Source organism: Streptomyces sp. NPDC057697 (genome assembly GCF_042799335.1).
Classification (GTDB): domain Bacteria; phylum Actinomycetota; class Actinomycetes; order Streptomycetales; family Streptomycetaceae; genus Streptomyces.
Genome location: NZ_JBHVJA010000012.1, coordinates 115,344 through 171,546, shown reverse-complemented (window position 1 = coordinate 171,546; position 56,203 = coordinate 115,344). Strand labels below are relative to the sequence as shown.

Sequence of the window (56,203 nt, the reverse complement as noted above, 5' to 3'; positions counted from 1 at the left end):
GATATCGTCACCGAGCGCGGTGAAGAGGGTGCGGCCCGGATCAAGGAACTGACCGGCGGGATCGGCGCGGACAGCGTCCTGGAGTGCGTCGGCACACAGCAGTCCATGAGCCAGGCCCTGCACTCCACCCGCCCCGGCGGCAACGTCGGCTTCGTCGGCGTCCCTCACGAGGTCGGCATCGACGGCCAGGAACTGTTCTTCTCCCACGTCGGCCTGCGCGGCGGCCCCGCCCCCGTACGCCGCTACCTGCCCGACCTCATCGATCGCGTCCTCACGGGTGCGATCGACCCGGGCAAGGTCTTCGACGTCACTCTCCCCCTGGACCAGGTCTCCGAGGGCTACCGGGCGATGGACGAGCGCCGCGCCATCAAGACGCTCCTGACCCCCTGACCCCCTTACGCCGTCCCACCCCCGCACTCGTACGAGGAGATTCTCCGTGCAGATCACCCGCAGCTCGATCGACACCGCGAAAGGGCCGGCGGACTGGTTCACCGGCGACGTCTACATCGACGCCGTCGCCGCAGCCCCCGCCCCGTCCCGGGTCACCGCCAACCTGGTGCACTTCATGCCCGGCGCCCGCACCCACTGGCACCGCCACCCGCTGGGCCAGACCGTCTTCGTCACCGAAGGCGTCGGCCTGTGCCAGCGCCGGGGTGGTCCGGTGGAGGTCATCCGGCCCGGCGACCGTGTCCTCTTCGAGGCCGACGAGGAGCACTGGCACGGTGCCGCGCCAAACCGGCTGATGGTCCACCTGGCCATCAACGAGGGCGACGACACCCACGACGTCGTGCACTGGCTGAACCCCGTCACCGACGAGGAGTACCACGTCGCTCCGGCCACCGGCTGAACGCGGCCAGCACCGTCCCGCACCCCGGAAGCGCCCCACCTCGCCCATTTCGTAGGGAGAATTCCCGTGACCACCTTCGCTCTCGTCGGCGCCGGCCCCGGCCTGGGTCTGGCTGCCGCCCGCCGCTTCGGCAAGGCGGGCCACACCGTCGCCCTGCTCTCGCGCAGCAGCCAGCACCAGGACAACCTGGTGTACGAGCTGGCGCAGGAAGACATCCAAGCCCGTGGCTTCACCGCCGACGTCCTCAAACCCGCCTCCCTCACCGCAGCCCTGCACGAGGCCGCGGACACGCTGGGGCCCGTCGAGATTCTTCAGTTCAGCCCGGTGCCCCGCAGCGACTTCATGAAGCCGGTCCTGGACACCACGGCGGCCGACCTGGACGACCCGCTGGCGTTCTCCGTAAAAGGCCCGGTCACCTGTGTGAACGCGGTCCTGCCCGGGATGCGGGAGCTGGGCCGGGGCAGCCTGCTGTTCGTCAACGGCGGCAGCGCGGTACGCCCGAAGGGCACCGTGGCCGGTACCTCGATCGCGTTCGCCGCCGAGAGCGCGTACGCGCAGATGCTCCACACCGCCCTCGCACCGGAGAACATCCACGCAGCCCAGCTCATCGTGCCCGGGGCGATCAGCCCCGACTCCGCGACCTCCAGCCCCGAGAAGCTGGCCGAGCTGCTGTACGGCCTGCACACCGACCGCACGGGCTTCCGCCACTACGCCGAGCTCATGCCCGACCCGCAGGACGGCACCCCATGACCACCTCCACCCTCCGCCGCGCCCCGACCACCGCCGCCACCGCGGGTGTGCTGCTGCCGGCCGCGACCGCCTGCTCAGACGACTCCTCCGCAGAGCAGACCCCCACCAGCGCTTCCGCCTCGTCGTCCGCGCCGCCCTCCGCACCGGCTACGGCGTCGGAGAGCCCAACCGGATCAGACAGGAGCACCCCGATGGACATCCGCGTCACCCTCGACGGCCAAGAGGTCGAGGCGACCTTGAACGGCAGCCCCGCCGCCCGCGACCTGGCCTCCCTACTCCCGCTCACCCTGGACCTGAAGGACTTCCACGGGACCGAGCGGATTGCCGACCTGCCGAGGAAGCTGACCACCGAGAACGCGCCCGAACCGCAGGCACCGAAGACCGGGGACCTCACCTTCTACGCCCCCTGGGGCAACCTCGCCCTCTTCTACAAGGACGGCCCCTCCGCCTTCTCCGACCTCCTGGTCCTCGGCCATATCGACGCCGACCAGCTCGCCGGGGCCGACCGGATCACCATCGAGGCGGCCTCCTGACCTCCCCCAGCACCGCCCCTCCTCGTACGGGAAGAAGCTTTCGCATGCCCTCCGCCACCGGGTCCGCCCCCGGCAAGCTGCCCTTCGTCGTCTGGGTGCTCGCCGCCGGCACGTTCCTGATGGGCACCACCGAGTTCGTCATCGCCGGACTGCTGCCCGGGATGGCCGCCGACCTGAACATCAGCGTGTCCCACGCCGGCCTCCTGATCACCGCGTTCGCCGTCGGCATGATCGTCGGCGGGCCCACCATGGCCATGGCCACCCTGCGCCTGCCCCAGCGCCACACCCTCATCGGCGCCCTCGCCGTCTTCGCCCTCGGCCACGCCGCCGCCGCGCTCAGCACCTCCTTCACCGTCGTGCTCACGGCCCGCGTGGTCACTGCCCTGGCCACCGGAGCGTTCTGGGCCGTCGGCTTCGTCATCGCCACCACCGCAGCGGGTCCGACCCGGTCCACCCGGGCGGTCGGCGCCATGATGGGCGGCCTCACCCTGGCCAACGTGATCGGCGTGCCGATCGGCTCGTTCGTCGGCCACTACACCGGCTGGCGCGGCCCCTTCTGGGCACTCGCCGTCCTCGCCGCGCTCGCCGCCGCGTTCGTCGGCCGGTTCATCCCCCGCACCGAACAGCGAGCCGCAGTCTCCGTGCGCGCCGAGGTCCGGGCCCTGAAGCAGGGGCGGCTGTGGCTGGCCCTCGGCGCGGCTGTGCTGATCATGGGCGGGGTCCTGGCGACGTACACCTACATCACGCCGCTGCTGACCGACCGGGCGGGCATCCCGGCCGGCGCCGTACCGCTGGTGCTGATCGCCTTCGGTATCGGGGCGCTGGGCGGCACCGCGATCGGCGGCCGTCTCGGCGACCGGCGCCCGATGGTCACCACGATCACCGCGTCGGCAGCCACCTCCCTCATCCTGCTGGTCCTGATCCCCGCCTCCGACAGCCCGGTGGCCGCCGTGATCCTGGTGTTCGGCATGGCGCTGGCCGGGTTCACCGTCAACCCAGTCGTCACCTCCCTCGCCGTCCGCTTCGCCGGCGACGCCCCCACCCTGACCTCGGCGCTGACCACCTCCGGCTACAACACCGGCATCGCCGCCGGTTCCCTCGTCGCCGGGCGGGCCCTGGACTCCTCGCTCGGCCTGACCGGTCCGGCCCTGGTCGGCGCGGTCTTCGCCGCGCTCACCCTGCTGCCCCTGATCGCCCTCGCGCTGCGCGGCACCACCGGCCCCTCTCGGATCGTCGCCCACCACACCACCGACACCGAACAGCCGCGGACCGCGGTCACCACATCCGCGCGCTGAACTCCACACCCGCACCAACCTTGTTGGCAGCCGAAGTCATGAACCCCACCTACGACTTCACCGGTCAGGTCGCCTTCGTCACGGGCGCGTCCTCCGGCATGGGTCTGGCCACCGCCCGCGCCTTCGCCGAAGCAGGCGCGGCCGTCGGCCTCGCCGACATCAACGAGGACGCCGTCAACGCCGGCGCGAAGCAGCTCCCCGACGACGGCCAACAGGTCCTTGCACTGGTCTGCGACGTCACCGATGAAGGCCAGGTCGCCGCCGCCGTCGACCGCACCGTCGACGCCTTCGGCCGCCTCGACATGGCCAACAACAACGCCGGGATCACGCCCCCGCCCACCGACGCCGCCGACGAGAGCGCCGAGCAGTTCGACCGCGTCCAGGACATCAACCTCCGGGGCATCTGGGCGAGCACCAAGAACGAACTGCGCCGCATGCGCACCCAGGGCAGCGGCGCGATCGTCAACTGCTCCTCCCTCGGCGGCCTCGTCGGCAACCCCGGCCGCGCCGCCCACCACGCGTCCAAGCACGGCGTCATCGGCCTCACCAAGAGCGTCGCCCTCGAATACGGCTCCCGCGGCGCCCGGATCAACGCCGTCCGCCCCGGCACCATCAGCACCCCCATGGTCGACGCCATGGTCGAAGGCTGAGAGCTCGACCGCCACCAGGCCGAAGCAGGCCAGGCCATCGACCGGCTCGGCACCGCCGACGAGATCGCCCAGGCCGTCCTCCGGCTCTGCAGCAACGGCGCCAGCTACGTCACCGGCATCGCCCTGCCCGTCGACGGCGGCTACGTCGCCCAATAGCCACCCCGCCGCATGCCCCGCAGCCGACTACCTCGTCGGACAAGGCAGGGCGACGACCTCAATCCCGACAAGCGACTTGCCCAATGAAGCGGCTGCAGGTCACCGTGGATGAGGGTCTCCGGCTGATCGCGCCCCAGCTCACGGGCCGTCGCCACGGCCGCGTCCACCGCGTAGCGGGACGGTCCGTGCGACAACGCCTCGGCGTCCCGCAGGGAACTGCACTTCCCGGGCATCCGCCCGTTCACGGAGCCGGGGCAGTCCGGGCGGTGCGGGGACGGCCGGCCGACGGCTGAGCCGCCCCGCGACCCGCACCACCTCGTCGCCCTCCCCGGTCTCGCCCAGCGTCGACGGCCGGGCCCGCTCCAGCAGCATCGCGAAGCGCCTGTCGTCGCGCTCGTACAACTGCACGGCTCCGCGCCCGCCCCAGGCCATGAACGCGTCCGGCTCATGGACGTTCCCCGGGTGGGGAAACGACACCTTCAGCACGGCCTCCCCCTCGGCCGGCCGTCGCACCGGAACGATGAGAACGACGCCTCCGTGCATGACCTCACCGTCCGGTTCGCACGACCAGCGCTCCGACAGCTCCGTGACGATCGAGGGCAGTTCGGCCAGCCATCGCGCACCGGGCTCGCCCTCGCGCTCGATCGTGGCCCGTGCGAACACCTCTGGTACAGCGATCATCTCCGCACCATACGCACCGCGCGGTTCCGGCCACGCTCGATCTCATGACCGGACACACATGCCGGGCGTCACGCCGACCGTGCGCCGTCAGATCCTGCCGGAGAGCGGCGCGCCGGGCAGCGCCGATCACGGGGACTGCCGCCCGGCGGTCAACTCCCCTCCAGGGAAGCCCCGTCCGTCGTCGCGCCGTCCGGTGCACGCCCTGCCGCACCGGGGGCGCCCGACCGCAGCCCGTCCATCACCAGGTCCAGCAGGCGCTTCGCTCGCGGCTGCCAGTCACTGTGCGGGTCGATCTGCCAGAGCCCCGCGATGGCCAGGACGAAGTCGTCAGGGGTCAGCCCCGGCCGGATGGTTCCGGCCCGCTCGTTCGCGTTCAGCAGGAGTGTGACCGCCCGGGTCACGGGACCGTGCCCCAGCCGGGCCAGACTGCCGTGCCGGCCGGTGGACTTGCGCAACGCGTCCGCCAGGCCCGCCTTGGCCATGGCGTACTGGGCGAGGCGGTCCATCCACTCCCTCAGCGCCCGGTCGGGGGCCCGGGTCCCGAGCAACTGGACCGCCGTGTCGGCCACCTGCTGCATCTCGTGGCGGTACACCTCCAGGACGAGGGCCTCGCGGTTGGGGAAGTTGCGGTAGAACGTTCCCTGCCCGACGCCCGCCTTCTTCGCGATCGTGCTCAACGGGACATCGGCCGCCCGCGTCAGCTCGGCCAGTGCGACGTCCAGGATGCGCTCACGGTTGCGCTGTGCGTCCGGGCGCAGAGGTGCGCCCTTCTCGTCGTGCACGTGTCCTCCTCCCGGAAGCACGGCCGAGTCCGTCCTTGCTGAGCGGACAGTCGTCCGCTAGGTTCGACACATAAGTGGACAGCTGTCCGCTTGGGTTCACCTTAGCGGTAGATCCGGCCGGTGCGTCACCCGCACCCGTTCTCCTCAGGGTTCGACTCCCCACAACATCCTCTCCCTCCTGGAACATCCACCGGGATCGTCTTGTTCGACGCGCATCAGCAATGCGAAAGAAGGCCGATCATGACCCCATCGACGTCCAGTGCCATCACTCTGAACATCAATGGCGAGAAACACTTACTGCCCGTCGATCATCGCACCACCCTGCTCGACGCCCTCCGCGAGCATCTCGATCTGACCGGTTCCAAGAAGGGCTGTGATCAGGGCCAATGCGGCGCCTGCACGGTGCTGGTCGACGGGCGGCGGGCCCTTTCCTGTCTCCAGCTCGCGGTCGCGGCCGAGGGGCGCGTGATCACCACCATCGAGGGCGTGGCCGACGGTGACCGGCTCCATCCGGTGCAGCAGGCATTTCTCGACCTCGACGGCTTCCAGTGCGGCTACTGCACTCCCGGGCAGATCTGTTCGGCCATCGCGGTGATCGAGGAACACGCGGCGGGCTGGCCGAGTGCCGCGACCGACGACGTCCGGCCCGACGCGGGCGTCCCCGCGCTCGACGCCGAGGAGATCCGTGAACGCATGAGCGGCAACCTGTGCCGCTGCGGTGCCTACGTGTCGATCGTGAAGGCGGTCGCGCGAGCGGCCGAAGCCGCCGGATCCGAGGACAAGGAGGCGGCGGCGTGAAGGAATTCGGCTACGAACGCGCCTTCGACGTCGCCGGGGCCGTCGCGCTGCTCGACTCGGACCCGGAGGCCCGCTTCCTCGGCGGCGGCACGAACCTGGTCGATCTGATGAAGGCCGGTGTCGAGCGGCCGGCTCTCCTGGTCGACGTACGCGAACTGCCGCTCGACGGCATCGACTTCACCCCGGACGAGGGGCTGCGCATCGGCGCGACCGTCACCAACAGCGATCTCGCGGCCCACCCCGACGTACGGCGCCACTACCCGGCGTTGGCCCAGGCCGTCCTGGCCGGCGCGTCGGGCCAGTTGCGCAACATGGCCACGGTCGGGGGAAATCTGCTCCAGCGCACCCGGTGCGGCTACTTCACCGACATCACCAAACCGTGCAACAGGCGTTCCCCCGGCAGTGGTTGCCCGGCCATCGAGGGCGAGCACCACAACCACGCGATCCTGGGCGCTTCCGAGCACTGCATCGCGGTCCACGCCTCGGACATGGCGGTCGCACTCACCGCCTTCGACGCCGTGATCTCGTACCGGACGGCCGACGGGCCGGGCGAAACGCCGATCACCGGGTTCTACCCACCGGTGGGCGACACTCCGCACATCGAGACCGCTCTGCCACCCGGCGCCCTGATCACCGGCGTCACCCTGCCGGCCGCCCCGGTCGCCGCCCACTCGCGGTACCGGAAGGTGCGGGAGCGCGCCTCGTACGCGTTCGCGATCGGGTCGATCGCCGCCGCGCTCGACGTACGGGACGGTCTCGTGCACGAGGTGCGGCTCGCGTTCGGGGCCGTCGCGTCCAAGCCGTGGCGGGCCCGCGCGGCCGAGCGGGCGCTGATCGGCGGACCCGCGAGCGCGGAGGCGTTCGCCGCCGCCGCGGATGCCGAGCTGGCCGCCGCCGAGGCCCTTCCCCAGAACGGCTACAAGGTGACGCTGATGCGCAACCTCGTGGTGGCCGTGCTGACCGAACTCACCGAGGAGGTCTCCCGATGACCACGACGACCGGGGTCGCCGCCGTGACCGGCGCCGTCGGCTCCGCCCGCACGCGGGTCGAGGGCCGGGACAAGGTCACCGGGGCGGCCCGTTTCAGCGGAGAGGTTCCGTTCGCCGAACTGGCCCACGGGTGGCTGGTGTTGTCGACGGTGGCGCGTGGCCGGATCCGTTCCGTGGAGGACGGGCCCGTCCGGGCCATGCCCGGTGTCCTCACCGTGCTGCACCACGAGAACGCGCCACGCGTCGACATCGACTACACGGGCATGCTCGGCCGCCCGAACCCGATCGTCGGGATCTTCCAGCACGACCGCGTGCCCTTCGCGGGCTGGCCCGTGGCCCTGGTGGTGGCCGAGACGTCCGAGCAGGCCAGGGAGGCCGCCGAGGCGCTGGTCGTGCGCTACGACGAGGAGCCCCACGACGTCGCCTTCAGGGCCGGGCATCCGGATGCCTACACCCCGCAGGACAGTCCGTTGGTCCGGGCCGAGACGGAGAAGGGGGACCTCGGGGCCCAGCTCGCCGCCTCCGCCGTGGTCCTGGACGCGGAGTACACCACTCCGGAGGAGCACCACAACCCGATGGAGCCCCATGCGGCGACGGCCCGTTGGGAGGGAGGCCGGCTCGAAGTCGTCGACTCCAACCAGGGCAGCACCTGGGTGGCGGGCGAACTGGCGCAGCTCTTCTCGCTCGACCCGGCCTCCGTGCGGGTACGTTCCGAGCACGTCGGGGGCGCCTTCGGGTCGAAGGGCCTGAGCCCGCACCAGGTGGCGGCCGTGATGGCCACGACCGTCCTCCAGCGCCCGGTCCGGGTCGTACTGACCCGACGCCAGATGTTCTCCCTGATCGGATATCGCAGCCCCACGGCTCAGCGGGTCAGGCTGGGTGCCGATCCGGACGGCCGGCTGCGTGCCTTCGACCACCAGGCGCAGAGCCTCACTTCGACCGTGCACGAGTTCGTCGAGTCGAGCGCCGTGCTGGGGCGTGTGATGTACGACGCCGACGCGCATCACACCCTTCACCGGCTCGTACGCCTCGACGTACCGACGCCGACCTGGATGCGCGCGCCGGGCGAGGCACCGGGGTCCTTCGCTCTCGAATCCGCCCTCGACGAACTGGCGGAGAAGTGCGGGATGGACCCGATCGCGCTGCGTGTGCGCAATGAGCCCACAACGGCTCCGGTGTCCGGGCTGCCCTTCAGCAGCCGCAACGTCGTGGCCTGTTTCGAGGAGGGGGCGCGCAGGTTCGGCTGGGCGCGCCGGGACCCGCGCCCAGGTCTGCGCCGTGAAGGGCGCTGGATGCTCGGGACCGGTACGGCGGCCGCCACCTACCCTTCGGGGGTCGGGCCGTCCACCGCGGCCGTGACGGCGGAACCGGACGGGACCTTCACCATCCGGATCAACGCGGCGGATGTCGGGACCGGAGCCCGGACGGCGATGGTGCTGGTCGCCGCGGACGCCTTGGAGGTGGCGGCGGACCGCGTCCGGGTGCGCATCGGGGACAGCGACCTCGGCCCGGCGATGATCGCCGGAGGGTCGATGGGGACACGGTCCTGGGCATGGGCCGTGACGATCGCGGCGAACGAACTGCGGGAGCGCCTGGCCCTGGGCGGCGGCATCCCGGCGGAGGGGATCACCGCCCGGTCGGACACGGCCGAGGCCATCGGCGCCCTCTCACAGCAGGAACGTCACTCCTTCGGCGCGCAGTTCGCCGAGGTCGCGGTGGACGAGGACACCGGCGAAGTGCGTGTGCGTCGGCTGCTCGGCATCTTCGCCGCGGGCACCATCGTCAACCCGCTCACCGCCCGCAGCCAGCTCGTCGGCGGAATGACCTGGGGGTTGTCCATGGCGCTGCACGAGGAGGCGGTCAGGGACCAGGTCTCGGGCGGTTACGTCGGCGCCGATCTCGCCGGCTATCACTACGCGGCACACGCCGACGTGCCGGTCATCGAGGCGGACTGGGTGGACGACCCGGTCCCCGGTGACCCGGTCGGGATCAAGGGCATCGGCGAGATCGGCATCGTGGGCGTGGCCGCCGCGATCGCCAACGCGGTGTGGCACGCGACCGGCGTGCGCCACCGGGACCTGCCGATCCGTCCGGACCGTGTCCTGCGCGCGGCGGACGAGGCCCGGCGACGGGCGGCGGGAGGGGCCCGGGGTGCTTGACATCGCCGAGGAACTGCGCGGGTGGTTCGAGGAGGGCCGGGATTTCGCCGTCGCCACCGTGGTGGCCGTCAGCGGCAGCGCGCCGCGCGCTCCGGGCGCCGCCCTTGCCGTCTCGAACGACGGCACCGCCATCGGTTCCGTATCCGGCGGTTGTGTGGAGGGTGCGGTGTACGACCTGTGCGTACAGGCGCTCCGGGACGGGCGTACGGTGCGCGAACGGTTCGGGTACGACGACGAGGACGCCTTCGCGGTGGGGCTCACCTGCGGTGGTGTCATCGAGGTCCTGGTCACCCCGGTGCGCGCGGACGCGCCGGTGTTCCGGGCCGGGGTCGCGGCCGCGGTCCGAGGAGAGCCCACGGCCCTCGCCCGGGTGGCCCGGGGCCCGGCGGAACTGCTCGGCCGGGCCCTGCTCGTACGTCCCGACGGATCGTACGAGGGCGGCTTCGGCGGTGCTCCGGATCTGGCGCGGACGGCTGCGGCGGAGGCCCGCGCGATGCTGGACACCGGTCGTACGGGCACGGTCGAGGTCGCGGAGAACGGATCGCGCTGTCCGGGCGGCGTGACGCTGTTCGTGGAGTCGAGGATGCCACCGCCCCGGATGATCGTCTTCGGGGCCGTGGACTTCGCCACGGCGCTCGTACGGGCGGGAAAGTTCCTCGGCTACCACGTGACCGTGTGCGACGCCCGGCCGGTCTTCGCCACGCGCGTCCGCTTCCCGGACGCCGATGAGCTCGTGGTCGACTGGCCGCACCGGTATCTGCGGCGCACGGCGACCGACGGACGCACCGTCCTGTGCGTGCTGACGCATGACATGAAGTTCGATGTGCCGCTCCTGGAGACGGCACTGCGGCTGCCGGTCGCCTTCGTCGGCGCGATGGGGTCGCGCCGTACCCACGAGGACCGCGACCGCCGCCTTCGCGAAGCCGGGCTCACCAGCCGCGAGTTGTCCCGCCTGCGCTCGCCGATCGGGCTCGACCTCGGCGCCCGTACCCCGGAGGAGACCGCGCTGTCCATCGCGGCGGAGATCGTCGCGGCGCGCCGTGGTGGCACGGGCGCTCCACTGACCGGCTCGGGCACCCCCATCCACCATGACGCGAACGGAAGGGAGGAAGGCGGCTCTCCTTCCCGGTCGGCGGCCTGACCGGGGGGGGAACGCCCGAGCAGCCGGCGGCGCAGCGGGCGCGGGGCCGGGGCGCTTCTCACTGGCCGAGCCCGCTCAGCCTCACGCCCAGTACCGCCAGGCCGTCGAGGACCAGGTCGATGCTGACCGCCGCGAGCAGCAGGCCCAGAAGCCGCCCGAGCAGCTCGAACGTCGCATGGTGTGTGGCACGCAGAACGCGTTCCAGAAGCAGGATGCAGACGAGGTCGAGGAGGATCACCGCCACGTACGCCCCGGCGACCGTGGAACGCCAGGTCCAGGACGAACGCGCGGTGGCCTCGATAAGCAGCGCGGTCATGGCCAGCGGACTGACGACGAACGGCACGAGCAGTTCCCGCAGACCGCTGGTCACATCGGGGGTTTCCTCGCCGAGCGCGTCCACTCCGGTCGGGATTCCGAGGACGAGCCCGACGGCGTAGAGGAAGAAGATGATGCCGCCGGCCAGCAGGAGCGCGGGCGTACTGATGTGGAACAGGTCCAGGAGCACGGGGGCCGTCAAGCTGACCACCAGCCCGATGAAGATCGCCGCGCCGCAGGACAGCAGGGCGATGGTGCGGAGTTGGCGAGGCGCGTGCAGTTTCGCGAGATGCGCGAAGGAGAGCAGGACCTTGGGCGGTCCGACGACCGAGACGAAGGTGATCAGGGCAGCGGAGAAGGTGAGGGCGTTCACCTGCGAAATCTAGGCTGCGGTGACCGGCTTCTCTCGGCAGACGAGGCCGGTGTTCCCCGGATCCCGTGAAGAGGGCCACGGCTACGGGCCTCCGGCCGGGACGAGCCCACGGGGAGTCTCCCGGCCGCTCGTCGTCGTCATCGCGCTCCAGGCCCGGCGGGCTGACGGCACCACGCATGTGTGTCCGCGCACCGCTCCCTCCGGACCGGGAACGGACCAGTACGGATCATGCCGCGTCACGCGTCATCCGGCACGCACCACGAGGCAGCGCCTGCGAAGCGGGCGGCACTGCCCACGCGCGCGCACGCTTCACCCGATGCTGGGGCGCCTCGTTGGTGCATGGGCATCGGGCGGACGCGGAGGGCCGGAGTGCTCGCCGGGGCGCGTGGGCCGACTGTCCGAGCACACTCCGGCCGCAACACGTCCCACGCCGAGCCGGGCACGGTTCCCGACTCGGCCCCGGCATCGGTTGTCACGCCGCCGAGGCTCCACCGGTCGCGTGCACACGACCCCAGCAGGTGACTCGGCGGCCCCGATTGTCGCTTTCGTCGCGAGGATGACCGGTCAGCCCGTTCCCCTTCCCGTTCCCGGCCGCCGACGTCATCCACTCCTCGCAAAGGCACCGTGGGGTCCATGGCCCTCACGGATTCACGGTGACGCGGCCGACCCGTACCGCCCGCTCACGGGCGGAAACACGGGCCGGCCCGCCGTTGGTCGCCGGTGCCCGGCTCAGCGCTCGGTGCTCAGTGCTCGGTACTCGGTACTCGGTGCTCCGTGCTCAGCGGCCGGATCAGAACACGAACGGCCCGGGTGACTGGGCGGAGGTCGCGTTGCAGGTCGCGGTGATACCCAGGACCACGACCTTGAGGGACTTGGCCTCCAGGCTGTCCCCCGAGGCGACGGTCCCCTTGAGCGGCCCCGTCGACACAGGGCTTCCGGCAGGGATGGCAGGGTTGGAACTGCCACTGAACGTCACCGATCCGGCGCCGTTGTTGGTGAGCGTGAGCGTGGAGTTGACCGAGTTCGCCCCGACGCTGATCGGTGCGGTGATGGCGGAGGTCGAGAGGTTGATGGTCGCGCTCGTGCCGTCCTGGGTGGCGGTGAGCGTCGCACTGCCCGAGCCGTAGACGCCGCAGTCGAAGGAAATGGTGGCGGTGGTGGGGGCGACCGCCTCGGCCGTGGGTGCCAGCGCGAGCGCGCCGACGGCGAGGGTGGAACAGATGGCGGTGCGCCGAATGCCATACCTCATGGTGTTCTGCCCTTCATGTGGGGGGACTGCCGATGCGTCGAGTCGACGGGACACACCGGAGCACAGCATTCCCTGACAGACCGTCAGGGAGGTTGCCTTCCCCATTGAGGCACGGCCCCCTTGAAGCAACAAGGCGCATCACCATGATTCTTGACATGCTACGGCCAATTCTGGTCACCCCTCACGCCTCCCCTCCGCCTCACCTGCTCGCATGGCGCACCGCTCACCTACGACACGGGCCGCCAGTTCACACCGCAGGTGCTTCGGCCGGCGCAGGTCGCACGGCGGCGGCCAGAACAGCCAGGACCTGCCCGGCGGATCATCACCCCACGGAAGGAGATCTCCGGTCAGTATGGTCATGGGACCATGAAGGCTCTGCTCCTACTGTTCGCCGCATTCGTCGTGCTCGTCATACCGACCCTCCTCGTCTGGTCACTGGGGCGACGAGCAGGGACCCCCACTGGATACTGATCGCGTTCCTGCTGGTCGGATGGCTGACCGTGTGCGTCGGCCGGGCCCTCGCGCAGCGCGCGCAGCCGACCCTGTTTCCCGATACGTCACCCTGCTACGGCACGCGCAGCACTCCGGTCTCCCGCTATTTCCCGCCCGACTCGCTCTGTCGTCGTGCGGACGGGGAGTTGCGGACGGTCAATGGACCGCGCGCCCGGTCCGTGTTCTGGACCGCCGCCAACACCACCATGGCACTGGCGATCGCCGCCGTCCTCGCACGGCGCCGTCGACCCGCTTGATCGCGCCCGCTCCGTCAATATCCGCACCGGACCTCGGCCACCCCCATGATCGGGCCGCCAGATCACGCCCATGGGGTCCGGCTGTCTTTCATCGGGAGGGAGGCGGACCCGGGCGGCGGCGACGCCGACAAGGCGTGGCTGCCGTGCCCGTACGGGCACGATCCATCGGCCAGGCCCTACTCCGGCCACATGACCCGTCCGTTCACGACTTGGAGCGCTTCCGGCACCAGATCTTCGCAGAACCGCAGGCAACCGAGCGAGACGACGCCTTCCGCATGGCTGTGGGTGTCGTGCGCCCGCACCGCGAGCCAGCGGATCAGCTCGCCGACCTGGTCGAACTCGTCCGGGTGGATCTCCAGACGGGCAGTCAGTGTCCAGCCCTGCCCGATCAGTTCCGCGCGGTCGGCAGGCATCGAGCAGAGCACGCCGACCACTTGACCGGCCGCGTCGACTCCGGCCAGCAGGGGGCGGGGGTCGTCCGCGACGACGAGCTCCCCCGAATCGTCCTCCGCCACGAACGGGAACGCGGTCACGATGGACAGCCGCTCCGGCTGCGGTCCGATCCCCAGATGCCAGCGCAGTTCGTCGAGCTCCTGCTCGGAGAGTTCGTCCCGCAGATCGACGGATATCGCCAGTTCATACACGTCACTCACGCACCGCACCCTACAGAGAGGGGCCGACACACCAGGCCGGGACCGGACCTCGCTCGCGGACTCTCACCCCCCGGAAGAATGTTGAAGAATAGGGAGGTGACAAGCACAGAGGAGCTCCTGGAGAAACAGGACGCACTGCGTACCGCCGCCGACGCGGTAGGCGCCGACCTACGGCTGGACGAACGGCTGTCCACGGTCGGTCGTCCCGTGCGGGTGGGGAGTTACGCCCTGGGGCTGATGGTCCGCCGCGATCTCGACGTCACGGTGATCTGCCCGAAGCTCGACCCGCAGACGCTGGAGGCCGTTGCCGGGATCGGCGCACGACTGGCGCAGCACCAACGGGTGCGACAGGTCCGGTTCCGTGACGACACCGGCGCATGGAACACCGATCCGGAGTACCCCGACGGGCTCTACCTCGGGGTGGACTGTCGCTCCGTGCGAGGCCACGAGGAATGGAACCTGGACATCTGGTTCGTCGACGAACCGGACCGGCAGCCCGACCTCGCCCATCTCAGGACCCTGCCCCCGCGCCTCACTCCCGACACCCGCGCGGCGATTCTCGGCATCAAGCAGTCCTGGGCGGACCGTGCCGAGTACGGCAGCGCCGTGAAGAGCGTCGATGTGTACCGAGCGGTCCTGAACGACGGCGTCCGCACCCCCCAACAGTTCGACGAGTGGCGTTCCCACACCCTCCACACCCAGGCCGGACCTCTCGGATGAGCGATACTCCCCCGCTGCTGGACATCCGCTTCGACCACGTCGGTCTCGTCGTGACCGAAGCGCCCGACGAGGAAGGAGTCCATCACCTCCCGCTCCAAGGGCGGACAACGGACGGCGCCCTCTGCTCGCTCCCTCTGGCCCGGGCACTGCACGCGCGGATCAGACCGGTCGGAACCGCCGAGACCGTGCTGCGGAACTGGGCGACGGAAGGGCCGACCCCCGGAGTGGCCGCCTGGGACGATCCGACGGCAGCCGAGCCGGTACGGGTACGGGCAGGCGCGGTGGTGATCCGCGACGAGCACATGCTCCTCATCGGCTTCGAGGAGGACGGGCAGCCGTACTACGAGATTCCGGGCGGCGGGGTCGAGGAGGGCGAGACCCCCCGTGCCGCGGTCATCCGCGAGCTGCGGGAGGAATCCGGTCTGCGCGGCGAAGTGGTCACGGAGGTGGCCCGCGTCTGGAAGGACGATCGCCGCGAGCACTACTTCCTGGTTCGGGCCGAGGGCGAGATCGGTGCCCGTGCGGAACTCGACAACCATGGTGGAACGCCCACGTGGGTTGGTCGCGCAGCTGCCCGTCACGCCTGTCTGGCCCCGGCGGCTGGCCTGGCGCATCGCCCACTGGCACGCGACCGGCCGACCGGCCCGGCCGGCTGAACTCGCCGACAGCATCCACGACCTCCAGGCTCCCTGCACCTGGTGACCGCCTTGCCGCGCCCCGTCCGCGACGCTCGGACACGCGGGACGGGCGGGACACGCGGGACGGGCGGCACGGGCGGGACACGCGGCACGGGACACGGGATGGGGAACACGGGATGCCGGGCGCCGGATGCCAGGTCCTCGCCCCGGTAGCGCACCGGCCTCCCGCAAGTGGCCGCTCCTCGCGCGATGAGCCTGACGCGCCCGAGCCACCTCGCGCGAAGGGCCTGCCGCGCCCCGAGCCCGAGTGCGGCTCGTGTCGCGGCAGGCCCCGTGCGGTGGGTGCCGGGCGTACCGGGCCCGGCAGGCCCGACGTACCGTCAGGCCGTGTGCAGCGTCAGCCCGTACCGGTTCAGGATCTCGTTGATCGGCTGGTGCCAGGTCTCCCCGCCGCTGGTGCAGTTGCCCCAGCCGCCCGACGTGACGCCCTGTGCCTGGTCGCCGCTGATGAACGAGCCTCCGGAGTCCCCGGGCTCGGCGCAGACGCTCGTCTTGGTCATCTGATAGACGGCGCCCTGGCTGTAGTTCACGGTCTCGTTCGTGGCCAGCACATTGCCGCAGTGCCAGTGGCTGGTGGATCCGGAGCGGCATATCGAGGCGCCGATGGGCGCCTCCGCGGAGCCCCGCACCAGCTGGTCCGAGATGGTGCCCCAGCCGAGGACCACCGGGACGGTCCACCAGCCGTTGCCCACGCTGACCCACGCGTAGTCGTCACCGGGGAAGGACGACCCCTGGAAGTTGCCGATGGCCGAACCGTCCCAGCCGCTGACCCCGGCGCCCGCCTGTCCGCAATGGCCCGCCGTGACGAAGCCGCCGTACACGGAGAAGCCGATGGAACACCGGACGTTGCCCGTGTAGTAGGGGTCGCCGCCCACGGTTCCGGCAGCGAAGGTCCTGGGTGCCTCGGGGGTCCGGTTCACCACGACGGGGCCGGACTTGCGGGCCCGCTCCACGAAGGAGCGGACATCGTTGTCACCTGCCGCCGAGGAGACCACCTCGACCACGACCCGGTTGGCCTTCGGATCGACGTGCCAGCTGCTGACCCCGTCCGGCGCGGCCATCCTGTCGATCCGCGCCTTGGCCGCGTCGAGCTGCCGGGCGCTGTGGCGGACCACCCGGACGGACACCCCGGACGCTCGCACGTCGGCCGCCTTGCGGCTGTCGGTGAGGGCCACGGTGAGCTTGCTCGTCGCCGGGTCGAACCAGGAGCCGGCGTAGGACGATCCCGCGATCCGTCGCGCCTCGCCCTGTGCGGCGGTCGCCGTCTTCTCCGCGGCCAGCCTCGCCCTGGCCTGGCTCTCAGTCAGGCCGAAGTCCTTCTGCATGGCGGAGAGCAGTCCTGTGGAGGCCGGCGCGTCATCGGCCGCGGATCGGGGTGTCGCGGAGGCCGGGTCCGCCGCGGCGGCGGAAGCCGGTCCGGAGGCGAGGCCCACGGTCGCCCAGGCTCCGACGACCAGCGCGGCAGCCAGACTCGTACGCAGCGTGTTCATGCATCTCAAGGCAATGGCCCTTCTGTTGTTCCGGCATGGTGGGGGAGGAACAGCAGGCGTCCGGGAGCTCTCTTCTGAGAGCGCTCTCAGAGTGTGCCGCAACGGACTGTAACGCAGTGCATCTATCAGGTCCATGCCAATGACGTTTCTGCCTCCGGCCGAAGGGTGCGATTCCATTCCGGCGCCCCGGCGAGCCTGCCCAGCAGCCGCGGTCCCCCCGCGCGGCACGGCCGCCTATGCTCGCGTCGGACGCTCGCGCCGCCCCGGCATGCCGGCTCCCGCCACGGGCCCCGAGAACAACAGCCCCCTCTTCCGCAGGAGCCTCATATGACGCCTTCCGACCGCGAGTTCGCCACCTGGACCAGAGCTTGGGAGGGCCGGCCCTGGGTTCCCCACACACCCCTCGACGAGGACACAAGACGCGCGTCGGACCTTCCGGCCACGCTGCTTCCCGCGCCGGACGGGATCAAGCACCCCTTGGTCTTCGAGCCCTCCCTGAAGCAGTTCGCCAACGCCTACCGGGCAGGCGAACCGCGGTTCGGCGCCGACGAGGAGGCCATGGGCCGGGCCTGGCACCGGGCGCGGCGCACCGTACTGGACACGGTGCTCGCGTCCGTGGCGGACGGTCCGTGGAGCGATCATCTGGTGCTGCGGGGAAGTGTGTTGATGGCGACGTGGTTCGGCGACGCCGCACGCGACCCGGGAGACCTGGACTTCCTCTTCGTGCCCCGGGACTGGGCCGTGGACGATCCCCGGACGTCCGGCCTCTTCGAACAGATCGCCCAGGGCGCGGCTGCGGCCGCCGACCAGGGCTCCGTACGGATCGACGCGGCGGGCATGGTCACGGAGGACATCTGGACGTACGACCGCGTTCCGGGGCGGCGGATGCTGCTGCCGTGGACGGCGGACGGCGTGCCCGGCGGGGCCGTACAGCTGGACGTGGTGTTCAACGAGAACCTCCCCTCCTCCGCCGCGCTCACCGAGCTCCGGCCGCTGGGCGACGGACCGGGCTGTCGCGTCCGGGCCGTCTCCCCCGGACTCTCCCTGGCCTGGAAGCTGTTGTGGCTGGCCACCGACCTGCACCCGCAGGGCAAGGACCTGTACGACGCCGTACTCCTCGCGGAACACGCGGTGCCGAGCTACGAGCTGGTGCGGGAGGCGTTCGTTCTCGGCGGGACCGAGGGCCTGCGGCCGCTGGGCGCCTGGCTGGTGGACGAAATGGCGGTACAGAGCGAGTGGGAGCACTTCACCGCCGAACACCCATGGGTCACGGAGGGCGCGGAAGAGTATCGCGGACGTCTGGCGCGGGCGCTGGCGCCGCTGTGGGAGGCCGGGACGCCGGTCGCGGGGGCGGCAGTGGGGTACCGGGAGTGGGCCCGATGGCTCCAGCCGCTGGTGGAGGCCACGCGCGCGACGGCCCCGGAGCACCCTGCCGCTGCGCTCGGGCATCTGGCAGAGGGCGGCCGGGACGGGTTGAAGGCGGCCGTCGTGGTCGTACGGGAACTGGCCGGGGCCGGGCGCACCGGTCTCGCGGAGGCTCTCGCCGACGTCCTTTCCCATGAGGAGAGTTGGCGGTACTGGCGGGAGAATCCCGCCGCGTGCGCCCGGGTCCTCGACGAACTGCGCTGATCGGGCGGGGTCGCCCCGGCTCAGCCGGCCCGGCCGATCGCGCTGCGCAGCATGGCGACCGTGGTCGCGGCGGCGGCCCGCTCCGCGTCGTCCTCCGTCGCACGCACACGTTCCTCCAGGAGCACCACGGCCGCCTGAAGCACACCCACGCGCACCGGCACGCTCTGCATCGCCGTGAGTACGGCCGCCGCCTGCTCGGCCGGGGTGGCCGTGGCGGCCTGCGGAATGAGGGTGGTGATTCCGCGCCCGAGCGCGCGGTCGCGAGGCGGCTGAGCCGCGGCTGTGGTCACCCGAGAAGTGTGCCGCACGGGGTTCGGGGAACAGGTCAGCGACCTGCCCGCGACGGGGCGGGGTCGTGCTGGACATGGGCGTGGACGCGCCTCAACAGTGCCGCGAGTTGGGCTTGTTCCGGGCCGGTCAGGGGTGCGAGCAGGGTCTCCTGGGCCGCCAGCGCCTCGGCCTGGAGCTCCTTGAGCGCCACACGGCCGGCGGCGGTGGCCGTGATGGTCACCCGGCGGCGGTCGCCGGTGTCCCTGGCCCGGTCGACGAGACCGGCCACCGAGAGATCGTCCACGATCTTGACCACATCACTGCGGTCGATCTTGAGCCGCGATGCCAGCTCCCGTTGCGCATGGGGGCCGAAGTCGACGAGCGCCGAGAGCACTGCCATGTGCCAGAGCCGCAGCTTCCGGTCGGCCAGTCGTGCGGCCAGTGTGCTCCGTGCCACCTTGCCGGTCCTGGACATCAGATATGTGGTGAGTCCCAGAAGGCTGGGCGGGGTCTCGCTCATCCGGATCATCCTAGGCCCGCACCCATCATGGGTCCGCACCCACCGATCAGGACGACGCGTCGCGGACGCCGACGCGCGCCCGGACGAGGCTCGCCGTCCGCTCGCCGTCCGCTCCCCGTCGGCATTCCGTCGGCGTTCCGTCGCACGGTCCTTCGGCGTCAGGAGGTGCGGTGCGCGAGCACGCCGCGCACCGCCTCCTCCTGTCACTTCCGTCCGGTCACGCCTGCGACCGTGCCCGTACGCCGGGGCCCGGCCCTCGGCCTTACCGCCCCGGCGCGGCGCCTACCCCCGGGCCCAGGCGAGCATGGCGCTCCGCGACGGAAAGGCGGCGACATCCTTGTCGAGCGGCTGGTCGGTGTGCTGGTGGATCCGCCAGGAGGCCTTGATCCTGGGCTTTCCCGCAGACACGTAGTCGGCGATCCACAGACCGTCCCCGGCGTACGAGGTGGTGTCGTAGTGCAGCCAGAAGTAGCGGTTGCAGTAGAGCAGCACCTTGTAATGGGGCCGCAGGCGCTTGACCTCGCGGATGAAGTGGTCCTTCTCCGCGTTGCTGGCCCTTTCGCCTTCGCCGTTCTCCTCCCAGTCCACGGCAAGCAGGTCGCCCGCCTTCTCCGGAGCCTTGCTGACGAAATACTCGGCCTGGGCATTGACGTTCCCCGGCCAGAGAAAATGATAAAAGCCGACCACGCAGTCCGCGTCCCGTGCGCGTTTCGCCTGTTCGGCCAAATTCGGATTGGTGTACGAACGCCCTTCGGTGGCCTTGATGAAGACGAAGTCCACTCCGTCCGTATCGAAGGACGCCTGATGGGAGCTGACATCGACGCCGTGCAACATGGGCACCGCCTTAATGTGGGCTATGTGTTTCCGTTCTCTGTCTGAAGCTGCCCGCCGTCGCCCGTTCCCATCCTCGGGGTGAACGGGCGAATCGCTTTTCCATCGTCAGGAATACGGATCGATCACGGGTAGTTGATGACCCGTCGAGACCACATCACGTACCGCAGACGCCATCGGAAGGTCGGATCCATGAAGATCGGCATCATCGGAGCAGGCAACATCGGCGGGAACCTCGCCCGGCGCCTCACGGCGCTGGGCCATGACGTCTCCATCGCCAACTCGCGCGGTCCGCAGACTCTCGCCGCGTTCGCGGAGGAGACCGGGGCCACGGCGGTCACCGCCGCCCAGGCCGCTCGGGGGGCCCGGGTCGTCGTCGTCACCGTCCCCCTCAAGGCCGTCCCCGATCTGCCGTCCGGCCTGATCGACGGGGCCGCGGAAGGGGTCGCGGTGATCGACACGTGCAACTACTACCCGCAGCAGCGGGACGGGCGTATCGCCGCGATCGAGGACGGCAGGCCCGAGAGCCGGTGGACCGAGGAGCAGATCGGTCATCCGGTGATCAAGGCGTTCAACGGGACGTACGCACAGGACATCCTGTCCAACGGCTCCGCGAAGGGGAGCCCCGGCCGCCAGGCACTGCCGGTGGCCGGTGACGACCCGGCGGCCAAGCAGGTCGTCCGCGACCTCATCGACGAGCTGGGGTTCGACACCGTGGACGCGGGAGGGCTCGACGAGTCCTGGCGTCAGCAGCCCGGCACTCCCGTCTACGGGCTCCGGGGTGACGCGGACGCCGTCGCCAAGGCGCTCACCGAAGCGTCCCCCGAGCGCACGGCCGAGTGGCGCGCCTGACGGTCCCTGCGCCGGGGCCCGGCGGGCACGACCCCGCCGGGCCCCGGTGATCTCACCGAGGAGCTGCCCGTCGCCGTTCAGTCCGCAGGCGTGGCGGCCTCGTCGTCCGGACGGGCCGGAAGGCTGTCCATGAACGAGCTGACGGAGAAGACGGCGCGTCCAGGGCCGGGCGGGCCGTAACCGGGGGGCGAGCTGAGCCCGTACTCCTCCATGGTCGCGCGGTAGGCCTCCAGCAGTCGGATGTGGTATTCGAGCGGCGCTCCGTCCGGGTTGGTCTTCCCGAGCGGGGTGGTGGGCTCCGGGCACCAGGTGGTGAACCGCGGGGTGATGCCGTGCGACATGAAAAACCGCAGCCCTTCGGTGGTCGAGGCGATGGCCTCGTCCACCGTGGTGAAGCCGAAGGGCTCGGCCATCTCCACGCCCGCCACGAAGTTGGGGATCACATTGCGGGCACCGAAGACGTCGGCGGAGTCGAGGATGCGGCGGTGCCATTCGTCACGGCCCACGTAGCGCTCCTTGCCCGGGCAGTAGAGCTCGAACAGCCGGCGGTCCCACACCTCGTAGTTGGGGTGGTAGATCTGTACGCCGTAGTCGTGGAAGCGCTGCACATCGGCCTTGGGCAGGGCCTGGGCGACGACCTTGCCGATCCAGCGGCCCGGGAAGCGCTCCTCGATCGCCTTGGCGTACTGCCCGTAGAAGTCCGCCTCGTCGCGGCCGCCGATGTGGGAGGTGATGGCCCCGCCGGTGAGGGTGTAGGCGGTGGAGGTCTTCGCCGTGTCGTACTTGTCGATGATGGCGAGCGCCTCCAGGACCTCCTCGACCGGCTTCACCCCGGTGTACGGGCGTCCCGCCGCCTTGTGCTGGCGCCAGTTGTGATTGATGTCGCAGTACTGGCACTCCTCCTTCGCGCCGAAGTACTGGCAGACCCGGAAGACGGTCAGATAGACGAGGTAGCCCCACTGGATGGTGGGCGCCACCTCCATCACGGACTTGCCGTTCTCCAGCGTGTGCCGGTAGTAGTCCGGCATGGGGGGCAGGCCCACGTCGGAGATGCGCCGGCCGTCGAGGTACAGCCCGAGGACACCGTCCTGGTCGGCGGCGACACGGTAGGGGGAAGCGGGGTTGACCCGGACCGACACGACCGTTCTGCGCAGGTCGTACGGACCTCCGGTGAGGACGATCTCCTCCGGCGGGCGGCGCAGTGCGGCCGCGCCCAGCTCGGGGAGGGTGCCGTGGTCGAACGAGAAGATGAAGTAGGACTTCGGCTTGACATCACCGCCCTCGTTGTCGCTGAGGGCGGACTCGTCGAACGCCACGCCGCCGCGCAGCAGGTCCTCCTTGATGACGGCTTCCCGGGGGACGTGCGGGAACTGCTCCATGAGGCGCTCGACGAGACGGGTGCGGTTCCCGTCCGTCCGGCTGGGGTCGGTGCGGCTGCGGTCGGTACTGCTGGGCATGTGCGGGACTCCTCGGTCCGGTCGTCTGCGGCGTTCCGGGTACGCCACACTGTGCAACGAACCGGGCACGTCCGCAGTGCCCGGCCCACCGGCCGGTTCGTCCCGGTGCGGCTCGGAAGGTCCGGGGCCGTGGCCGGCCTGGTCCGGGTCGTCGCTCGGTGGCCGCCCGTGTGCCGCGATTCAACGGTCCCAGTGCGCGGGGCGGTGAAGCGACGGCGGGAGCTTCGTCGCGGCGTCGCCCCTGGCGGCGTTGAGCTGGGCCTGGGTGAGGAAGAGGCTTCCGGTGAGGTCGGCGCCGGAGAGGTCCGCGTCCCGGAAGTCCGCGCCGATCAGGTCGGCCCGGCGCAGATCGGCACCGGTCAGGTCCGCCGCGATCAGGTACGCGCCGCGCAGATCGGCTCCCCTCAGGTCGGCGCCCTTGAGCCCGGCTCCGATGAGGTCGGCGCCACGACGGTCCCGCCGCTTCTTGCGGGGTGCGGTCGCCCGGACGACTTCGCTGGTACGGAGCAGCAGCTCGGCCACGACCTCGCGGTGCCCGGCCACGTCCAGCTCCGGGAACGCCTCCGCCGGAAGGCGGGTGAGGCGTTCGGTCTCCTCCAGAACGCGTCGGATCTCGCCGTGGAGGGTGCGGGCCGGTTCCAGGGACAGCGCTTCCGTGAGGTACCAGAGGAGTTCATGGAGCTGCCGCATGACCGGGAACACCTGGAACATCCGCCGGGCGGTCCGCGGCGCGCCGCGCCAGTCCTGGCCGTCGAAGGTGTCGCGGGAGACCTTCTGCCCCGCCCCGAAGCAGTCGTACACCGTGCAGCCGGGAAAACCCCGCGTCCGCAGTTCGGTGTGGATGCCGCAGAGGAAGTCCTCCTGGAGGTTCCGGCAGGGCTTTCCGGCGTCCTTGTCGATCGCGAAGTCCGCGGACCGGGTCAGGGTCAGCGCCACGCAGCACAGCCCGAAGCAGCTCGCGCAGTCGGCGCGCAGCGCGGCGCGGTCGCCGCGGTCGGGGGCCTGGACGTTGTCGGGCACGGTTCGTGGATCCTCCGGGTACGGGGCTGCCGAGCGTTGAGGTACGGAGCTGTCGGACCGTCGACCCTATCGGGATCCGTCACCCGATCGTGTCAATATTCATGATCGTCAGTTCAGGGGCCGCGGTACGGGCCCGAGCCGCGCGCGCAATGATGGTGGGTAGTACATCCATGTAGGAGGTGGCCACGACCGTGGCGAACCCAGCAGTCGACGACATCCCTGCCCGGCGGGTCCTCACCGACCCGGCCGGCCTCGCCCGGTACCAGCACGACGAGGCCGAGTGGGCCCCGTACGGAACGCCCCTGGCCGTGGTGCGCCCGCAGAACACCGACGAGGTACGGGACGTGGTCCGGCACTGCCTGGCCCATCGCGTCCCGCTGGTTCCGCGTGGCGCGGGCACGGGCCTGTCGGGAGGCGCGAACGCCGTGGACGGGGCGATCGTCCTGTCCTTCGAGGACATGAACCGCATCGTCCGCATCGACGCGGCGGAACGGCTCGCCGTCGTCCAGCCGGGAGTGGTCAACGACGACCTGCGGGCGGCGGGCGCGGAGCACGGGCTCTGGTACCCGCCGGATCCGGCGAGTTCGCCCTGGTCGACGATCGGCGGGAACGTCGCGACGAACGCCGGCGGCATGTGCTGCGTCAAGTACGGCGTGACGCGGGACTACGTCCTCGGGCTCGAAATGGTCAACGGGCTCGGCGAGGTGGTCTCGCTCGGCCGGCGGACCGCGAAGGGCGTGGCGGGGTACGACCTGGCCGGGCTCATGGTCGGCTCGGAGGGCACCCTCGGCGTGATCACGGAGATCACGGTGCGGCTGCGTCCGGCGCGGCCGCAGGAGCGGACCGTGGCGGGGTACTTCTCCTCGGTGGTCGACGCGGGCGAGGCGGTGAGCGCCGTGACCGCTTCGGGCGTGATTCCCTCGGCGCTCGAACTGGTCGACCGCCACTGCCTGGCCGCCGTCGACGCCTGGAAGAAGATGGGGCTCTCCGCCGACGCGGACGTGGTGCTGCTCGGCCGGGTCGACACGCCGGGGGCGGAGGGCGACGCCGAGGCCGAGCTCGTACGAGAGTGCTTCGAGCGGGCGGGTGCCACCTGGGCCGCGGTCTCCACCGACCAGCAGGAGGCCGATGCGCTGTTCCAGGCCCGCCGACTGGCCTACCCGGCACTGGAACGGCTCGGTCCGGTCCTGACGGAGGACGTGTGCGTACCGCGCACCGCGGTGCCCGAGATGCTGGCCCGGATCGAGAGGACGGCGGCCCGGCACGACATCCTGGTGGCCAACATCGCCCATGCCGGGGACGGGAACCTGCACCCGCTCATCATCACCGCACCCGGCGACGAGGCCGCGCGCGCCCGCGCCCAGCTGGCTTTCGAGGACATCCTCGACGACGCGATCGCCCTCGGCGGCACGGTGACCGGTGAACACGGGGTGGGGCTGCTGAAGATGCGCGGCATGGACAAGGAGCTGGGTGCCGCGGTGCTGGGCATGCATCACGCGGTGAAGGCGGCGCTGGACCCGCACGGCATCCTCAACCCGGGCAAGGTGCTCGGCGCGGGCGGGCCGGCGCCCGGAGCCGAACGGGGCGCTCCGCAGGGGTGAGAGGGCGCGGGGCGCGGCGGCGGAGGACGGCCGGTGCCGCGCGCCCGCGCCGCTGTCAGTGGCCCGGCGCACACTGGCAGGAGCGCAGGAGCGCAGGACGCGCGAAGGGGGACGCTGATGGACACCGGGCACGGAAGCGGGTTCGAACCGGCGACGGGTGACGGCCCGAAGGCTCCGGCGCCGAACGGAGGGCGCTCCGCGTCCCTGCGGACGGCGTTCGAGGGGATGCTGCAGATCCGTCGGCTGACGAACACCGGACACGCCGACCCGCAGGGCGTACCCGCGCCCTGGGAGACGCACCGGCCGATGCGGGCGGTCGCCATCGCCCTGGAGGCGTCGGGCCTGTCGCCCTCGGCCGTCGACGGATCGGGCGTGCGCGTGGCGACCGGCTACCGCTTGGAGCGGGGCGAGTCTCCCGGTGGCGTCCGTGTGGAGTGGGCCGGGCCGCCCGGCAGCGGGGCCGCGCGGGCGGAGGAGGCCGAGCTGGCCCGGTGCGCGGCCGTGCTGCGGAAGTTGGGCTGGACGGTGCTGCTGTACCGCGGTGCGCGCCGTCGGAGATTTCTGGAGGTCGAGCCCCCGCCCGGTGCGCGAGGGCCGGACGACGGGTAGCGGGTGGCCGCGCGACGCCGTCGGTGGGCGTTGTCAGACCCATGGGGGATGCTGGTGGGTCCGACACCTCTGACCGGGAGATGCTCAGATGCGCAATGACGAACTCGCCGCGGCCCAGGCGTACGTCCGGCTGCTGGAGGCCACCCGTGCCGCGCTCGACGACCCGGAGGACGGCCCCCTGTACGTCCCGCTGCTCGCCTCTCCGATCGCGGAGGCCGACGGCGCGCTGCGGCGCGCCGGGCTCTGCGGCAACGAGTCCCGGTTCTTCGACCTCGTGAGCTCGCTGCGTCCCGGCGTGTCCGGCACGGGCGGCCGCTGAACGGGGCCGCCGGACGTCGTGGCCCTGCCACGCGGTCCCTCTTCACCTCGCCGCCCTGTTGCGCCACCATGTTCCGAGCGGGTGGACGGACCGGGTGCCCGTGCGGTGAATTGATTCAGGACGGGCCGCGACGACCCGACCGGCTCCTTGACTGACAGCTGAGCGAAACCTAGCGTACGGCGCAGATGAAACGATTCACACTCCGCATGTTCTTCGTTCACTGGATGACTCCGCTCACGAGGTGTTCATGTCTGATGTGTCGGCCGTCAAGGCAGCTCTGAAGTCCCAGGTCATCGAGACACCGTCGTGGGGGTACGGGAACTCCGGGACGCGGTTCAAGGTGTTCGCTCAACCGGGCGTGCCGCGCGACCCGTTCGAGAAGCTGGAGGACGCGGCACAGGTGCACGCGTTCACGGGCGTGGCACCGAAGGTGTCGCTGCACATTCCGTGGGACAGGGTCGAGGACTACGCCGCGCTCACCCGGCACGCCGAGGCTCTCGGGCTGCGGATCGGGGCGATCAACTCGAACGTCTTCCAGGACGACGACTTCAAGCTCGGTTCGGTCACCCACCCCGATCCGAAGGTGCGCCGCAAGGCCACCGACCATCTGCTGGAGTGCGTCGACATCATGGACGAGACCGGGTCCCCCGATCTCAAGCTCTGGTTCTCCGACGGCACGAACTACCCCGGGCAGGACGACATCACGGCCCGTCAGGACCGGCTGGCCGAAGCGCTGGCCGAGGTGTACGGGCGGCTGGCCGACGATCAGCGGATGCTGCTGGAGTACAAGCTGTTCGAGCCCGCGTTCTACGCGACCGACGTGCCGGACTGGGGCACGGCGTACGCGCACTGTCTCGTCCTCGGCCCGAAGGCCCAGGTGGTCGTGGACACCGGGCACCACGCTCCGGGCACCAACATCGAGTTCATCGTGGCCGGCCTGCTGCGCGCCGGGAAGCTCGGCGCGTTCGACTTCAACTCGCGCTTCTACGCGGACGACGATCTGATGGCCGGGGCCGCCGACCCGTTCCAGCTGTTCCGGATCATGCACGAGGTGGCCAGGAACGGCGGTCTGCGTCCCGGGACGAACGTCAACTTCATGCTCGACCAGTGTCACAACATCGAGGCGAAGATCCCCGCCGTGATCAGGTCGGTCGCCAATGTGCAGGAGGCGACCGCCAAGGCGCTGCTGGTCGACATGGCGGCACTGGGTGCGGCGCAGCGCTCCGGCGATGTGCTCGCCGCGAACGGCGCCCTGATGGACGCGTACAACACCGATGTCCGTCCGCTGCTGGCCGAGGTGCGTGAGGAGCTCGGCCTGGCCGGGGACCCGCTCGCCGCGTATCTGGCCTCGGGCAACCAGGAGCGGATCGCCGCCGCCCGGGTCGGTGGCGATCAGGCCGGCTGGGGCGCCTGAGCCCCGCCCCGCTCCCCCGCGCCACCACCGAACGGTTCAGCCGGACCCCGACCACGAAGGAATCCCATGACCTCCGCGACGCACGCCGAAGTCGCCGCGCTTCTGGCACGCGCCCACCGGATCGGCTCCGACGCCCGGAACACCAACTACGCCGGTGGCAACACATCGGTCAAGGCCGCCGGCACCGACCCGGTCACCGGCCGCGACACCGAACTGCTCTGGGTCAAGGGGTCGGGTGGCGACCTCGGCACACTGACCGAGGCCGGGCTGGCCGTACTGCGCCTGGACCGGGTGCGCGCACTCAGGGACGTGTACCCGGGTGTGGAGCGCGAGGACGAGATGGTGGCGGCCTTCGACTACTGCCTGCACGGCAAGGGCGGTGCGGCCCCGTCCATCGACACGGCGATGCATGCCCTGGTCGACGCCGCCCACGTCGACCATCTGCATCCCGACTCGGGGATCGCGCTGGCGTGCGCGGCCGACGGGGAGAAGCTGACCGCGGAGTGCTTCGGCGACAAGGTGGCCTGGGTGGGCTGGCGCAGGCCGGGTTTCCAGCTCGGTCTGGACATCGCCGCGGTCAAGGAGGCCCATCCGCGAGCCGTCGGGGTGATCCTTGGCGGCCACGGCATCACGGCCTGGGGCGGGACGTCCGAGGAGTGCGAGCACAACGCCCTCTGGATGATCCGTACCGCCGAGACCTTCCTCCAGGAGCGGGGCAGAGCCGAACCGTTCGGCCCCACGTGGGCGGGCCGCGAGCCCCTTCCCGAGGACCGGCGCCGGGAGCGTGCGGCCGCGCTCGCCCCGCTGATCAGGGGTCTGGCCTCCACCGACCGCCCCCAGGTGGGCCATTTCACCGACACGGAACCGGTGCTGGACTTCCTCGCGCGTACCGGGCATCCGCGGCTTGCCTCTCTGGGCACCTCCTGCCCGGACCACTTCCTTCGCACCAAGGTCAGGCCGCTGGTGCTCGATCTGCCCGCGGATGCCCCGCTGGACGAGGCCGCGGCGCGGCTGGGGGAGCTGCACGGGGAGTACCGGGAGGCGTATCGCGCGTACTACGAGCGCCATGCCTCCCCCGGTTCCCCGGCGATGCGCGGAGCGGACCCGGCGATCGTGCTGGTGCCCGGGGTCGGCATGTTCTCCTTCGGCAAGGACAAGCAGACGGCCCGGGTCGCCGGGGAGTTCTACCTCAACGCCATCCATGTGATGCGTGGCGCCGAGGCGGTCTCCTCCTACGCGCCGATCGAGGAGTCCGAGAAGTTCCGGATCGAGTACTGGGAGCTGGAGGAGGCCAAGCTGCGCCGGATGCCGAGTCCGAAGCCGCTGGCCACCCGGGTGGCGCTGGTCACGGGTGCGGGCTCCGGCATCGGCAGGGCCGTCGCACACCGGCTGGCCGCGGAGGGCGCCTGTGTCGTCGTCGCGGACATCGACGCGGAGAAGGCCCGCACGGTGGCGCGGGAACTCGGCGGGCCCGACACGGCCGTCCCCGTGACGGTCGATGTCACCAGTGAGGAGCAGATCGCCGGTGCGTTCCGGGCCGCCGTGCTGGCCTTCGGCGGGGTGGATCTCGTCGTGAACAACGCGGGGATCTCCATCTCGAAGCCGCTGCTCGAAACGACGGCCCGGGACTGGGACCTGCAGCACGGCATCATGGCGCGCGGCTCGTTCCTGGTCTCGCGCGAGGCCGCCCGGGTGATGGGTGCGCAGAACCTCGGTGGTGACATCGTCTACGTCACGTCGAAGAACGCGGTGTTCGCGGGCCCGAACAACATCGCCTATTCAGCCACCAAGGCCGATCAGGCCCACCAGGTGCGGCTGCTCGCCGCCGAGCTCGGCGAGCACGGCATCCGGGTCAACGGCGTCAATCCGGACGGTGTGGTGCGCGGTTCGGGAATCTTCGCGGGTGGCTGGGGTGCCCAGCGGGCGGCGATGTACGGGATCGAGGAGGAGAAGCTCGGCGAGTTCTATGCCCAGCGGACGCTGCTCAAGCGGGAGGTGCTCCCGGAGCACGTCGCCAACGCCGTGTTCGCGCTGACCGGCGGGGACCTCACGCACACGACCGGGCTCCATGTTCCCGTCGACGCCGGTGTGGCGGCGGCCTTCCTCCGATGACCCGCGTACCGACGACGGCCCCGGCTCCCGCGAGGGCCCGCGCTCCCGAAGCGCCCTGGGCCTTGGGGGCCTCCGTATCGGGGGTGCCATGTCCCTGACGTCACCGCGCGACGCGGTCTTCGCCGCCGTGGATCTCGGTGCGACCAGCGGCCGGGTGATCACCGGCCTGGCCGGGCCCGAGCGGCTCGTACTGACGGAAGCGCATCGCTTCGCCAATACGCCGGTCCGGTTGCCGGACGGACTGCGGTGGGATGTCCCCGCGCTGTACCAGGGCGTGCTGGACGGCCTGCGGACGGCCGCGCGCCGTGGTCCGATCGCCTCGGTCGGCATCGACACCTGGGCGGTCGACTACGGACTGCTGGACGCGGACGGTGCCCTGCTCGGGCTGCCGTTCCACTACCGGGACGACCGGAACACGCGCGCCGCCGAGCGGGTGCTGGCCGAGTGCGGGGCACGCGAGCTGTATGCCGTCACCGGATTGCAGCATCTTCCGTTCAACACCGTGTTCCAGCTCGCCGCCCACCGCGCGAGCTCCGAGTGGGGTGCGGCGCGGACGATGCTGCTGATCCCGGATCTGCTGACGCACCGGCTGACCGGCACGGTGGGCGCGGAGATCACCAACGCGTCGACGACGGGGCTGTTCGACGCTTCGTCCGGCGGGTGGTCCGAGGCGCTGATCGCCCGGCTGGATCTGGAGCGTTCCTGGTTTCCGCCGCTGCGCGAGCCGGGTGATCCCGCGGGGACACTGCTGCCGCACGTCGCCGAGTACACGGGCCTGCCGGCCGGGACTCCCGTGACGGCCGTCGCCTCGCACGACACGGCGTCGGCGGTCGCCGCGGTGCCCGCGACCGGGCCCGGGTTCGCCTATGTGTCCTGCGGCACATGGTCGTTGGCGGGGCTGGAGCTGCCGGCTCCGGTGCTGACCGAGGAGTCCCGCGCGGCGAACTTCACCAATGAACGCGGAGTGGACGGCACCATCCGCTACCTCCGGAACATCATGGGGATGTGGCTGCTGGAGGAGTGCCGCCGGACCTGGGAAGCGCGCGGCGAGGGCGCGTCCCTGGACGTGCTGCTCGCCGGGGCGGCCCGCGCCCGGCCGTTCGCGGCGGTGATCGACCCCGACGACGGGGCGTTCTTCGCGCCGGGTGACATGCCGTCGCGTATCGACGCCCAGCTCCTGAGCAGCGGGCAGGTGCCTCCCGGCACTCCCGGAGGATATGTCCGATGCGTACTGGAGAGCCTGGCGCTGGCCCATCGCAGGACGTTGCGGGAGGCAGCGGCCCTCGCCGGGCGGGACCCGGACCGGATCCATGTCGTCGGCGGGGGTTCGCGCAACGAACTGCTGTGCCAGTGGACCGCCGATGCCACGGGGCTGCCCGTCACGGCCGGTCCCGCCGAGGCGACCGCGCTGGGCAACATCCTGGTGCAGGCTCGTGCCCGTGGGCTGGTGGGCGGCCTCGCGGACATGCGGAGCCTGGTGGCGCGTACCCAGGAGCTGCGCCACTACACCCCGCAGGGGGACCAGCGGGCCTGGGACCGGGCCGCCGCCCGGCTGGAACGGACCTGAGCCCGGCCGCCCCCTCGGCGGGGAGACCGGGCACCTCACCGGGCCGCTCGGGCCCTCGACGGAACCGGAGGAAGGAAAGCCATGACTGAGGTGTCCCCCGCCGTGCCGGACGGTGTACTCGCCCGCACCTTGCGCCGTCGTACCCGCGTCGGCCTGGTGTCCGGCGGGCTCGGCGCGTACTGGCCGCAGTTCCCGGGACTGCTCGACCGACTGCGCGAGTCGGCCCGTACCGTGACCGGACGGTTCGAGGAGATGGGCTGCGAGGTCGTCGACGCCGGTTTCATCTCCGATCCGCAGGAGGCCGCGCGGGCCGCGGAACGGCTGCGGACGGCCGACTGCGACATCGTCGTGACGTTTCTGACGACCTACCTCACCGCGTCGATGGTGCTGCCGGTCGCCCAACGTACGCACGCTCCGGTGCTGGTCATCGACCTCCAGCCGACCGAGGCGATGGACCATCCCGACACCGACACGGGCAAGTGGCTGGCGTACTGCGGTCAGTGTCCGCTGCCGGAGGTGGCCAATGTGTTCCGGCGCGGAGGGATCCCCTTCCGCTCCGTCTCGGGCCATCTGGGCGACGAGAACGCCTGGAACCGGATCCGCCGCTGGATCCGGGCCGCTCAGGTGCGCGGCGTCCTGCGCCACGGCCGGCACGGGCTGATGGGCCATCTCTATCCCGGCATGCTCGATGTCTCCACCGATCCGACGCTGGTCTCCACCCGGTTCGGCGGGCACGTCGAAGTCCTCGAATTCGACGATCTGCGGGTCCGGGTCGCCGCCGTGACGGACGACGCGGTCGCCGAGCGCGTCGCGCTCGCGCGTACCGTCTTCACCCTCGATGCCTCCGTCGACGAGGACGACCTCGCCTGGGCCGCACGGGTCTCGGTCGGACTGGACCGGCTCGTCGAGGACTTCGCGCTCGACAGCCTGGCCTACTACCACCGCGGCCTGGAGGGCGAGGTGCACGAACGACTCGGCGCCGGCATGATCCTCGGTGCGTCGCTGCTGACGGCGCGCGGCATTCCGATGGCCGGTGAGTACGAACTGCGTACCAGCCTCGCGATGCTGATCGCCGACACCATGGGCGCCGGCGGCTCCTTCACCGAACTCCAGGCCCTCGATTTCCGCGACCGGGTCGTCGAGATGGGCCACGACGGCCCCGCCCACCTGGCCATCGGCGCCAAGGATCCGCTGCTGCGCGGGCTGGGCGTCTACCACGGCAAGCGGGGCTGGGGCGTCAGCGTGGAATGCGACGTCCGGCACGGCCCGGTCACCACGTTCGGCATCGGGCAGGAGGCCGACGGCGCCTTCACCTTCATCGCCTCCGAGGGCGAGGTCGTCCCGGGACCGCTGCTGGAGATCGGCAACACCACGTCCCGGGTCGACTTCGGCTTCGACCCCGGTGAGTGGACCGATGCCTGGTCCTCCACCGGCGTCGGTCACCACTGGACGCTGTGCACCGGTCACCGCGCCAAGGACCTCAGAGCCGCGGCCCACCTCCTCGGGGTCCCCTTCCGCGTGGTCGACGGACCGAACGAGCTCTGAGCCCGGAGCGGGGCCCCGGGCCGCCGCGGTCCGTCCCGGCCCGCGGCGGCCCGTCCGCGTCAGGCCGTCGTTCCGGGGACGGTGGCCAGGCCGAGCTCACGGTCGCCCAGCGGGGCGAAGAAGAGCGCCACGTCGGCCTCGGTGACCTCGGCCAGGGTCGCCGGGCTCCACCGCGGGTTGCGGTCCTTGTCGATGATCTGGGCACGCACCCCTTCCACCAGGTCCGGCCCGGCGAAAGCGGTGCACGACGTCCGGTACTCCTGGTCGAGCACGGCCTCCAGGCTGCCGAGCCCGCGTGCCCTGCGGAGCGCGGCAAGAGTCACCTTCAGCGCGGTGGGCGATTTCGCGAGGACGGCCTCGGCGGCCTCCTTGGCGGCCGGAACCCCGCTGCGGACGAGCCGGTCGACGATCTCCTCGACCGTGTCAGCCTGGTAGCAGGAATCGATCCACTCGCGGTGCGCGGCCAGTTCGCCCCGAGGCGCCGGTGAGGCGTGCTTCCGCACCGTCTCCTCGATCTCCGCGGCCGCACCGCAACCGGCGAGATCCGCGGTGAGTCCGGCGATGCGCTGCGACGGTACGAAGTGGTCGGCGAGCCCGCACAGCAGCGCGTCGGCGGCGCCGACCGCGTCCGCGGTGAGCGCCAGGTGGATGCCGAGCTCACCCGGCGCCGCACCGAGCAGGTGCGTGCCGCCGACATCCGGAACGAATCCGATGCCGGTCTCGGGCATGGCGATGCGGGAGCGCTCGGTGACGACGCGGACGTCGCCATGGGCGGAGACTCCGACGCCGCCGCCCATCACGATGCCGTCCATGATCGCGACATAGGGCTTGGGGAACCGGGCGATGCGGGCGTTGAGCCGGTACTCGTCGCGCCAGAAGTCCAGCGATGCGGTGCCGCCGGCGCGGGCGTCGTCATGGATCGTGCGGATGTCGCCACCCGCGCAGAGACCGCGCTCGCCCGCCCCCGTGATCAGGACCGCGACCACAAAGTCGTCGTGCTCGGCGTCGTCGAGTGCCGCGCCGACGCGCGCCACCATGGCGTGGTTCAGTGCGTTCAGGGCGCGTGGGCGATTGAGGGTGATGTGCCGGACTCGGCCCTCGGTGTGCAGCAGAACGGGATCCTCTTGGTTCATGTACGCGCTCCGGTCAGCCCCTGTGCCGTATCGACCGCCGGTCGCGGACGATCTTCCGCCGCCATTGTCCGGGGCGGGCTTCGCGCCGGGACGGCAGGGGGTCCGGGTCCGGCCGGTCCGGCTCTCCGGCCGGAATGCGCCGGGTCTCCGCTGTGGCAACCTGCCGGAACCGGTTCGACAATTGAGTGACCCGGTTCGGGTCATGCCGTCCGCAGCCCCGCCCGGCGACCTCCGGAGCAGGAATGACCGATCACGACCAGCAACCGATCATTTCCGTCCCACCACGTCTGCTGATCGAGGAGACGAGGAACGGCGAGAGTTCCACGGCCCGGCGCCTGGCCATGAATCGGACGGGCAGCTTCGACTGGGACGTGGAGGCCGGAACGCTCGACATGGACGACGCCGGGCTGCTGGTCTTCGGCCTGGACCCACAGACCTTCGATTCACAGCTGGAAACGCTGCTGGCGCGACTGGAACCATCAGAGCGCGCCCGTCTCGACCTGGCAATCGGCGAGGCGATCAAGAGCGGGCGCAGCTCGTACAGTGTGCATTTCCTGGTGCCGACGGACGACGGCGGTGACCAGTGGACGCATGTCCAGGCGCGCATACTGCGCAGCGACGAGGGCCGGGTGCAGCGGGTCGTCGGGGTGGTGCAGGACGCCACCGCGGAGGTCACCCATTCGGCCTTCGTGCTCGATCTGGAGAAGCGGCGACAACGGCAGACCAGCATCGTTGAACGCACAACCAGCGCATTGTCACGGGCAGTCACCGTCGATGACGTGACCGCCGCGCTCACCGGGCCGGGCGGGCTGGCCCGGCTCGGGGCGGACGGCCTCGCACTCGGTCTGGTGGAGAACACCACGCTGAGCGTCGTGGCGCTGAGCGGCGATTCGGTGGAGGCGATCGACGCGCTCGGGGACGCGGGGCTGGACCGGCGGTTTCCGCTGGCGGACACCGTGCTCAGCGGGCGCCCCAGGTTCCTCACCTCGGTCTCGGCCCTCGTCCAGCGCTACCCCGTGCTGGCCCCCTGTGCCGAGCGGCTCGGATTCCGGGCCGCCGCCTATCTGCCGCTCGTCGCCCAGGCGCGTTCCCTCGGTACGTTGGCCCTCTTCTACCGGGATCCCACGTCCTTCAACGCGGACGAACGCAATCTGTGTCTGGGGCTGGCCGCCATCGTGGCGCAGTCCCTCCAGCGCGCGAAACTCTTCGACGAGGAGCGCGAATTCGCCACCGGTCTCCAGGCGGCGATGCTGCCGAGGCGCATCCAGGAGATCGAGGGCGGAGAGATCGCCGTGCGCTATCACGCCGCCTGGAGCGGACGCCAGGTCGGCGGCGACTGGTACGACGTGATCGCGCTGCCCAAGAACCGGTTCGGGATCGTGGTCGGTGACGTGCAGGGGCACGACACGCACGCCGCTGCCATCATGGGCCAGTTGCGCATCGCGTTGCGCGCGTACGCGGCCGAGGGGCATCCCCCTTCGACGGTGCTGGCCCGCGCCTCGCGCTTCCTGGCCGAACTGGACACGGACCGCTTCGCGACCTGCACGTACGCTCAGGTCGATCTCGCGTCGGGGACCCTGCGCGTGGTCCGGGCCGGGCACTTCGGCCCGCTGATCCGGCACATGGACGGGCGGGTCGGCAGTCCTCAGGTGCGGGGCGGTATGCCCCTGGGCATCTCGACCGACTTCGAGGACGAGGAGTTCCCCGAGACCCGGCTGGACCTGGTGCCGGGCGAGACGCTTGTGCTGTACACCGACGGGCTGGTGGAGGAGCCGGGCGCCGACATCGAGACAGGTGTGCAGGCGCTGATCACCGAGGTGGGAGCCGGGCCGACGAGCGCCCAGGCGCTGGCCGACCATCTGTCGGACCGGCTCTGGGAGCGCTGGGGTTCGGGGGACGACGTGGCCCTTCTGGTCCTCCGGCGCAGCCCGGATCCCGGTTCGCCGAGGGCCCCTCGGCTGCACCAGTACATCCACCAGGCGGACCCGGAGGGGCTGTCCGATGCCCGCACCATCGTGCGCCAGGCCCTGAACGACTGGGACATGGCCGAACTCGCGGACGATGCCGAGTTGGTGACCGGCGAACTGCTGGTGAACGTCCTGCTGCACACGGAGGGCGGCGCGGTCCTCACCCTGGAGGTGCTCCCGGAACCCGTGCGGCGGGTACGGCTGTCGGTGCAGGACCGCTCCAGCGCCTGGCCGAGGCGTCGAAGTCCGGGAGAAACGGCGACTTCGGGCCGGGGGCTGCTGCTTCTGGACGCCGTCGCCATGCGCTGGGGCATCGAACCCCGTGGCGAGGGCAAGGCGGTGTGGTGCGAGATCGGCCCCTCACCAGCACCGTCGGCCACTCCCCCGTCGCCGGCCGGGCGGGTGTGACGACGGTCCGGGGACGTACCGGCCCACGCGGGTGCCGACCGTACGGAGGGACGTGCCGCCCCACGCACCAGGCGTGGGGCGGCACGCGTCCGCCAACCGGCCGTCCCCGCACGGTCGTGCGTCAGGACCACCGGTTGTCTCGTCAGTGCTGCGCGGTACGACGCTTGCGCACGGACCACATGATGCCGCCGCCCGCCAGCAGCACGGCCACTGCGGCGCCGGCCATGATCGGGGTGGCGGACGAGGAACCCGTCTCGGCGAGGCCGGGCGAGCTGGGGCTCGGGGAGGCCGCCCCGGGCGCGGACGTCGAAGGAGCCTCGCTGGGCTCGACGCTCGCGGTGGGCTTGGCGCTCTCGCTCGGCGCCTCCGTCGACGGAGCCGGGGAGGGCGTGTCCTCGGACGGCGTGGGCGACGGGGTGGTGCCTTCGCAGACGGGAGCCGTCTTGGTCTCGTCGCGCGAGAAGTTGTCGCCGTCACCGGCCTTGACGACGAGGTGGACCGTCACCTCCTTGTCGTGGGCGGGCAGCTCAAGCTTCTTGTGGAACTCCCGGCCGAAGGTCTCGGTGGGCAGGAGGTCCTTGCCGTCGACGGTGACGGTCACCTGGTTGGTGACGTTGCCGTTGTAGGCGGTCAGGTCGAGGTTCACCTCGGAACACGTCACGGCCCAGGTGGGGGTGTGAGCAGCGGCCGGGCCGGCGGTGAGCACCGCGCCGGACAGGCCGACGACCGCGGCGGCCGCGAGCGTTCCCGCGGCGCGCAACGATCTCCTGGGTATGGTCATTGATACGTCCTTCGCATGAGTTTCATCGCCCGAATGGCGGTGGGGCGCAGAGTACTGCGCCGGTCTGCACCCTGCGCACCCACCCCAGTGAGCCCCTGACACACCAACTCGGCACACATCACCACCGCTTAGGACATGACAGACATCGCACGACGGGCGTTCCCCCGACGACTGCGCCTGTGTCTGTGTCTGTGTCAGAGGCGACGATGCATGATGTGCAGGCCGACAAACCCGTGTTCCGGGTGACGGAACCCCTCCGGCAACGTTCCCAGAATCTCGAAGCCGAGCGAGCGGTAGAGCGCGACGGCGTGGACGTTCGTCTCCACGACAGCGTTGAACTGCATCGCCCTGAACCCCGCCGCGCGAGCCCATTCCACGGTGTGCTCGCACAGGGCCCGCCCGACCCCCCGCCCCGAATGCTCGGGGTCGACCATGTAACTGGCACTGGCGATGTGCGAGCCATTGCCCATGTGATTGGCGTTCATCTTGGCCGTGCCGAGAATCGCCCCCTCGTCGTCGACCGCGACGACTGTACGGTTGGGCGGCTCCAGGAGCCACCAGGACCGGGCGTCGGCCTCGCCGAGGTCGAGTGGATAGGTGAACGTCTCACCTGCGGCAACGATTTCCTGGAAGAACGGCCAGATGGCGGGCCAGTCCCCGGTGGTGGCTTCTCGGATCAACATGAAGGTCAGAATGCCGGTGCCGTTCTACCCGCGCGAGCTCTTATCGATCCGCGAGTCCATGATCCGATATCCACATCCGCCCGCAGGTTCTTGAAACTCCTGACGAAGTGACCTTCCGGAGCATCCTGTTCGTGCTGCACACCGGGGTCGCCCGCGCACATCTGCCGCAGGTACTCGACTTCGGCTCGGGCATGCCCGGGTGGCGGGGGCTGCCCCGGGGACCGGGTGCTGCTGGTCGACGACTGGATCGAGACGGGCAGCCAGGCGTCGGCCGTGCGGTCGATGGTCGAGGAGTGCGGCGGGCAGTGGGCCGGCTGTTCCGTCGTGGTTGACCAGACGACCCCGGCCCGGCGGGCGGACTCGGGTGTCCGCTGCATCGTCAGCGCTGCCGAACTTCCCGCCTGGGACGGGAAGTCCTGACACATGTCCGCTTGGCCGGTTGGTGAGTCGACTGGACTTTTCTGCACGATCAGTGATCACTGATCCGATGTAGGACCGGATCGCGCCGCTGATGCCGACCTATCCGATGCGCGGACGGCGGTGGGCCGTTCACTGCCGCGCACGCGAGGCAACCGCACGGAAGTACCGCACCAGTTCTCCCTGACGAGACCTCCCGGACGAGCACGGCCCGTTCCAGACCGCGCACAAGCACCTGATCGGGCGGGCCATCGATGGCAGCTGGGAACGCACCCTCACTGCCGTCCTGACCGCAGCCAATACCGAGGACGACATCGGCTGGACCGTGAAGGACCGACTCGGTGGCCGTCCGCCCGGCCTGAATACAACAGCCACCCCTGCCGGCGTCCACCTCGTCATGTGTCGTACGGCGCGCTCCCCCGCCCTGGCCGCTGACGGCCCATCGACTTGGTTGCGCGCCTGCGCAGACCGAGACGGGCGAGCAGGCCGAGCGCGGGTTCCGGCACGCGTTGCGGCACGTGGGCGGAGTCGGGCTCCGCACCGGGCCGAGGCGCTACGAAGGGGACGGGTTCCGGGGTCGGCCCGGGTGCCGGGACGGAAACACTCACCGGGCTCGGAAGGGGAACCGGAGCGGGAACACGAGCCGCGTCCGGAGCCGCGGCCACCATGATGGACTCGGCGCCCGGGTCCGATTCGGACGACCGCCCACTCTCCAGGGGTTCCGAGTCGCGCCATTCACCGCCCGGGCTCGGTGCCGGTCGGGCCTCCCTGGCGCTGTCCAACTCCATGATCAGGCTCACCCGCCGCCAGAGCATCTCGTCCGGTTCGTCGGCCCTCATCAGGTGCGCCATGGTCTCTCGCGCCAACGGCGGCCCCGTCGGTCCGAAGGCCGGTTCGGGCCGGATCCCGGCGAGGTGTGCTCGCTCGTACGGATCGTCGACCACCTCCGCCAACTGCACCGGGTCCAGTGTCTCCGCGAGCACGGCCGCGCGGGCCCAGGGATCTCCCGTCAGGCTCAGTAGCCGTTCGACCCGCCGTGAGCGCCAGTTACGCGCGCGGTAATCCGCGCCTCCTTCCAACCGTTCGAGGAGCCAGGCCGGGCTCCTGCCCACGAGGAGCTGGGGCTCCCGACCGGCGAACGCCGCAAGCTCGTCGGCGAGATAGAGCCAGACGATCGCGCGGTACCGATTGACGTAGAACGTGATCGGTGTGAAGCACCCCGCACGGGCGAGCCTGGTGAAGCGGTCGGGGCCGATCCCGAGCTGCTGGGCCCCCTTCGCCGTCCCGACCGTGCAGACCCTGGCACGCAAAGCCTCCGGGAACCCTTCCTGTGACCGGAGCCGGTCGACCTCGTCGTGTCGGACCCTCGGCCTACCGCCGTCCTGTCGCACCGTCAGGCGGATCAGTCCGAGATGCACCGCGATCGCGAACTCGCCGCGCTTCAGCTGGAGTGCCTGCGCCGCGGTACCCACCGCCATCGTGTTGGCGGGCGGCGTACCCCTCGTACCCACCGCCACCATGCCGGTGCCGGTGGCTGCCTCGCTCGCCGCCTTCACACGAGCGGAGTTCGTGTGTACGTCTTCAGCAACAGTCATGACTCTCTCCCCCGAGGTTCGGTTACTCTCTGTGAGCACCGTAACTCGGAAGAGGCTCCGCCCGCCTGGCCTGTGGATAACCTCGCCGACCGGCGGGGACGTCGGCGCCCCATCCCGGTCGGACCTGACACGGCCGGCCAGGACCCGACCGCCCGGACAGACCGTCAGGACACCCTCGGCCCCGGACACCCTCGGCCCCGGGCGCGGTCGGCTCAGACGCCGTCGGCCTCTTCGTCCGCCCCCTGCCGCGCGGCGACACCCAGATGCTCACCGACCCGGTTGACGAGCAGTGTCATCTCATAGGCGACCTGACCGACATCGGCCTCGGCCTCGCTGAGCACGCACAAGCAGCTGCCGTCCCCGGCCGCGGTCACGAAGAGCAGCGCCTCGTCGAACTCCACCATGGTCTGCCGGGCCCTCCCGGCCCGGAAGTGCCGTCCCGACCCGCGTGCCAGGCTGTGCAGTCCGGAGGAGACGGCGGCGAGGTGCTCGGCGTCCTCACGGGCCAGCCCCGTACTCGCCCCCGTCACCAGCCCGTCGTTCGACAGCACCAGTGCGTGCCGTATGTGCTCGACCCTGCTCGTCAGGTCGTCAAGGAGCCAGTCGAGTCCCCTGTCAAGCGCCATTTCCCCGTTCCTCCCCGCTCATACGTTCCCCGTGCCCCGTTGGCATAAGCCTTGCGCACCGGTCACGCAGGGGCAAGCACTCCTCGGTCATGTGGCTTGGTCCGGCCCCCGGCGCAGGTCGGCCCGCCCGCGCGGAGCAGGCGGGCCGACCCGTGCCGGGGCGGGCGTCACTCGCAGAACACCCGCACCCGCCCATCGGGGTCGTCGACATCGACGGTGACCTCGTCGAGCTGTTCGATGAAGTCCTCGATGTGCTGCGGCTTGAGCTCGGCGAGGTCGATCGGCACCCCCGCCCTGCTCAGCCCCACGTTGATCCTCGTGAGCGCCTGGGGCGGGACGAGACTCGCGAGGCGGACCCCGGCGCGCAGCAGTTGCAACGGGATCTGCACGTCGACCCGGCTCGCTCCGTCGGCGCCGGAGCCGTCCGCCCCGCTCACCAGCACGCGCAGGTACCGGGGCCGGGGACGCGGGTGGGGTGCGGCCGACTGCGGCGGCTCGGGCCTTTCTCTTTCGAGGGCGTCGATCAGCCGCTCCGCCTCGTCGGCGGTGATCCTGCCCTCGGCCAGCATGTCCAGGATCCTGCGACGCTGCTCGTTCATCGTCCTTCTTCCCCTCTGAGTCATCCGACGAGTCACCTGACGCTTATCAGCCAGGCCGTTCGGCCCTGTTCGATCTCGATCCGGGTGCCGGGCAGGGCGCACAGCAGTTGCCCCGTGCCGCGCGCGGCGCCCATCGGGCTCACGTGGACGACGAGACATACGGCCAGTCCGAGCAGCACGGCGAGGAACAGGAGCGGCGAGAGCACCAGCAGTACCGGGAGGACCGGGACGTACAGCCGTCGGCGCCGGCCGTCCCAGCGGCGGCAGCCCACTGTCACCAGCTGCGGAATCATCGAGTCCGCTCCAGCTCGGCCAGCGCCTCCTGGGCGCTGATCTCGCCCCGTTGCAGGCGGTCGATGATGTCGGCGCTGGTGGACTTGGGGGCGGTGTCGACGAAGTCGAGCTGTTCGGCGATCCGCTTCAGCCGGGACTTGACCGTCGGGTAGCTCACCCCGAAGATCCGCTCCATCTCCTTGATCGAACCGTGCGCCCGTACGAAGGCGGCGACGAAGACCTGGTCGTCGGCTCCGAGCCGCGCCAGCTGGGGCGGCTCGAACCGGCCCTCGATCGCGACGTCGCCGGCCACGAGACGGACCCGTTCGACCACGAACGGCTGCCCCTGCGTCAGATCGGTCAGCTCCTGCCAGTCCACTCTCGGCTCCCTCGCGTTCGGCGGTACCTCCGCCATTCATTTGTACATTGAGTTTTTCAATGGAAAAACCCATGAAACTTGATTTTCTTTATTTGGTCTTCAGGGATCCGAAGGGATGAGCGGGTCGAGCGAGGACTTGACCTGGCCGAGCACGCCGATGAGGCGGACGCCTACACTGAGTGCTTCGGGTGCGGAGAACCGGGCCACAGGGACAGGCCACGCAGACAGGGAGAGCGAGAGTGTCGACAGCTGCCGACGGCGGAATCGAGGATCCGCCCGCGGAGGTACTGGCGGAGGCCGCAGCGGCCTTCGGCCTGCTGGCGACACCCGCGCGGCTGCACATCGTATGGGCACTGGCCCAGGGCGAGAGCGACGTCACCGGCCTCGCGGACCGGGTGGGCGGCACCCTCCCCTCGGTGAGCCAGCATCTGACGAAGCTGAAGCTGGCAGGTCTCGTCCGGTCCCGGCGCGAAGGCCGCCGACAGGTGTACCTGGTCGACGACCCCGATGTGGTGACCGTCGTCCGGCTGATGGTCGGCCAGCTCACGGAGCGTGCCGGACACGCGCCCGCACGAGCCTCACGTCTCCGTGGGCTCGGTGCCTGAGAGCAGTGCCGCCGCAGGTCCCGGCAGCACCGACCCCGACGCGCCGTCCGCCGTCGTCGTCCCGATGTCGGGCGTCTCCGTCGACCGGGGCCCCGCCCCCGGTGGCGCCCACGCCCGCACCGGGGAGACCGCACCGACCTCCCTCCAGGTGCTCCGGTCGCTGGACAGCGGACCCCGGGGGCTGCTGGAGGACCAGGCCGGGGAACGGCTGACACGGCTCGGCGAGAACACCCTTCCGGCCTGGCGTCCGGTCTCCTGGCCCCGCCGTTTTCTGCGCAGCCTGCGGGACCCGTTCACCTCGGTGCTGCTGTGCCTGGGCCTGGTCTCGGCGGCGGTGGCCTCCTGGGGCACGGCGTCCGTGACGCTGGTGCTCGTGGTCGTCAGCTGTCTGCTGCGCTCGGCGGAGGAGCACCGGGCGGACCGGTCCACGGCCGCCCTGCGGGCGCTGGTGGCGACCACCGCGACGGTCCTGCGCCGGACGGACCCGGACGCCGCCCCGCAGGCCCGTGAGTTGCCGGTCGAGGAACTGGTCCCGGGCGATGTGATCCGGCTCGCTCCGGGAGATCTGGTGCCCGCCGATGTGCGGTTGCTGCGCGCGAGCGGTCTCACCGTCCATCAGTCGGCGCTCACCGGCGAGTCGGCTCCGGTCGCCAAGCACCCCGTCGACACACCGTCACGGCCGCTCGCCGCCGATGCCGTCCGCGGCGACGTCGAAGGGCTGTTCACCCGGCCCGAACTGTGTTTCCAGGGCAGCAGCGTGGCGTCGGGCAGCGGTACGGCCGTGGTGACGGCGACGGGCGCGGAGACCCGTTTCGCCGCCGCGTACGACGGCTCGGCGCGCCGCCGCGGCGCGAGCGCCTTCGACCGTTCCGTGCACGGGATCTCGTGGACGCTGATCCGTTTCATGCTGCTCACCCCGCCCCTGGTGCTGATGGCCAACGCGGCGCTGCGCGGCCGGGGCCTGGAGACGCTGCCGTTCGCCGTCGCGGTGGCTGTCGGGCTGACGCCGGAAATGCTGCCGGTGATCGTCACGACGGCGCTGGCCAGGGGCGCCTCGCTGCTCGCCAGGGACCATGGCGTCATCGTCAAACGGCTGCCCGCGCTGCATGACCTCGGTGCCATCGACGTGCTGTGCGTGGACAAGACCGGAACCCTCACCCAGGACCGTCCGGTCGTCGGGCATTCGCTGAACGCCTCGGGCGGATCCGATCCCGAGGCGCTCCACTGGGCCGCGGTCAACGCCCTGTGGACGCTACAGCTCGCCGATCTGCCCGCGCCCGACGCACTCGACGAAGCGGTGCTGGACGCGGCCGAGGAGGACGAGGCGCTGTCCGCGTACGACGGGGTCGCCGCGCTGCCGTTCGATCCGGTACGCCGTCTCGCCACCGCCGTCGTCCGCCGCCCCGGGAAGCTCGGAGTCCACACGCTCGTGACCAAGGGGGCCGTGGAAGCGGTCCTCGAACGGTGCGCGCTGGACGAGACGGAACGGATCGGGCTGAGCGCACTCGCCGCCCGGGAGACCGCGAACGGGATGCGGCTGCTCGCGGTGGCCCGTACCGAGCGGCCGGCCCGGACGCGCGCCTACACGGCCGCCGACGAACGGGGGCTGACGTTCCTCGGCTTCGTCGCGCTGCGGGACGCCCTCACGCCGAGCGCCGCCGACGCGCTGGACGCGCTGCGGGACCGGGGCGTGGCCGTCAAGGTGCTCACCGGTGACGATCCGGGCACCGTCGCCCGTGCCTGCCGAGACCTCGGCCTCGATCCCGGCGAGGTCATGTCCGCCGAGCGGATCGACGCGCTGTCGGACCGGGCGCTGGCGGAGGCGGTCGGCCGGACCACGGTCTTCGCCCGCTGCACACCCGAACACAAGGCACGCGTCGTGGCCGCGCTGCGCACCTCCGGGCGGACCACCGGGTTCCTCGGGGACGGGGTCAACGACCTGCCGGCGATGCATGCCTCGGACATCGGGATCTGCCCGCGCAACGCGGTCGACGTGGCGCGGGAGACCGCCGACGTCGTGCTCGCCGAGAAGGATCTCGCGGCCATCGACGACGCGATCACCGCAGGGCGGCTCAGCAGCGGGAACATCGCCACGTATCTGCGCATCACGCTCTCGTCGAACCTCGGCAATGTCATCGCGATGCTCGCGGCGGGCCTGATGCTGCCGTTCCTGCCGATGCTTCCGGCACAGGTCCTCGTGCAGAACCTGTGCTTCGACGTGGCGCAGCTCGCCTTCGCCTTCGACCGGCCGGCGGCCGAGGTGCTGCGGTGGCCCACGGTGCTGCGTCCGCGCGACTTCCTCCGCTTCATCACGGGTTTCGGTCTGCTGAACGCCACTGCCGACCTGGCGACCTTCGCGGTACTGGCCTACGCCCTGCACGGCTCCGCGACCGTCGGCGGGCAGGAGGCGTTCCACTCCGGATGGTTCACCGAGAACCTGCTCACTCAGGCCCTGGTGATGCTGCTGCTCCGCACGGGCGGTCGGGCGGCCGGCGGGCGCAGCGGCGGTCCGCTGCGGATGGCCGCGTGCGGCCTCTCGGTGGTCGGCCTGCTGCTGCCGCTCACCCCGCTCGGCGCGCTGCTGGGCATGAGCGCGCTGCCGCCGCTCTACTACCTGTTGCTGGCCACCGTGCTGGCCCTGTACGCCTACGGGCTGCGGGCCGCCCGCACCCGTTACGAGCGGAAGTGGAGCCGGCGGTGATCCCCTCCCCCGGCGCCGCGGCTCCGGGCGGCCGGGACACCGCGTCGGGTGCCGTGTCCCGGCTTCCGGAGGCCGGTCAGCCGTACGACAGGTCCGCGCACGGGTCGTCGTCGGCCGACCTGGCCTCGTCGGCGACCGTGGGCGGAACGGTGGAGGAGGCCGGTGCTCCGGCGGCCGCCGACGGGTCGCGCGCGTAGGAACTGCCCACGATCACCTGGATCCCGGCCGTGCCGGACTCGGTCGTCCGGGCTCCCGCGAAGAGCCGCGCGGTGGTCTCCGCCTGCTCCCGCAGGCCGGGCCCGTACTCGATGACGGTCGAGGCGTAGTCCTGGCTGCTCGCCGTGGCCGTGTTCGTGACCGTGAAGTCGCGGGAGCGCAGGAGGTCGGACGCCTGGGCGGCGAGCCCCCTGACCGTGGTTCCGTTGTAGACGGCGACGGTGATGCCCTTGCCGGAGACCGGGGCGTTCGCGCGGCCGCCGTTCTTCGCCTCGTCGCCGTCCGACGACTTGCCCGAGCCCTTTCCGCTGGCGTCCTTCCCGTCGACCGTGCGGTTGGCCTTCAGCGAGGCCCAGAGCGCGTCGGCGTCGGGCTCGACGATCGCGACGCGCGCACCCTCGTAACGCCAGGGAACGGTGACGAACTTGGTGTTGTGCAGGTCGATCCGCTTCATCGACAGCGCGAACGACAGCAGCCGGTCGGCCGACCCGAGGCCGGGGTCGACGGTCATCGCGTCGGTGGCCGCGTTGGCCAGGGGCAGCAGTGTGGTGGGGTTCAGCCCCTGGGACTTGACCTTCTTGATGAGGGCGGCGACGAACGCCTGCTGTCGCTTGATACGTCCTATGTCCGAGCCGTCACCGATGCCGTGCCGCAGCCGGACGTAGTCGAGTGCCCGCTGCCCGGAGACGTTCTGCGGGCCCTTCGTGAAGATCCTGGCCCCCCGGGTGGGCCGCTTCGGGCTGAGGTCGCGCTGGTAGATGTCCTGGGGCAGACACACCGGTACGCCGCCCACGGCCGAGGTGAGCGCGGAGAATCCGGCGAAGTCGATGACGACGGTATGGTCCACGCGGAGTCCGGTGAGCTGCTCCACGGTGTTCTGGGTGCAGGCGGGGTTTCCCTCGGCGGTCTCCCCCACCGAGAACGCTCCGTTGAACATCACGTCGTGCTGCGGCGCGGTCCACTTGCCGTCAGGACCCTTGCAGGCCGGGATGTCGACCAGCGCGTCACGCGGAATGGACACCGCGACCGCGTGTTCCTGGTCGCCGTACACATGGAGGAGGAACGCGGTGTCGGAGCGTCCCACCGAGCCCGTGCCGCCGCCGAGTCTGCTGTTCTCGCCCGAGCGCGAGTCCGATCCGATGACCAGGACGTTCTGCCCCTCCGGGGAGCCCGGCGGCCGGTCGCCGGAGATCCCGTCGGCGCTGAAGGTGTCGATGCTGCCGCCGAGCTTGAGATAGCCCCACCCCACGCCCGCGACCAGCAGCACGAGGAACGACAGCCCGAACATGGCTGTACGCCGCAGGCGTGCTCCCCTCCCCCTGCCCGCTCCCGTTTTCCGGCTTCCCGTCATCGGCCACCCCGTCCATCCGGTTTCCATGGGGTAGGACGTGCTCCGCCACCCCATGGTTGTACAGTTGCGCAAAATAGCAAGCATTGATGTCCGAGTGGATCATCCGACCTGCCCATAGTCAGCCTGCAACACCGGCCGTGGGCGCAGAACGAGAACACCGGCCAAAGCACCGAAAGGAAGGGCGGGACACATATGTTGCGCAACGGTCTCGAACCCTGGCACCTGTTGATCGTGGCGGTCGTACTGATCGCGCTGTTCGCCTCGAAGAAACTGCCGGACACGGCTCGGGCCCTGGGCAAGTCGATGCGGATCCTGAAGAGTGAGGCGAAGGCCATGAAGGAGACCGACGCGCAGGAACCCCGCACCGGCCCGTAGCCCCGGGACCCGGTCGACCAACGTACGGCACGCCCCGCCGAGGTTCACTTCAGGGCTTGCGCAATCATGGGAACCACGGCCGCGACTCCGTCGTTGGCCTGGTGACGGCCGAACCGGAGCCGCTCACCGAATCGCTGGACCACTGGATCGATGGAGGATGTTTCATGGGTGTGACCCTGGCCAAGGGCGGCAACGTCTCCTTGTCGAAGGAGGCCCCCGGCCTGACCGCAGTGACGGTCGGCCTGGGCTGGGACGTACGGACGACGACGGGCGCGGACCACGACCTGGACGCGAGTGCCCTGCTGTGCTCGGACGCGGGCAAGGTCCTCTCGGACCTGCACTTCGTCTTCTACAACAACCTCACGAGCCCGGACGGTTCGGTCCAGCACACCGGGGACAACCTGACCGGTGAGGGCGAGGGCGACGACGAGTCCATCAACGTGGACCTGTCGACGGTCCCTTCGGACGTGGCCAAGATCGTCTTTCCGGTCTCCATTCATGACGCGCAGAGCCGCGGGCAGAGCTTCGGCCAGGTCCGCAACGCGTTCATCCGCGTGGTGAACCGGGCCAACGGCGTCGAGCTGGCCCGCTACGACCTCAGCGAGGACGCCTCGACGGAGACCGCCATGGTCTTCGGCGAGCTGTACCGGCACGGCGCGGAGTGGAAGTTCCGGGCGGTCGGCCAGGGGTACGCCTCGGGGCTGGCGGGCATCGCGTCGGACTACGGCGTCAATGTCTGACCGGTAGGACATACGTACCAAGGGTCCGGTCCCCGGCACTCTCCTCCCGTCCGCGGGAGCGCAGGAGCCGGGGCCACACGGCCCGCCGGGTCCCGGGCACCGCTCCGTGTCGCCGCCGCGACGGCTCCGGCCGCGCGCTCCGGGACGGGAGACGCCCCCCCTCGCCGGGCGCTTCCGCTCGCGGCGTCCCGCGCCGTACCGCCTTGCCGGCGACTGAGCGATCATGTCCCCATGACCGACGAGCACAGAGACGTCCGGGAGTTCTTCACCGCACGCGCCGCGGACTGGGACACCCGCTTCCCCGACGACGCGCCCGCCTTCGAAGCGGCCGCGGACTCCCTCTCCTTGCGCCCCGGGGACGCGGTGCTCGACGCGGGCTGCGGGACGGGGCGGGCGCTTCCCGCTCTGCGGGCCGCCGTCGGACCGCGGGGCACGGTCCTGGGTGTCGATCTGACACCGGCGATGCTGGAGTCCGCGGTACGGGCCGGGCGCGACCGCGAGGGGACGCTGCTGCTCGCCGATGTCGCCCGTCTCCCCCTGGGACCGGAGGCGTTGGACGCGGTGTTCGGGTCCGGGCTGATCTCCCATCTGTCACGCCCCGGCCCCGACCTCGCGGAACTGGCACGGGTGGTACGGCCCGGCGGACGGCTGGCGCTCTTCCATCCCCTTGGACGGGCCGCCCTCGCGGCACGCCACGGCCGCCCGGTCACGGACGACGATCTGCGGGCCGAGCGCAATCTCCGCCCCCTGCTCGCACGTTCGGGCTGGCGGCTCGATACGTACACCGATGAGGACGAGGGCTACCTGGCCCTGGCCGTACGGACGCCGTGACCGGCCCGCTCCGGTTCGCCCGCGCTCACTCCGCCGGGGCGTCGGAGCGCCGGTGGTGCGGCACCGGACAGCCACCGAGGCCCGGCACCGGGAACGTCCCCAGTTCTGCGACCTCGTAGCCGTCCGGATAGCCCTTGACCTCCGGGTTCTGACGGGCGTAGTGCGGAGCGGAACGCGGCGGCAGGAGCCGTACCGCGCGGGCCCTCAGCCGCAGGGCGCCATGGGTGAGGCGGCGGGTGGTGGATCCGGGGCGTTCGTAGCGGAACGCGCGCAGGAGGGAGTCGTCGAGCAGCGCGAGAGCGACCTTGCGCGCGACGGGGGCCAGGGGGCGCGGATACCAGGAACCCATCAGATCCAGGGTGGCGTCGGAGACCCGGCGCGCCCCTTCGTCCCAGCCGAAGTGTTCCGCCTCGTAGGTGTCGAGGGTCCGCTCGAAGTCCTCGTACGTCCGGGGCAGCTCACTGATGCCCATGTGCGCGCCCAGGGTCCGGTAATAGGCGGCGCAGGCGCGCAGTTCGTGACCGGAGAGCCGGCGCCAGCCGTAGCGGTCGATCCAGCGCTTCGGGGTCACGACGAAGGTGCACAGCACGTAGCGCATGTCGTCGTTGCTGATGTCGTAGCTGTGGTGCATCCGGTTGATCCGGCGCAGGGCCGTGCGCCCCGAGTCACTGTCGAAGCCGTGTTCGAGGACGGCGTCGAGAAGCAGCGCCGTGTCGTCGTAGCGCTTCTGGGAACGGTCCGTCAGTTCAGCGGTCTGCGCGAGCAGCCGGCCGATGCTGGGTACGGCATAGGTGCGGTAGAGGGCCAGTTCGAGGGCGCGGGCGATGTCCCAGGGGAACTCATAGGTCGCCGTGAGCCGGTAGATGCGGAGGAAATCCCGCTCCGGATCCAGTCGCTGGATCTCCTTCAGCCGGTCGTATCGCTTCACCGTGCTGCCCCCTCGTGTCGGCCGGAGGTCCAACTCTACGTGGGCGGGGAATACCCCCTGTGGATACGGGCATGTCCCGCACTCACGCTCTCCCCGGAAGGCGGTCCCCGTGATCGACATCATCGCCGGCCTCCGCAAGGCCGTCACCCCTGGCCGCGAGGGAACTCGGTCCTCCGCGCCCGGCAAGGAGGACCGCCGTAAACAGCACAATCTCTTCGAGGCGGCCGCCGCCTTCGTGTCGGCCTCCGTGGAGGAGGACCAGGCACGGATCGACGAAGCGAGCGGCTGGGTGTCGCCCGAGGCGCTCTCCTTCGGTGTCAGCGAGCTGGCCTGCCGGGCCGTCATCGCACTGGCCAGGGAGCGCGGCGAGTCGCCGCGAACCGTGGCCCGTACGCTGCTCGGCCTCCCCGCCGACTGAGAGATGCCGCCGTCGCGCGGGCCCGCCACCCCTCCTTGTCAGGGCCTCGACGAGTGGGTTACTCACTCGTTAGGGTGCGCCGACGGACAACGACGACGGACGAGGAGGGTGCTGTGGCTGCGCCGAACGACACGGTCGCCGACGACGACGCGCTGTACGTGCTGACCGCGGTGCTGCTGACCCCGGCACAGTTCCCGACCGTCCTCGGTGACGACTACCCGGCCGCCTGTGCGACGCTCGCCGTCGAGCCGTATGCCGGGGGGTACGGGCTGGTCCTCGGCCAGGACGGCACCGGTGCGCGGTGGACCGTCGTCGTGGACGACGTGTCGCTGGTCGCCGTCGCGATCGCGGCCTGGGACTGCGGCATGGAGTACGACCTCTCGCCCGACGACCGTTCGGTGGTCTGTGCGCTGCCCGGCTGGCCCCTCCAGCTGGCGGTCGCCGCGCCGGGCGTGGCCGCACCGCACGATCCGCTGCCTGATCCGGACGACGAGGGCACCGCTCCGGCGCCTCTGGCACCGCCCGACACGGACGCGTGGGGACCGGCCCAGCGGCGCATGGGGGCGGACGAGATAGCGCACCAGTGGGCCGCCTGGCGCGAGCAGATCGACGACGCGGCGGTCTTCACCGCCCCGTCGGCCGCGGACGGCCCGGAGAACGGGGCCGGGCCGAACGCGCGGGGGGACGTTCCCGGAGCCGGAAATCGGACCGGCCCTCACCCTGAACTTGAGGTTGAGGTCGATGCCGCGTCCGTCGCCGGTCCTGCGGGCGGGACCGGATCCGTCGCCGTTCCCGGGGGCGGGTCCGGCGCCTCCTCCGGAGGGGAGGGCGCGGACACGGCGGCGGACGGGGCGCACCCGGGCGTACGGCGCGCGCTCGCTGAAGCTCAGGGTTACGTCGACACCCCGCCACCGCCCGGCCGCGTCCGGTCCTCCTTCGCCACGGACGACGCGCGGATGCTGCGCGCCGATGGGCCGGGCTGGTCCCTGGTCGCCCGGACCGACGACATCGCGTTCGTCCTGCTGGACGAGGAGCCGGGTGAGGTGCTGCCGGTCGGGCGGGGCGCCGCACTCCCCGGCCTGCTGACGGCTCTGGACGCGCTCGCGGTGCGACCGGCCTGAGCCCTGCTTCTCAGCGGCCTATTTCCTTGCGGGTGATCCTTCGGAGCCTGCGCCGCTGGCCGGGGTCCAGCATCAGATAGGCGATCGCCGGAACGCCCACCAGGACCAGCAACGACAGCCAGAAACCGATGAACGGCATCAGGATGACCGCTACGACCACTCCCCCGATGGCGATCTTCGCGCTGTTCGACATCGTCCGTTCCTCCTCCGCAGCCCGGGGCCGCATCTGCTGTGAGAACGCGTGTGCGCGTCCATCGGTTCCAGCGTGCCCCGGGGCTCACCTCAGCGGCTCGCCGACCTCGTGCATGTGCTGGAGCGCCTGCCGGTAGGACTCGATCAGCCCGGTCTCCGCATAGGGCATGCCCAGGGCCTGGCAGTGGGCATGCACCATGGGCTGCGCCAGGCGCAGGTGGGGGCGGGGCATGCTCGGGAAGAGATGGTGCTCGATCTGGTAGTTGAGGCCGCCGAGGAACCAGTCGGTGAGGATGCCGCCGCGCACGTTGCGCGAGGTGAGGACCTGACGCTGGAGGTGCCCCCAGCGGTCACCGTCCGGGTCCGGCATCTCCATGCCCTTGTGGTTCGGCGCGAAGGCCATGCCCAGATGGAGCCCGAACAGCGCGTGGTGGACGAGCGCGAAGACGAGGGCCTTGCCCGGGGAGAGGACGGTGAGCAGCAGCGCCGCGTAGAGGCCCAGGTGGGCGACCAGGAGCAGCGCCGAGAGCAGGCGTTCCCGGGCGGGCTGCCGCCGCAGGTACTGGAAGCCGGAGATCTTCAGGGCGATGCCTTCGAGGAGCAGCATCGGGAAGAAGAGGCGGGCCTGGTTGCGGGTGAGCCAGCGGGCGAAGCCCTCACGCTGGGCCGCCTGCTTCTGCGTCCAGACGAGCGCGCCCACACCGACGTCCGGGTCCTTGTCGATGTGGTTGGGGTTGGCGTGGTGACGGACGTGCTTGTCGTTCCACCATGCCTCGTTCATGCCGAGGAGCAGATTGGCGTGCACCAGGCCGATGGCCCGGCTCGCCCTGCGGTCGCCGCTTATCTGCGCGTGTCCGGCGTCGTGCCCGACGAACGCGGTACGCGACCAGAAGACCGCCAGCGGCAGCGCGAGCAGCAGGGTCCACCAGGTGTCGCCGAGCAGGAACATGCCGGTGATCACCGCACCGAGCGCGACCAGGTTGGCGGCGATGCCGGCCGCGTACCACCCGGTGCGCCGCTCCAGGAGTCCCTGCCCCTTCACCGCCCGCAGCAGGGGCGCGAAATCACTTCCCTGGGCCTGAGCGGTTCCGGCGCCGTGGGCACCTGTGGTACTTCTCGCTCCGGCATCTCCCGCACCGTCACGGGTACCTTCCGCTGCGGTGGCTATGGCCTGGGGCATGACGTCTCCGGTCTCTGAAAAGCTGCGCCGACCTGTAGAAACGTACGGTCGGCGCAGGTCCGGGAACCATGGCGCCACCACCCGGGGTCACCGGGGGTAAACCCCCTCCCCCGAAGGGGGTGCTGTCTCCACCCCGGGGGTTCGCACACGGCCCCCGGCCGTCGGAGGGACGATTTCCCGGCCGGTCACATGTGTCATGGGTCACTGGGATTTCGCTCTCGGCGGGTGGTGTCCGTGGGGTACCCTCGGCGACCCGACCCCACTAGTCAAATTTGAGGAATTCGGCATCGCTGTGCACAGACTCCCTGCGGCAACGCTCTCCGAGATCTCCGCACTCTCCGCCTGCTCCGTGGTCTTCCTGCCCGGGGATCCCTCCCGTGCCGGCCGTATCGCCTTCTGGCACCCGGACGGCAGCGGCCCGCCCGACGGCCTCGGTTCCGTGGCGGAGCTGACCGTCGTCGGCGCCGACGCGCAGCCGTACGCCGTACCGGCACGGTTGCTCCCGGTCCGGGACGCGCTGCCGGTACTGACGCGCGCGCGGGCCTCGGCACATGCCTCCGGCGCGGCCGCCTTCTGGGGCGCGGCCGCTCTCCTCGCCCTCCAGTTCGCCGCCCGGGGCCTCCTGTTGCCCGGACTGAGCGCCACGGATCACGACACCTGGCGGACCGGCCCGCTGACCGCCGAGGACCAGTCACGGATCCGGACGCTCGCCGCCTCGATGCCGCCGCAGGCCCACGCGGTACCGCTCCCCGCGACCGGGCAGCCGGTACTGCTGCCCGAGCCCGAGTGGCTGCTGCGCGCGTTCCTCGACGCGGTGGCGGACGCCCTGCCCCGCACCCCCGCCGCGCCGTTCGCCGCCGGCGGACCGGCCTTCGCCTCGGACGAACCGCAGCGGCTGCCCGGCCTCCGGGCCTGGGCCACCGATGTCGCGGCCGGACACGACGCGGGGGTCCGGCTCTCGCTCCGGGTGGAGGCGTCCGGTCTCGCCGCGCCGGAGGAGGACGTCGAACGGTCCGCGGGCCCTTCCTTCCGGGCCGTCCTTCAGATCCACAGCGTCAGCGACCCGACGCTGGTCGCCGATGCCGCCGAGGTCTGGGCGGGGGATGCGGGCACTGCCGGGGCCTTCGGTCCCCGCGCCCGGATGGACGCACTGCTGGCGCTGCGGCGCGCCGCCCGTGCCTGGCCTCCGCTCTCTCCGCTGCTCGCCGCCGCGGTGCCCCACTTCGTGGAGCCGGCCGACGACGAGCTCGCCGAGCTCCTCGGTCCCGCCGGACGGGCGCTGGCCGCCACCGGCGTCCAGGTGCACTGGCCGAAGGAGCTGGCCCGCACGCTGACCGCGCGTGCCGTGATCGGACCGCCGGACGGCGAGGAGGGCGAGGACGGCGCGGGGCGGGACGGGGCGGCGGGCCACGGCGGTTCCGAGGCTCCGTCACTCCTGTCCGCGGACGCGCTGCTGACGTTCAACTGGTGGTTCGCGCTCGGTGACCAGAAGCTCAGCCGTGCGGAGCTGGACCGTCTCGCCGAGGCGAACCGTCCCGTGGTGCGGCTGCGTGACCAGTGGGTGCTGATCGACCCCGAGGAGGCCCGCCGGGCCCGTGAGGCCCAGGACCTCAAGGTCACGCCGATCGACGCGCTCGGAGCGGTCCTGACCGGTTCGACCGAGATCGACGGCCACCGGGTCGAGGTCCGGGCCACCGGTCGGCTGGAGCGGTTGCGTCGCAGGGTGGCCGATCCGGAGGGCTCCGGTCAGCAGGACGAGCCGCGGCCGATCGGTCCCCCCGAGGGGCTGGCCGCGACCCTGCGCGACTACCAGCTGCGCGGTCTGAACTGGCTGCACACCATGACCTCGCTGGGCCTCGGTGGCTGTCTCGCCGACGACATGGGGCTCGGCAAGACCATCACCCTGATCGCCCTGCATCTGCACCGCCGCACCATCGATTCGGCCGCCGGGCCGACGCTGGTGGTCTGCCCGACGTCGCTCATGGGCAACTGGCAGCGGGAGATCGAGAAGTTCGCGCCGGGGACACCGGTGCGCCGGTTCCACGGCGGATCGCGCAGCCTCGCCGAACTGTCGGACGGCGAGTTCGTCCTGACCACGTACGGCACCATGCGGCTCGACGCGGCGAAGCTCGCGGAGGTCCGCTGGGGCATGGTGGTCGCCGACGAGGCGCAGCACGTGAAGAACCCGTACTCGGCCACGGCCCGACAGCTTCGGACGATCGGCGCACAGGCCCGCGTGGCGCTCACCGGCACGCCGGTGGAGAACAACCTCTCCGAGCTGTGGGCGATCCTCGACTGGACCACGCCCGGTCTGCTGGGACGGCTCGGCGCGTTCCGCACCCGCTACGCGCGGACCGCGGAGGGCGGCGACCCGGCGGCCGCCGAGCGGCTCGCCGCGCTGGTGCGGCCGTTCCTGCTGCGACGGCGCAAGTCCGACCCGGGCATCGCCCCGGAGCTGCCGCCGAAGACGGAGACCGACCGCACGGTGTCGCTGACGGCCGAGCAGACGGGTCTGTACGAAGCGGTGGTGCGCGAGACCCTGGCCGCGATCGCCGACGCCGACGGGTTCGCCCGGCGGGGTCTCGTCGTCAAGCTGCTGACGGCGCTGAAGCAGATCTGCAACCACCCGGCGCAGTACCTCAAGGAGAACGAGCCGCGGATCGCGGACCGTTCGGGAAAGGTGGAGCTGCTGGACGAGCTGCTCGACACGATCCTGGCGGAGGAGGCGAGCGTGCTGGTGTTCACCCAGTACGTCCGGATGGCCCGGCTGCTCGAACGGCATCTGGCGGAGCGCGGGGTACGTACGCAGTTCCTGCACGGCGGTACGCCCGTCGCGGAACGGGAGGCGATGGTCAATCGATTCCAGGCGGGCGAGGCCCCGGTGTTCCTGCTGTCGCTGAAGGCGGCGGGCACCGGTCTCAACCTCACCCGGGCCGGACACGTCGTGCACTTCGACCGCTGGTGGAACCCCGCGGTCGAGGCACAGGCCACCGACCGCGCGTACCGGATCGGGCAGACCCAGCCGGTGCAGGTGCACCGGCTGATCGCCGAGGGCACCATCGAGGACCGGATCGCCGGCATGCTGGCCCGCAAACAGGGGCTCGCGGACGCGGTGCTCGGCTCGGGCGAGGCGGCACTGACCGAACTGACCGATGCGGAACTGGCCGATCTGGTCGAGCTGCGAGGGGGCACCCGATGAGTGAGGGACACGACGGCGCGTACGAGGGCGGCGGGGCCGACACGCCCGCCCCCGGACAGGAGCGGACCTTCGCCGCGCTGCCGCCCGCGCAGGGCCGCGGCTTCGCCCGGTCCTGGTGGGGCCAGGCGTGGCTGAAGGCGCTGGAGGACACCGCGCTGGACGGCCGGCAGCTCAAGAAGGGGCGCAGGTTCGCCCGTGAGGGCAGGGTCGGCGCGGTCTCCGTACGGCCCGGCCGGATCACCGCGATGGTCCGGGACGGGGACTCCTCCACGTACCGCAGCGATGTGCTGCTCCAGGAGCTGAGCGAGGCGGACTGGGAGCGGTTCCTCGGCATGGCCGTCGAACGGGCCGGGCACATCGCGGCGCTGCTGGACCGCGAGATGCCGCCGCATCTGGTGGAGGACGCGGCGGCGGCCGGAGTGGAGCTGCTGCCCGGCATCGGTGACCTGGACCCGGAGTGCACCTGTGACGCGTGGGACCACTGCCCGCACACCGCCGCGCTGTGCTACCAGGTGGCACGGCTGCTGGACCAGGACCCGTTCGTGCTGCTGCTGATGCGGGGACGCGGTGAGCGACGGCTCCTGGACGAACTCCAGGTCCGCATCGCGGCCCGCGCCGAGGGGCACGGGCCCGTGGACCCCGGCGACGGGGCCGCGGCGGCGCGGGCCGACGGCGGGGGCGTCCGGGCGGACGAGGCGTTCGCGGCGCGGG

Annotated in this window: 53 protein-coding genes and 2 pseudogenes (2 of these 55 only partly in view); 32 read left to right on the top strand and 23 right to left on the bottom strand. The window is 71.2% G+C overall.

The window, feature by feature from the left end:
• From ACFVFH_RS27745 to ACFVFH_RS27720, 6 genes and pseudogenes are all read left to right on the top strand, one after another.
• A protein-coding gene (locus ACFVFH_RS27745) for a zinc-dependent alcohol dehydrogenase family protein (RefSeq protein ID WP_383773482.1) crosses the window boundary here: on the top strand, positions 1–390 show its 3' portion. The gene continues 627 nt to the left of window position 1, outside the view; 390 of the gene's 1,017 nt are visible here — the last part of the coding sequence; the start codon falls outside the window, past its left edge; it ends in the stop codon at positions 388–390.
• A gap of 46 nt (positions 391–436) precedes the next feature.
• Entirely contained in the window at positions 437–847 is a 411-nt protein-coding gene (locus tag ACFVFH_RS27740; protein WP_383773480.1) for a cupin domain-containing protein, read from the top strand.
• 66 nt (positions 848–913) lie between these two features.
• On the top strand, positions 914–1,597 hold the full coding sequence (locus ACFVFH_RS27735) for an SDR family NAD(P)-dependent oxidoreductase (protein ID WP_383773478.1): 684 nt from the start codon (positions 914–916) through the stop codon (positions 1,595–1,597).
• On the top strand, positions 1,594–2,130 hold the full coding sequence (locus tag ACFVFH_RS27730) for a cyclophilin-like fold protein (protein WP_383773476.1): 537 nt from the start codon (positions 1,594–1,596) through the stop codon (positions 2,128–2,130). The genes ACFVFH_RS27735 and ACFVFH_RS27730 overlap by 4 nt, the downstream gene beginning before the upstream one ends.
• Positions 2,131–2,174: 44 nt before the next feature.
• Entirely contained in the window at positions 2,175–3,425 is a 1,251-nt protein-coding gene (locus ACFVFH_RS27725) for an MFS transporter (RefSeq protein ID WP_383773474.1), read from the top strand.
• A 38-nt stretch (positions 3,426–3,463) separates the two neighbouring features.
• A pseudogene (locus tag ACFVFH_RS27720) lies at positions 3,464–4,231 on the top strand (SDR family NAD(P)-dependent oxidoreductase).
• A 95-nt stretch (positions 4,232–4,326) separates the two neighbouring features.
• Here ACFVFH_RS27720 and ACFVFH_RS27715 read toward each other — a convergent pair.
• Together ACFVFH_RS27715 and ACFVFH_RS27710 are read right to left on the bottom strand one after the other, a co-directional pair.
• Positions 4,327–4,912, bottom strand: a pseudogene (locus ACFVFH_RS27715) (aminoglycoside phosphotransferase family protein); the annotation flags it as partial.
• A 149-nt stretch (positions 4,913–5,061) separates the two neighbouring features.
• A complete protein-coding gene (locus ACFVFH_RS27710) occupies positions 5,062–5,694 on the bottom strand; it encodes a TetR/AcrR family transcriptional regulator (protein WP_383773472.1) in 633 nt (210 codons plus the stop codon).
• Positions 5,695–5,934: 240 nt separating this feature from the next.
• Here ACFVFH_RS27710 and ACFVFH_RS27705 point away from each other — a divergent pair, with 240 nt between their 5' ends.
• The 4 genes from ACFVFH_RS27705 to ACFVFH_RS27690 are packed head-to-tail and all read left to right on the top strand — an operon-like array spanning position 5,935 to position 10,781.
• A complete protein-coding gene (locus ACFVFH_RS27705; protein WP_383773680.1) occupies positions 5,935–6,492 on the top strand; it encodes a (2Fe-2S)-binding protein in 558 nt (185 codons plus the stop codon).
• Entirely contained in the window at positions 6,489–7,481 is a 993-nt protein-coding gene (locus tag ACFVFH_RS27700; protein ID WP_383773470.1) for an FAD binding domain-containing protein, read from the top strand. The genes ACFVFH_RS27705 and ACFVFH_RS27700 overlap by 4 nt, the downstream gene beginning before the upstream one ends.
• On the top strand, positions 7,478–9,640 hold the full coding sequence (locus tag ACFVFH_RS27695) for a xanthine dehydrogenase family protein molybdopterin-binding subunit (protein ID WP_383773468.1): 2,163 nt from the start codon (positions 7,478–7,480) through the stop codon (positions 9,638–9,640). The genes ACFVFH_RS27700 and ACFVFH_RS27695 overlap by 4 nt, the downstream gene beginning before the upstream one ends.
• Positions 9,633–10,781: an XdhC family protein gene (locus ACFVFH_RS27690; RefSeq protein ID WP_383773466.1), complete on the top strand. Its 1,149-nt coding sequence runs from the start codon at positions 9,633–9,635 to the stop codon at positions 10,779–10,781. The genes ACFVFH_RS27695 and ACFVFH_RS27690 overlap by 8 nt, the downstream gene beginning before the upstream one ends.
• Positions 10,782–10,839: 58 nt before the next feature.
• Here the strand turns inward: ACFVFH_RS27690 and ACFVFH_RS27685 are convergent, their stop codons facing one another.
• From ACFVFH_RS27685 to ACFVFH_RS27675, 3 genes are all read right to left on the bottom strand, one after another.
• Positions 10,840–11,469: a MarC family protein gene (locus ACFVFH_RS27685; protein ID WP_383773464.1), complete on the bottom strand. Its 630-nt coding sequence runs from the start codon at positions 11,467–11,469 to the stop codon at positions 10,840–10,842.
• 790 nt (positions 11,470–12,259) lie between these two features.
• Entirely contained in the window at positions 12,260–12,718 is a 459-nt protein-coding gene (locus ACFVFH_RS27680; RefSeq protein ID WP_383773462.1) for a hypothetical protein, read from the bottom strand.
• 925 nt (positions 12,719–13,643) lie between these two features.
• Complete coding sequence (locus ACFVFH_RS27675) at positions 13,644–14,120, bottom strand: hypothetical protein (RefSeq protein WP_383773460.1); 477 nt, start codon at positions 14,118–14,120, stop codon at positions 13,644–13,646.
• Positions 14,121–14,216: 96 nt separating this feature from the next.
• Here ACFVFH_RS27675 and ACFVFH_RS27670 point away from each other — a divergent pair, with 96 nt between their 5' ends.
• Entirely contained in the window at positions 14,217–14,840 is a 624-nt protein-coding gene (locus ACFVFH_RS27670; protein ID WP_383773458.1) for a hypothetical protein, read from the top strand.
• The gene (locus tag ACFVFH_RS27665; RefSeq protein ID WP_383773456.1) at positions 14,837–15,496 is read left to right on the top strand and encodes an NUDIX domain-containing protein; all 660 of its coding nucleotides are present in this window, start codon (positions 14,837–14,839) and stop codon (positions 15,494–15,496) included. Before ACFVFH_RS27670 ends, ACFVFH_RS27665 begins: the two co-directional genes overlap by 4 nt.
• 362 nt (positions 15,497–15,858) lie before the next feature.
• Here ACFVFH_RS27665 and ACFVFH_RS27660 read toward each other — a convergent pair whose 3' ends face one another.
• The gene (locus ACFVFH_RS27660; RefSeq protein ID WP_383773454.1) at positions 15,859–17,028 is read right to left on the bottom strand and encodes a S1 family peptidase; all 1,170 of its coding nucleotides are present in this window, start codon (positions 17,026–17,028) and stop codon (positions 15,859–15,861) included.
• Between the two features lie 327 nt (positions 17,029–17,355).
• Between ACFVFH_RS27660 and ACFVFH_RS27655 the strand changes: the two genes are divergently transcribed.
• Positions 17,356–18,657 (top strand): nucleotidyl transferase AbiEii/AbiGii toxin family protein, encoded by a 1,302-nt coding sequence (locus ACFVFH_RS27655; protein ID WP_383773452.1) that lies wholly within the window; start codon positions 17,356–17,358, stop codon positions 18,655–18,657.
• 20 nt (positions 18,658–18,677) lie between these two features.
• On the opposite strand, the gene ACFVFH_RS27650 is transcribed toward ACFVFH_RS27655, so the two are convergent.
• The 3 genes from ACFVFH_RS27650 to ACFVFH_RS27640 form a co-directional block, all read right to left on the bottom strand.
• Complete coding sequence (locus ACFVFH_RS27650; protein ID WP_329191406.1) at positions 18,678–18,947, bottom strand: hypothetical protein; 270 nt, start codon at positions 18,945–18,947, stop codon at positions 18,678–18,680.
• A gap of 35 nt (positions 18,948–18,982) precedes the next feature.
• Positions 18,983–19,447, bottom strand: coding sequence for a MarR family winged helix-turn-helix transcriptional regulator (locus tag ACFVFH_RS27645; protein WP_383773449.1), 465 nt, complete (start codon positions 19,445–19,447; stop codon positions 18,983–18,985).
• A gap of 282 nt (positions 19,448–19,729) precedes the next feature.
• Positions 19,730–20,281, bottom strand: a complete 552-nt coding sequence (locus tag ACFVFH_RS27640; protein WP_383773447.1) for a GH25 family lysozyme — start codon at positions 20,279–20,281, stop codon at positions 19,730–19,732.
• 135 nt (positions 20,282–20,416) lie between these two features.
• Here ACFVFH_RS27640 and ACFVFH_RS27635 point away from each other — a divergent pair, with 135 nt between their 5' ends.
• The gene (locus ACFVFH_RS27635; RefSeq protein ID WP_383773445.1) at positions 20,417–21,130 is read left to right on the top strand and encodes an NADPH-dependent F420 reductase; all 714 of its coding nucleotides are present in this window, start codon (positions 20,417–20,419) and stop codon (positions 21,128–21,130) included.
• Between the two features lie 77 nt (positions 21,131–21,207).
• On the opposite strand, the gene ACFVFH_RS27630 is transcribed toward ACFVFH_RS27635, so the two are convergent.
• Positions 21,208–22,587, bottom strand: coding sequence for a radical SAM protein (locus ACFVFH_RS27630; protein WP_383773443.1), 1,380 nt, complete (start codon positions 22,585–22,587; stop codon positions 21,208–21,210).
• A 180-nt stretch (positions 22,588–22,767) separates the two neighbouring features.
• Positions 22,768–23,607, bottom strand: a complete 840-nt coding sequence (locus ACFVFH_RS27625; protein ID WP_383773441.1) for a pentapeptide repeat-containing protein — start codon at positions 23,605–23,607, stop codon at positions 22,768–22,770.
• A 191-nt stretch (positions 23,608–23,798) separates the two neighbouring features.
• On the opposite strand from ACFVFH_RS27625, the gene ACFVFH_RS27620 reads away from it, so the two are divergent.
• From ACFVFH_RS27620 to ACFVFH_RS27590, 7 genes are all read left to right on the top strand, one after another.
• Complete coding sequence (locus ACFVFH_RS27620; protein WP_383773439.1) at positions 23,799–25,208, top strand: FAD-binding oxidoreductase; 1,410 nt, start codon at positions 23,799–23,801, stop codon at positions 25,206–25,208.
• 117 nt (positions 25,209–25,325) lie between these two features.
• On the top strand, positions 25,326–25,817 hold the full coding sequence (locus tag ACFVFH_RS27615) for a hypothetical protein (protein ID WP_383773437.1): 492 nt from the start codon (positions 25,326–25,328) through the stop codon (positions 25,815–25,817).
• A gap of 88 nt (positions 25,818–25,905) precedes the next feature.
• Positions 25,906–26,136, top strand: a complete 231-nt coding sequence (locus ACFVFH_RS27610) for a hypothetical protein (RefSeq protein WP_383773435.1) — start codon at positions 25,906–25,908, stop codon at positions 26,134–26,136.
• Between the two features lie 247 nt (positions 26,137–26,383).
• Complete coding sequence (rhaI, locus tag ACFVFH_RS27605) at positions 26,384–27,550, top strand: L-rhamnose isomerase (RefSeq protein WP_383773433.1); 1,167 nt, start codon at positions 26,384–26,386, stop codon at positions 27,548–27,550.
• Between the two features lie 66 nt (positions 27,551–27,616).
• On the top strand, positions 27,617–29,662 hold the full coding sequence (locus ACFVFH_RS27600) for a bifunctional aldolase/short-chain dehydrogenase (RefSeq protein WP_383773431.1): 2,046 nt from the start codon (positions 27,617–27,619) through the stop codon (positions 29,660–29,662).
• An 88-nt stretch (positions 29,663–29,750) separates the two neighbouring features.
• The gene (locus tag ACFVFH_RS27595; protein WP_383773429.1) at positions 29,751–31,229 is read left to right on the top strand and encodes a rhamnulokinase family protein; all 1,479 of its coding nucleotides are present in this window, start codon (positions 29,751–29,753) and stop codon (positions 31,227–31,229) included.
• An 81-nt stretch (positions 31,230–31,310) separates the two neighbouring features.
• The gene (locus tag ACFVFH_RS27590) at positions 31,311–32,774 is read left to right on the top strand and encodes an arabinose isomerase (protein WP_383773427.1); all 1,464 of its coding nucleotides are present in this window, start codon (positions 31,311–31,313) and stop codon (positions 32,772–32,774) included.
• 59 nt (positions 32,775–32,833) lie between these two features.
• Here the strand turns inward: ACFVFH_RS27590 and ACFVFH_RS27585 are convergent, their stop codons facing one another.
• Complete coding sequence (locus ACFVFH_RS27585) at positions 32,834–33,907, bottom strand: enoyl-CoA hydratase/isomerase family protein (RefSeq protein ID WP_383773425.1); 1,074 nt, start codon at positions 33,905–33,907, stop codon at positions 32,834–32,836.
• Between the two features lie 242 nt (positions 33,908–34,149).
• Here ACFVFH_RS27585 and ACFVFH_RS27580 point away from each other — a divergent pair, with 242 nt between their 5' ends.
• Complete coding sequence (locus tag ACFVFH_RS27580) at positions 34,150–36,282, top strand: SpoIIE family protein phosphatase (protein ID WP_383773422.1); 2,133 nt, start codon at positions 34,150–34,152, stop codon at positions 36,280–36,282.
• A gap of 142 nt (positions 36,283–36,424) precedes the next feature.
• Here the strand turns inward: ACFVFH_RS27580 and ACFVFH_RS27575 are convergent, their stop codons facing one another.
• Both ACFVFH_RS27575 and ACFVFH_RS27570 read right to left on the bottom strand, forming a co-directional pair.
• Complete coding sequence (locus tag ACFVFH_RS27575) at positions 36,425–37,063, bottom strand: LAETG motif-containing sortase-dependent surface protein (protein WP_383773420.1); 639 nt, start codon at positions 37,061–37,063, stop codon at positions 36,425–36,427.
• A gap of 194 nt (positions 37,064–37,257) precedes the next feature.
• Complete coding sequence (locus tag ACFVFH_RS27570; RefSeq protein WP_383773418.1) at positions 37,258–37,746, bottom strand: GNAT family N-acetyltransferase; 489 nt, start codon at positions 37,744–37,746, stop codon at positions 37,258–37,260.
• A gap of 225 nt (positions 37,747–37,971) precedes the next feature.
• On the opposite strand from ACFVFH_RS27570, the gene ACFVFH_RS27565 reads away from it, so the two are divergent.
• Positions 37,972–38,166, top strand: a complete 195-nt coding sequence (locus ACFVFH_RS27565) for a hypothetical protein (RefSeq protein ID WP_383773416.1) — start codon at positions 37,972–37,974, stop codon at positions 38,164–38,166.
• A gap of 392 nt (positions 38,167–38,558) precedes the next feature.
• Here the strand turns inward: ACFVFH_RS27565 and ACFVFH_RS27560 are convergent, their stop codons facing one another.
• The 5 genes from ACFVFH_RS27560 to ACFVFH_RS27540 form a co-directional block, all read right to left on the bottom strand.
• Entirely contained in the window at positions 38,559–39,758 is a 1,200-nt protein-coding gene (locus ACFVFH_RS27560) for a DUF6397 family protein (protein ID WP_383773414.1), read from the bottom strand.
• 212 nt (positions 39,759–39,970) lie between these two features.
• Positions 39,971–40,384, bottom strand: a complete 414-nt coding sequence (locus tag ACFVFH_RS27555) for a roadblock/LC7 domain-containing protein (RefSeq protein WP_383773412.1) — start codon at positions 40,382–40,384, stop codon at positions 39,971–39,973.
• Positions 40,385–40,551: 167 nt separating this feature from the next.
• Positions 40,552–40,983, bottom strand: coding sequence for a hypothetical protein (locus ACFVFH_RS27550; RefSeq protein ID WP_383773410.1), 432 nt, complete (start codon positions 40,981–40,983; stop codon positions 40,552–40,554).
• 32 nt (positions 40,984–41,015) lie between these two features.
• Entirely contained in the window at positions 41,016–41,276 is a 261-nt protein-coding gene (locus ACFVFH_RS27545; RefSeq protein ID WP_383773408.1) for a hypothetical protein, read from the bottom strand.
• Entirely contained in the window at positions 41,273–41,635 is a 363-nt protein-coding gene (locus ACFVFH_RS27540) for a DUF2089 domain-containing protein (protein WP_383773406.1), read from the bottom strand. Before ACFVFH_RS27540 ends, ACFVFH_RS27545 begins: the two co-directional genes overlap by 4 nt.
• Before the next feature lie 239 nt (positions 41,636–41,874).
• Between ACFVFH_RS27540 and ACFVFH_RS27535 the strand changes: the two genes are divergently transcribed.
• Both ACFVFH_RS27535 and mgtA read left to right on the top strand, forming a co-directional pair.
• The gene (locus ACFVFH_RS27535) at positions 41,875–42,240 is read left to right on the top strand and encodes an ArsR/SmtB family transcription factor (RefSeq protein WP_383773404.1); all 366 of its coding nucleotides are present in this window, start codon (positions 41,875–41,877) and stop codon (positions 42,238–42,240) included.
• Positions 42,224–44,941 (top strand): magnesium-translocating P-type ATPase, encoded by a 2,718-nt coding sequence (mgtA, locus tag ACFVFH_RS27530; RefSeq protein ID WP_383773402.1) that lies wholly within the window; start codon positions 42,224–42,226, stop codon positions 44,939–44,941. Before ACFVFH_RS27535 ends, mgtA begins: the two co-directional genes overlap by 17 nt.
• 76 nt (positions 44,942–45,017) lie before the next feature.
• Here the strand turns inward: mgtA and ACFVFH_RS27525 are convergent, their stop codons facing one another.
• A complete protein-coding gene (locus tag ACFVFH_RS27525; RefSeq protein WP_383773400.1) occupies positions 45,018–46,445 on the bottom strand; it encodes an LCP family protein in 1,428 nt (475 codons plus the stop codon).
• A gap of 255 nt (positions 46,446–46,700) precedes the next feature.
• Between ACFVFH_RS27525 and tatA the strand changes: the two genes are divergently transcribed.
• The 3 genes from tatA (at position 46,701) to ACFVFH_RS27510 (ending at position 48,454) form a co-directional block, all read left to right on the top strand.
• Positions 46,701–46,883 carry a Sec-independent protein translocase subunit TatA gene (tatA, locus tag ACFVFH_RS27520; RefSeq protein WP_383773398.1) on the top strand — a complete coding sequence of 61 codons (183 nt, stop codon included), beginning with the start codon at positions 46,701–46,703 and terminating at the stop codon, positions 46,881–46,883.
• Between the two features lie 164 nt (positions 46,884–47,047).
• Entirely contained in the window at positions 47,048–47,623 is a 576-nt protein-coding gene (locus ACFVFH_RS27515) for a TerD family protein (RefSeq protein ID WP_093544446.1), read from the top strand.
• Between the two features lie 231 nt (positions 47,624–47,854).
• A complete protein-coding gene (locus tag ACFVFH_RS27510) occupies positions 47,855–48,454 on the top strand; it encodes a class I SAM-dependent methyltransferase (protein WP_383773396.1) in 600 nt (199 codons plus the stop codon).
• 25 nt (positions 48,455–48,479) lie between these two features.
• Here the strand turns inward: ACFVFH_RS27510 and ACFVFH_RS27505 are convergent, their stop codons facing one another.
• Positions 48,480–49,382: an oxygenase MpaB family protein gene (locus tag ACFVFH_RS27505; protein ID WP_383773394.1), complete on the bottom strand. Its 903-nt coding sequence runs from the start codon at positions 49,380–49,382 to the stop codon at positions 48,480–48,482.
• A 118-nt stretch (positions 49,383–49,500) separates the two neighbouring features.
• Here ACFVFH_RS27505 and ACFVFH_RS27500 point away from each other — a divergent pair, with 118 nt between their 5' ends.
• Together ACFVFH_RS27500 and ACFVFH_RS27495 are read left to right on the top strand one after the other, a co-directional pair.
• Entirely contained in the window at positions 49,501–49,800 is a 300-nt protein-coding gene (locus ACFVFH_RS27500; protein ID WP_383773678.1) for a hypothetical protein, read from the top strand.
• A gap of 113 nt (positions 49,801–49,913) precedes the next feature.
• A complete protein-coding gene (locus ACFVFH_RS27495; protein WP_383773392.1) occupies positions 49,914–50,921 on the top strand; it encodes a hypothetical protein in 1,008 nt (335 codons plus the stop codon).
• 10 nt (positions 50,922–50,931) lie between these two features.
• On the opposite strand, the gene ACFVFH_RS27490 is transcribed toward ACFVFH_RS27495, so the two are convergent.
• Complete coding sequence (locus ACFVFH_RS27490) at positions 50,932–51,114, bottom strand: hypothetical protein (RefSeq protein ID WP_093544432.1); 183 nt, start codon at positions 51,112–51,114, stop codon at positions 50,932–50,934.
• Between the two features lie 84 nt (positions 51,115–51,198).
• Entirely contained in the window at positions 51,199–52,293 is a 1,095-nt protein-coding gene (locus ACFVFH_RS27485) for a fatty acid desaturase family protein (RefSeq protein WP_383773390.1), read from the bottom strand.
• Positions 52,294–52,585: 292 nt separating this feature from the next.
• Here ACFVFH_RS27485 and ACFVFH_RS27480 point away from each other — a divergent pair, with 292 nt between their 5' ends.
• Both ACFVFH_RS27480 and ACFVFH_RS27475 read left to right on the top strand, forming a co-directional pair.
• A complete protein-coding gene (locus tag ACFVFH_RS27480) occupies positions 52,586–55,492 on the top strand; it encodes a DEAD/DEAH box helicase (RefSeq protein ID WP_383773388.1) in 2,907 nt (968 codons plus the stop codon).
• A protein-coding gene (locus ACFVFH_RS27475) for an SWF or SNF family helicase (protein ID WP_383773386.1) crosses the window boundary here: on the top strand, positions 55,489–56,203 show its 5' portion. It continues 623 nt past the right edge of the window; only the first 715 of its 1,338 coding nucleotides appear in the window; its start codon is at positions 55,489–55,491; the stop codon falls past the right edge of the window. The genes ACFVFH_RS27480 and ACFVFH_RS27475 overlap by 4 nt, the downstream gene beginning before the upstream one ends.

What these genes read in the sequence shown, in the direction of transcription:
- ACFVFH_RS27730 (WP_383773476.1), top strand. Translation starts at nt 1,594, where the DNA reads ATGACCACCTCCACCCTCCGCCGCGCCCCGACCACCGCCGCCACCGCG.
- ACFVFH_RS27725 (WP_383773474.1), top strand. Translation starts at nt 2,175, where the DNA reads ATGCCCTCCGCCACCGGGTCCGCCCCCGGCAAGCTGCCCTTCGTCGTC.
- ACFVFH_RS27705 (WP_383773680.1), top strand. Translation starts at nt 5,935, where the DNA reads ATGACCCCATCGACGTCCAGTGCCATCACTCTGAACATCAATGGCGAG.
- ACFVFH_RS27695 (WP_383773468.1), top strand. Translation starts at nt 7,478, where the DNA reads ATGACCACGACGACCGGGGTCGCCGCCGTGACCGGCGCCGTCGGCTCC.
- ACFVFH_RS27680 (WP_383773462.1), bottom strand. Translation starts at nt 12,718, where the DNA reads ATGAGGTATGGCATTCGGCGCACCGCCATCTGTTCCACCCTCGCCGTC.
- ACFVFH_RS27665 (WP_383773456.1), top strand. Translation starts at nt 14,837, where the DNA reads ATGAGCGATACTCCCCCGCTGCTGGACATCCGCTTCGACCACGTCGGT.
- ACFVFH_RS27660 (WP_383773454.1), bottom strand. Translation starts at nt 17,028, where the DNA reads ATGAACACGCTGCGTACGAGTCTGGCTGCCGCGCTGGTCGTCGGAGCC.
- ACFVFH_RS27655 (WP_383773452.1), top strand. Translation starts at nt 17,356, where the DNA reads ATGACGCCTTCCGACCGCGAGTTCGCCACCTGGACCAGAGCTTGGGAG.
- ACFVFH_RS27645 (WP_383773449.1), bottom strand. Translation starts at nt 19,447, where the DNA reads ATGAGCGAGACCCCGCCCAGCCTTCTGGGACTCACCACATATCTGATG.
- ACFVFH_RS27640 (WP_383773447.1), bottom strand. Translation starts at nt 20,281, where the DNA reads ATGTTGCACGGCGTCGATGTCAGCTCCCATCAGGCGTCCTTCGATACG.
- ACFVFH_RS27635 (WP_383773445.1), top strand. Translation starts at nt 20,417, where the DNA reads ATGACCCGTCGAGACCACATCACGTACCGCAGACGCCATCGGAAGGTC.
- ACFVFH_RS27630 (WP_383773443.1), bottom strand. Translation starts at nt 22,587, where the DNA reads ATGCCCAGCAGTACCGACCGCAGCCGCACCGACCCCAGCCGGACGGAC.
- ACFVFH_RS27615 (WP_383773437.1), top strand. Translation starts at nt 25,326, where the DNA reads ATGGACACCGGGCACGGAAGCGGGTTCGAACCGGCGACGGGTGACGGC.
- ACFVFH_RS27610 (WP_383773435.1), top strand. Translation starts at nt 25,906, where the DNA reads ATGCGCAATGACGAACTCGCCGCGGCCCAGGCGTACGTCCGGCTGCTG.
- rhaI (WP_383773433.1), top strand. Translation starts at nt 26,384, where the DNA reads ATGTCTGATGTGTCGGCCGTCAAGGCAGCTCTGAAGTCCCAGGTCATC.
- ACFVFH_RS27600 (WP_383773431.1), top strand. Translation starts at nt 27,617, where the DNA reads ATGACCTCCGCGACGCACGCCGAAGTCGCCGCGCTTCTGGCACGCGCC.
- ACFVFH_RS27595 (WP_383773429.1), top strand. Translation starts at nt 29,751, where the DNA reads ATGTCCCTGACGTCACCGCGCGACGCGGTCTTCGCCGCCGTGGATCTC.
- ACFVFH_RS27590 (WP_383773427.1), top strand. Translation starts at nt 31,311, where the DNA reads ATGACTGAGGTGTCCCCCGCCGTGCCGGACGGTGTACTCGCCCGCACC.
- ACFVFH_RS27585 (WP_383773425.1), bottom strand. Translation starts at nt 33,907, where the DNA reads ATGAACCAAGAGGATCCCGTTCTGCTGCACACCGAGGGCCGAGTCCGG.
- ACFVFH_RS27580 (WP_383773422.1), top strand. Translation starts at nt 34,150, where the DNA reads ATGACCGATCACGACCAGCAACCGATCATTTCCGTCCCACCACGTCTG.
- ACFVFH_RS27575 (WP_383773420.1), bottom strand. Translation starts at nt 37,063, where the DNA reads ATGACCATACCCAGGAGATCGTTGCGCGCCGCGGGAACGCTCGCGGCC.
- ACFVFH_RS27570 (WP_383773418.1), bottom strand. Translation starts at nt 37,746, where the DNA reads ATGTTGATCCGAGAAGCCACCACCGGGGACTGGCCCGCCATCTGGCCG.
- ACFVFH_RS27560 (WP_383773414.1), bottom strand. Translation starts at nt 39,758, where the DNA reads ATGACTGTTGCTGAAGACGTACACACGAACTCCGCTCGTGTGAAGGCG.
- ACFVFH_RS27555 (WP_383773412.1), bottom strand. Translation starts at nt 40,384, where the DNA reads ATGGCGCTTGACAGGGGACTCGACTGGCTCCTTGACGACCTGACGAGC.
- ACFVFH_RS27550 (WP_383773410.1), bottom strand. Translation starts at nt 40,983, where the DNA reads ATGAACGAGCAGCGTCGCAGGATCCTGGACATGCTGGCCGAGGGCAGG.
- ACFVFH_RS27545 (WP_383773408.1), bottom strand. Translation starts at nt 41,276, where the DNA reads ATGATTCCGCAGCTGGTGACAGTGGGCTGCCGCCGCTGGGACGGCCGG.
- ACFVFH_RS27525 (WP_383773400.1), bottom strand. Translation starts at nt 46,445, where the DNA reads ATGTTCGGGCTGTCGTTCCTCGTGCTGCTGGTCGCGGGCGTGGGGTGG.
- tatA (WP_383773398.1), top strand. Translation starts at nt 46,701, where the DNA reads ATGTTGCGCAACGGTCTCGAACCCTGGCACCTGTTGATCGTGGCGGTC.
- ACFVFH_RS27515 (WP_093544446.1), top strand. Translation starts at nt 47,048, where the DNA reads ATGGGTGTGACCCTGGCCAAGGGCGGCAACGTCTCCTTGTCGAAGGAG.
- ACFVFH_RS27510 (WP_383773396.1), top strand. Translation starts at nt 47,855, where the DNA reads ATGACCGACGAGCACAGAGACGTCCGGGAGTTCTTCACCGCACGCGCC.
- ACFVFH_RS27490 (WP_093544432.1), bottom strand. Translation starts at nt 51,114, where the DNA reads ATGTCGAACAGCGCGAAGATCGCCATCGGGGGAGTGGTCGTAGCGGTC.
- ACFVFH_RS27485 (WP_383773390.1), bottom strand. Translation starts at nt 52,293, where the DNA reads ATGCCCCAGGCCATAGCCACCGCAGCGGAAGGTACCCGTGACGGTGCG.